The organism is Streptosporangium sp. NPDC023825 (assembly GCF_040639575.1).
Classification (GTDB): domain Bacteria; phylum Actinomycetota; class Actinomycetes; order Streptosporangiales; family Streptosporangiaceae; genus Streptosporangium.
On record NZ_JBFAAE010000006.1, the window covers coordinates 113,868 to 170,711 of the forward strand.

49 protein-coding genes and 2 pseudogenes (1 of these 51 cut by a window edge) are annotated in these 56,844 nt (G+C 71.1%); 12 read left to right on the forward strand and 39 right to left on the reverse strand.

From position 1 onward, the window contains the following. Positions 1-393: the 3' portion of an isoprenylcysteine carboxylmethyltransferase family protein gene (locus AB0G15_RS08025; protein ID WP_362836521.1), read on the forward strand. It extends 294 nt beyond the left edge of the window; the window shows 393 of its 687 coding nt (coding positions 295-687); its start codon lies off the left edge, out of view; it ends in the stop codon at positions 391-393. After that, on the forward strand, positions 390-1,403 hold the full coding sequence (locus tag AB0G15_RS08030) for an NAD(P)/FAD-dependent oxidoreductase (protein WP_362836523.1): 1,014 nt from the start codon (positions 390-392) through the stop codon (positions 1,401-1,403). Before AB0G15_RS08025 ends, AB0G15_RS08030 begins: the two co-directional genes overlap by 4 nt. Before the next feature lie 99 nt (positions 1,404-1,502). Here the strand turns inward: AB0G15_RS08030 and AB0G15_RS08035 are convergent, their stop codons facing one another. The 6 genes from AB0G15_RS08035 to AB0G15_RS08060 all read right to left on the reverse strand — a co-directional run bounded on the left by AB0G15_RS08035 (position 1,503) and on the right by AB0G15_RS08060 (position 9,743). Then, the gene (locus tag AB0G15_RS08035) at positions 1,503-2,363 is read right to left on the reverse strand and encodes a hypothetical protein (RefSeq protein WP_362836525.1); all 861 of its coding nucleotides are present in this window, start codon (positions 2,361-2,363) and stop codon (positions 1,503-1,505) included. Between the two features lie 178 nt (positions 2,364-2,541). After that, a complete protein-coding gene (locus tag AB0G15_RS08040; RefSeq protein ID WP_362836527.1) occupies positions 2,542-3,219 on the reverse strand; it encodes a DUF624 domain-containing protein in 678 nt (225 codons plus the stop codon). Between the two features lie 275 nt (positions 3,220-3,494). Then, on the reverse strand, positions 3,495-5,132 hold the full coding sequence (locus tag AB0G15_RS08045) for an extracellular solute-binding protein (protein WP_362836529.1): 1,638 nt from the start codon (positions 5,130-5,132) through the stop codon (positions 3,495-3,497). Between the two features lie 72 nt (positions 5,133-5,204). Then, positions 5,205-6,077 (reverse strand): carbohydrate ABC transporter permease, encoded by an 873-nt coding sequence (locus AB0G15_RS08050; protein ID WP_362836531.1) that lies wholly within the window; start codon positions 6,075-6,077, stop codon positions 5,205-5,207. Then, on the reverse strand, positions 6,074-7,066 hold the full coding sequence (locus tag AB0G15_RS08055) for an ABC transporter permease subunit (RefSeq protein ID WP_362836533.1): 993 nt from the start codon (positions 7,064-7,066) through the stop codon (positions 6,074-6,076). The genes AB0G15_RS08050 and AB0G15_RS08055 overlap by 4 nt, the downstream gene beginning before the upstream one ends. Positions 7,067-7,907: 841 nt before the next feature. Next, positions 7,908-9,743 carry an AMP-dependent synthetase/ligase gene (locus AB0G15_RS08060; protein WP_362836535.1) on the reverse strand — a complete coding sequence of 612 codons (1,836 nt, stop codon included), beginning with the start codon at positions 9,741-9,743 and terminating at the stop codon, positions 7,908-7,910. A 180-nt stretch (positions 9,744-9,923) separates the two neighbouring features. Here AB0G15_RS08060 and AB0G15_RS08065 point away from each other — a divergent pair, with 180 nt between their 5' ends. Both AB0G15_RS08065 and AB0G15_RS08070 read left to right on the forward strand, forming a co-directional pair. Continuing rightward, a complete protein-coding gene (locus AB0G15_RS08065; protein WP_362836537.1) occupies positions 9,924-11,423 on the forward strand; it encodes a peptide MFS transporter in 1,500 nt (499 codons plus the stop codon). 54 nt (positions 11,424-11,477) lie between these two features. Further along, positions 11,478-12,089 (forward strand): trimeric intracellular cation channel family protein, encoded by a 612-nt coding sequence (locus AB0G15_RS08070; RefSeq protein ID WP_362836539.1) that lies wholly within the window; start codon positions 11,478-11,480, stop codon positions 12,087-12,089. 80 nt (positions 12,090-12,169) lie between these two features. On the opposite strand, the gene AB0G15_RS08075 is transcribed toward AB0G15_RS08070, so the two are convergent. Beyond that, positions 12,170-13,606 carry a PLP-dependent aminotransferase family protein gene (locus AB0G15_RS08075; protein WP_362836541.1) on the reverse strand — a complete coding sequence of 479 codons (1,437 nt, stop codon included), beginning with the start codon at positions 13,604-13,606 and terminating at the stop codon, positions 12,170-12,172. Between the two features lie 75 nt (positions 13,607-13,681). On the opposite strand from AB0G15_RS08075, the gene AB0G15_RS08080 reads away from it, so the two are divergent. Then, the gene (locus AB0G15_RS08080) at positions 13,682-14,326 is read left to right on the forward strand and encodes a hypothetical protein (RefSeq protein ID WP_362836543.1); all 645 of its coding nucleotides are present in this window, start codon (positions 13,682-13,684) and stop codon (positions 14,324-14,326) included. Between the two features lie 9 nt (positions 14,327-14,335). Beyond that, positions 14,336-16,096: a glycoside hydrolase family 15 protein gene (locus AB0G15_RS08085; protein WP_362836545.1), complete on the forward strand. Its 1,761-nt coding sequence runs from the start codon at positions 14,336-14,338 to the stop codon at positions 16,094-16,096. 62 nt (positions 16,097-16,158) lie between these two features. Here the strand turns inward: AB0G15_RS08085 and AB0G15_RS08090 are convergent, their stop codons facing one another. Beyond that, positions 16,159-17,088, reverse strand: a complete 930-nt coding sequence (locus AB0G15_RS08090; protein WP_362836547.1) for a hypothetical protein — start codon at positions 17,086-17,088, stop codon at positions 16,159-16,161. A 39-nt stretch (positions 17,089-17,127) separates the two neighbouring features. Further along, on the reverse strand, positions 17,128-18,054 hold the full coding sequence (locus tag AB0G15_RS08095) for an LD-carboxypeptidase (protein ID WP_362836549.1): 927 nt from the start codon (positions 18,052-18,054) through the stop codon (positions 17,128-17,130). A 30-nt stretch (positions 18,055-18,084) separates the two neighbouring features. Here AB0G15_RS08095 and AB0G15_RS08100 point away from each other — a divergent pair, with 30 nt between their 5' ends. Further along, positions 18,085-18,975, forward strand: a complete 891-nt coding sequence (locus AB0G15_RS08100) for a sulfotransferase (protein ID WP_362836551.1) — start codon at positions 18,085-18,087, stop codon at positions 18,973-18,975. A gap of 195 nt (positions 18,976-19,170) precedes the next feature. On the opposite strand, the pseudogene AB0G15_RS08105 reads toward AB0G15_RS08100, so the two are convergent. Continuing rightward, positions 19,171-19,419: pseudogene (locus AB0G15_RS08105) on the reverse strand (transposase); the annotation flags it as partial. Positions 19,420-19,566: 147 nt separating this feature from the next. Beyond that, entirely contained in the window at positions 19,567-20,718 is a 1,152-nt protein-coding gene (locus AB0G15_RS08110; protein ID WP_362685872.1) for a transposase, read from the reverse strand. A gap of 53 nt (positions 20,719-20,771) precedes the next feature. On the opposite strand from AB0G15_RS08110, the pseudogene tnpA reads away from it, so the two are divergent. After that, positions 20,772-21,155, forward strand: a pseudogene (gene tnpA, locus AB0G15_RS08115) (IS200/IS605 family transposase); the annotation flags it as partial. A gap of 99 nt (positions 21,156-21,254) precedes the next feature. Here the strand turns inward: tnpA and AB0G15_RS08120 are convergent. The 5 genes from AB0G15_RS08120 to AB0G15_RS08140 form a co-directional block, all read right to left on the reverse strand. Continuing rightward, complete coding sequence (locus AB0G15_RS08120) at positions 21,255-23,126, reverse strand: ABC transporter ATP-binding protein (protein WP_362836553.1); 1,872 nt, start codon at positions 23,124-23,126, stop codon at positions 21,255-21,257. Positions 23,127-23,262: 136 nt separating this feature from the next. Next, entirely contained in the window at positions 23,263-24,066 is an 804-nt protein-coding gene (locus AB0G15_RS08125) for an enoyl-CoA hydratase/isomerase family protein (protein WP_362836555.1), read from the reverse strand. A 133-nt stretch (positions 24,067-24,199) separates the two neighbouring features. Continuing rightward, positions 24,200-24,415, reverse strand: coding sequence for a helix-turn-helix domain-containing protein (locus tag AB0G15_RS08130; protein WP_030904785.1), 216 nt, complete (start codon positions 24,413-24,415; stop codon positions 24,200-24,202). A 114-nt stretch (positions 24,416-24,529) separates the two neighbouring features. After that, positions 24,530-26,128 carry an ABC-F family ATP-binding cassette domain-containing protein gene (locus AB0G15_RS08135; RefSeq protein ID WP_362685863.1) on the reverse strand — a complete coding sequence of 533 codons (1,599 nt, stop codon included), beginning with the start codon at positions 26,126-26,128 and terminating at the stop codon, positions 24,530-24,532. 337 nt (positions 26,129-26,465) lie between these two features. Next, entirely contained in the window at positions 26,466-27,122 is a 657-nt protein-coding gene (locus tag AB0G15_RS08140; protein ID WP_362836557.1) for an acVLRF1 family peptidyl-tRNA hydrolase, read from the reverse strand. Positions 27,123-27,253: 131 nt separating this feature from the next. Between AB0G15_RS08140 and AB0G15_RS08145 the strand changes: the two genes are divergently transcribed. The 3 genes from AB0G15_RS08145 (at position 27,254) to AB0G15_RS08155 (ending at position 30,782) form a co-directional block, all read left to right on the forward strand. Beyond that, positions 27,254-28,351, forward strand: coding sequence for an EAL domain-containing protein (locus tag AB0G15_RS08145; protein ID WP_362836559.1), 1,098 nt, complete (start codon positions 27,254-27,256; stop codon positions 28,349-28,351). A 191-nt stretch (positions 28,352-28,542) separates the two neighbouring features. Further along, positions 28,543-29,880 (forward strand): aminotransferase class V-fold PLP-dependent enzyme, encoded by a 1,338-nt coding sequence (locus tag AB0G15_RS08150; protein ID WP_362836561.1) that lies wholly within the window; start codon positions 28,543-28,545, stop codon positions 29,878-29,880. Positions 29,881-29,930: 50 nt separating this feature from the next. Continuing rightward, positions 29,931-30,782 carry a siderophore-interacting protein gene (locus tag AB0G15_RS08155; RefSeq protein ID WP_362836563.1) on the forward strand — a complete coding sequence of 284 codons (852 nt, stop codon included), beginning with the start codon at positions 29,931-29,933 and terminating at the stop codon, positions 30,780-30,782. 115 nt (positions 30,783-30,897) lie between these two features. Here AB0G15_RS08155 and AB0G15_RS08160 read toward each other — a convergent pair whose 3' ends face one another. From AB0G15_RS08160 to AB0G15_RS08270, 23 genes are all read right to left on the reverse strand, one after another. Then, positions 30,898-31,503 carry a response regulator transcription factor gene (locus AB0G15_RS08160; protein WP_362836565.1) on the reverse strand — a complete coding sequence of 202 codons (606 nt, stop codon included), beginning with the start codon at positions 31,501-31,503 and terminating at the stop codon, positions 30,898-30,900. Between the two features lie 99 nt (positions 31,504-31,602). Then, entirely contained in the window at positions 31,603-32,742 is a 1,140-nt protein-coding gene (locus AB0G15_RS08165) for a sensor histidine kinase (RefSeq protein ID WP_362836567.1), read from the reverse strand. Further along, a complete protein-coding gene (locus AB0G15_RS08170) occupies positions 32,739-33,473 on the reverse strand; it encodes an ABC transporter permease (RefSeq protein ID WP_362836569.1) in 735 nt (244 codons plus the stop codon). Before AB0G15_RS08170 ends, AB0G15_RS08165 begins: the two co-directional genes overlap by 4 nt. After that, a complete protein-coding gene (locus AB0G15_RS08175) occupies positions 33,473-34,357 on the reverse strand; it encodes an ABC transporter ATP-binding protein (protein ID WP_362836571.1) in 885 nt (294 codons plus the stop codon). Before AB0G15_RS08175 ends, AB0G15_RS08170 begins: the two co-directional genes overlap by 1 nt. 316 nt (positions 34,358-34,673) lie before the next feature. Further along, positions 34,674-35,519: an ATP phosphoribosyltransferase gene (hisG, locus tag AB0G15_RS08180; protein WP_362836573.1), complete on the reverse strand. Its 846-nt coding sequence runs from the start codon at positions 35,517-35,519 to the stop codon at positions 34,674-34,676. 60 nt (positions 35,520-35,579) lie between these two features. Beyond that, complete coding sequence (locus AB0G15_RS08185; RefSeq protein WP_012892448.1) at positions 35,580-35,843, reverse strand: phosphoribosyl-ATP diphosphatase; 264 nt, start codon at positions 35,841-35,843, stop codon at positions 35,580-35,582. Between the two features lie 152 nt (positions 35,844-35,995). Then, the gene (locus AB0G15_RS08190) at positions 35,996-38,374 is read right to left on the reverse strand and encodes a glycoside hydrolase family 2 protein (RefSeq protein WP_362836575.1); all 2,379 of its coding nucleotides are present in this window, start codon (positions 38,372-38,374) and stop codon (positions 35,996-35,998) included. Continuing rightward, the gene (locus tag AB0G15_RS08195; RefSeq protein ID WP_362836577.1) at positions 38,371-39,252 is read right to left on the reverse strand and encodes an ATP-binding cassette domain-containing protein; all 882 of its coding nucleotides are present in this window, start codon (positions 39,250-39,252) and stop codon (positions 38,371-38,373) included. Before AB0G15_RS08195 ends, AB0G15_RS08190 begins: the two co-directional genes overlap by 4 nt. Before the next feature lie 102 nt (positions 39,253-39,354). Then, positions 39,355-40,296: an ABC transporter ATP-binding protein gene (locus tag AB0G15_RS08200; RefSeq protein WP_362836579.1), complete on the reverse strand. Its 942-nt coding sequence runs from the start codon at positions 40,294-40,296 to the stop codon at positions 39,355-39,357. Continuing rightward, positions 40,297-41,160: an ABC transporter permease gene (locus AB0G15_RS08205; RefSeq protein ID WP_362836736.1), complete on the reverse strand. Its 864-nt coding sequence runs from the start codon at positions 41,158-41,160 to the stop codon at positions 40,297-40,299. It abuts the gene before it with no gap. Positions 41,161-41,201: 41 nt separating this feature from the next. Further along, positions 41,202-42,197: an ABC transporter permease gene (locus AB0G15_RS08210; protein WP_362836581.1), complete on the reverse strand. Its 996-nt coding sequence runs from the start codon at positions 42,195-42,197 to the stop codon at positions 41,202-41,204. A gap of 139 nt (positions 42,198-42,336) precedes the next feature. Beyond that, entirely contained in the window at positions 42,337-44,127 is a 1,791-nt protein-coding gene (locus AB0G15_RS08215) for an ABC transporter substrate-binding protein (RefSeq protein ID WP_362836583.1), read from the reverse strand. 198 nt (positions 44,128-44,325) lie between these two features. Continuing rightward, positions 44,326-45,039: a hypothetical protein gene (locus AB0G15_RS08220; protein ID WP_362836585.1), complete on the reverse strand. Its 714-nt coding sequence runs from the start codon at positions 45,037-45,039 to the stop codon at positions 44,326-44,328. A gap of 575 nt (positions 45,040-45,614) precedes the next feature. Beyond that, positions 45,615-47,324 carry a DEAD/DEAH box helicase gene (locus tag AB0G15_RS08225; protein WP_362836587.1) on the reverse strand — a complete coding sequence of 570 codons (1,710 nt, stop codon included), beginning with the start codon at positions 47,322-47,324 and terminating at the stop codon, positions 45,615-45,617. A 367-nt stretch (positions 47,325-47,691) separates the two neighbouring features. Next, positions 47,692-48,087 carry a metal-sulfur cluster assembly factor gene (locus tag AB0G15_RS08230; protein WP_362836589.1) on the reverse strand — a complete coding sequence of 132 codons (396 nt, stop codon included), beginning with the start codon at positions 48,085-48,087 and terminating at the stop codon, positions 47,692-47,694. Next, a complete protein-coding gene (sufU, locus tag AB0G15_RS08235) occupies positions 48,084-48,521 on the reverse strand; it encodes a Fe-S cluster assembly sulfur transfer protein SufU (RefSeq protein WP_362685821.1) in 438 nt (145 codons plus the stop codon). The genes AB0G15_RS08230 and sufU overlap by 4 nt, the downstream gene beginning before the upstream one ends. Positions 48,522-48,639: 118 nt before the next feature. After that, a complete protein-coding gene (locus AB0G15_RS08240; protein WP_362836591.1) occupies positions 48,640-49,899 on the reverse strand; it encodes a cysteine desulfurase in 1,260 nt (419 codons plus the stop codon). Beyond that, the gene (sufC, locus tag AB0G15_RS08245; protein WP_362836593.1) at positions 49,899-50,669 is read right to left on the reverse strand and encodes a Fe-S cluster assembly ATPase SufC; all 771 of its coding nucleotides are present in this window, start codon (positions 50,667-50,669) and stop codon (positions 49,899-49,901) included. The genes AB0G15_RS08240 and sufC overlap by 1 nt, the downstream gene beginning before the upstream one ends. A gap of 1 nt (position 50,670) precedes the next feature. Continuing rightward, a complete protein-coding gene (locus tag AB0G15_RS08250; protein WP_362685816.1) occupies positions 50,671-50,988 on the reverse strand; it encodes a non-heme iron oxygenase ferredoxin subunit in 318 nt (105 codons plus the stop codon). Next, positions 50,985-52,106, reverse strand: a complete 1,122-nt coding sequence (gene sufD, locus AB0G15_RS08255; RefSeq protein WP_362685813.1) for a Fe-S cluster assembly protein SufD — start codon at positions 52,104-52,106, stop codon at positions 50,985-50,987. Before sufD ends, AB0G15_RS08250 begins: the two co-directional genes overlap by 4 nt. Continuing rightward, complete coding sequence (gene sufB / locus AB0G15_RS08260; protein ID WP_362836595.1) at positions 52,106-53,518, reverse strand: Fe-S cluster assembly protein SufB; 1,413 nt, start codon at positions 53,516-53,518, stop codon at positions 52,106-52,108. The genes sufD and sufB overlap by 1 nt, the downstream gene beginning before the upstream one ends. Further along, complete coding sequence (locus AB0G15_RS08265) at positions 53,515-54,306, reverse strand: metalloregulator ArsR/SmtB family transcription factor (RefSeq protein WP_362836738.1); 792 nt, start codon at positions 54,304-54,306, stop codon at positions 53,515-53,517. Before AB0G15_RS08265 ends, sufB begins: the two co-directional genes overlap by 4 nt. 104 nt (positions 54,307-54,410) lie before the next feature. Next, positions 54,411-55,643: a multidrug effflux MFS transporter gene (locus AB0G15_RS08270; RefSeq protein WP_362836597.1), complete on the reverse strand. Its 1,233-nt coding sequence runs from the start codon at positions 55,641-55,643 to the stop codon at positions 54,411-54,413. 244 nt (positions 55,644-55,887) lie between these two features. Here AB0G15_RS08270 and AB0G15_RS08275 point away from each other — a divergent pair, with 244 nt between their 5' ends. Then, entirely contained in the window at positions 55,888-56,796 is a 909-nt protein-coding gene (locus AB0G15_RS08275) for an ABC transporter ATP-binding protein (RefSeq protein ID WP_362836599.1), read from the forward strand. Positions 56,797-56,844 lie beyond the last annotated feature (48 nt).

Sequence of the window (56,844 nt, forward strand, 5' to 3'; positions counted from 1 at the left end):
GGCCCGCAGTGGAACACCCAGGTCATCGTCGTGCCCGGCCTGCCGCCGGTGGAGCGCGGCCCCTACCGGTTGCGGTGGCTGCGCCACCCCAACTACGTCGCGGTGGCCGTCGAGGGGGCGGCGCTGCCCCTGGTGCACACCGCGTGGGTCACCGCGCTGGTGTTCACCGTGCTCAACGCCGCGCTGATGGTGGTGCGGATCCGCTGCGAGGAGGACGCCCTGGCCTCGCTCGCCACGACGGCCCCGCTCGCCACGCCGCCGCCCGCCACCGAGGCGGCGGGAGCCGCGCCGCCGAAGGACGTGCCGCCCTCCACCGCGCCACCCTCCACCGTGCCGCCGGAGGACGTGCCACCCACCGACGTGCCACCGTCCACCGGCAGGGCTCCGGCGTGATCGACGTCCTGATCGCGGGCGGGGGGCCTGCGGGTCTGGCCACCGCCATCCACGCCGCGCTGGCCGGGATGGAGGCGGTCGTCGTCGAGCCCAGGGCCGTACCGGTGGACAAGGCGTGCGGCGAGGGGCTGATGCCCAGCGGCACCGCCGCCCTGGGGTCGCTGGGGGTGCGGGTCGAGGGCAGGCCGCTGCGCGGCATCCGCTACCTGGACCGCCGGTACGCGGTGGAGGCGGCGTTCCGCGACGGGTCGGGCCTGGGCGTGCGGCGGACCGCGCTGCACGCCGCGCTGGCCCGGCGGGCGCGGGAGCTGGGCGTGGAGGTCGTGCCCGGCAAGGTGGACGGCGTGCGGCAGGACGGCGGCGGGGTCGAGGCCGCGGGCCTGCGGGCCCGCTGGCTGGTGGCCGCGGACGGCCTGCACTCCCCGCTGCGCGCCCTGCTCGGGCTGGAGCTGCCGGGGCGCGGGCCGCGCAGGTACGGGCTGCGGCGGCACTACCCGGTCGCGCCGTGGACGGACTTCGTCGAGGTCCACTGGGCGGCGGACGGCGAGGCGTACGTGACGCCGGTGGGCGAGAACCTGGTGGGCGTCGCCGTGCTGAGCTCGCGGCGGCGCGGCTACCCGGAGCACCTGGCGGACTTCCCCGCGCTCCTGGAGCGGCTGGAGGGACCGGCGGCGACCCCGGTGCGCGGGGCGGGGCCGCTGCGCCAGCGGGTGCGCGCCCGGGTGGCCGGGCGGGTGCTGCTGGTCGGCGACGCGGCCGGCTACGTCGACGCGCTCACCGGGGAGGGGGTGTCGCTCGCGCTGACGTCCGCGCGGTTGCTGGTGGACTGCCTGAGAGCCGGTACCCCCGGGTCGTACGAGGCCGCCTGGCTGCGGCTGTCCCGGCGGCACCGGCTGCTCACCGGGGCGCTGGTGGGCACCCGGCGGTACCGGACGGCGGGGCGGCTGATCGTCCCGGCCGCCCGGCGGATGCCCTCCCTGTTCGGCGCGGCGGTGCACGCCCTGGCCTGACCTGGCGCGCCCTGGCCTGGCCTGGCCCGATCCCGCCGGCCACCCGGCCTTCCGTCTCGACCCGGCCGGCCGAGGGGCCCGGCGAGCCGTGGGACGTGCCTAGCGCGAGACCTTGTGGACGATGCCCAGCCTGGGGGCGTAGTGGTTCGTGCCCTGGAAGCGGATCCGCCACTCGCCGCCCGTGCGATCGCCCACGGTCCGGGCGAAACGTCCCCGGGAGTCGGTCGTGGCGCCGGCCACCCTCGACCATCCGGCCTTCTCCCCGGGCCGGTGCAGGATCTCGACGGGCTGGCCGGGGAAGGGCGCGTAGTCGAGGTCTCCCTGCGGGTCGACCCGGTTCAGCACGCCCGTCACCCGCACACCCGAGTTCCCCCGGACCGCCTCCACCCCGCCGAACCTGGTCAGGCGCTTCAGCAGGAAGCCCGTGTGCCCGGTGACCTCGGCGCCGTCCGTGCCCCTGGCGGTCACCGAGACCGTCCAGGGTCCTGCCGGGTACCAGCGGCTCAGGCTCTTCTCCGGGGCGAACCGCCAGGTCACCCAGCCCTCCCCCGGCCTGGAAACGATCTTCCCCGCCACCGTTCCGGCCGCGCCGGGGGCGAGGCGGGCGGCCACGATCGGGCCGGGCGCCGGTCCGGGCGCGAGGGCCGGCCCCCGTCCGGGCCCCGGCCGGGCGGGCGCCCCGCGGCGGGGCGCGGTGACGGGGAAGGACGTGCCCGCCGAGGCGGGAGGCGCGCCGGGCTCGACCTTGATCCTCACCCCCTCGGGGCCGGTGACGCCCCGGGCCACCACCTCTATCACCATGCGTACGGAATCGGCGGGCCCGACCACGGGGGTCGCGGGGCGCAGGGTCACCGAGCGGATCGTCAGGTCCTCGACAGCGGCGGCGGCCGGGGCTCCGGCCGGTGCCGGCAGGGTCACTGCCCCGGCCGCCAGGGATGCGAGAAGAACTCTCATCGTCATGATCAGGACGCTAGGAGGCCGCCGGTAACAAGCAGGTAGAGGACACACGCCCCGTTGGGCAAAGCGAGAGCCGCCCGCCGGGAAAAGCTCCCGGAGCCCCCGGGGCCCGGCCGGCGCGCGGGGCCGTCGGGGTGGCCGATCCGGACGGGTGGTCTCCGGCGACGGGCGTCCGCGGGTCTCAGGCCGTGAACCTCTCCCTCACCTCGGCGATCACCGTGCGGCTGTTCAGCAGGAGCATCGACGCGAACACCGAGGCCAGCAGCACCGGCAGCGCCTCGGAGGCGACCAGCGTGAGACCTGCCGCCAGGACCAGCAGGCAGGCGTTGCCCAGCGAGGCCCGGGGGGAACGGGTGAGGAAGTACACGCTCAGGCGGGCGACGTCCCGCGCGCGGAACGCGAACAGGGAGGTGATCACCAGCACGTTGGCGATCCAGAGGGTCGCCGCCACGGCGATGAGGACCGACAGCGCGGCCCACCATCCCCGGGCTCCGGCGGTGGCGAGGTTCGACCCGATGACGGCCAGCCACAGCAGCCACGGGATCCAGAGCTTGGCGACCCCGCGGAGGTTGGCCCGGTAGCCGCGCCAGAACGCCGCCCCGGGATGGAGGTCGGTGAGATCCAGGCGTCGGTGGTGCAGCGCGTACAGCGCGGCCGAGAGCGCCGGGCCGGCCGGGATCAGGCAGAGCGCGGCCAGCGGGATGTTGGTGGCGTCACGGCCGAGCAGGACGAGCCCGATCAGGCCGGGCACGGTGGTGAGCAGGAACAGCAGCTCGACCACCAGCAGGGTGTAGACGAGCGCGGAGGCGCGGGCGAGGGGCCCTTCGCCGAACCGGTGCCCGGCCGTCGTGTCGGTCATCAGATATCTCCAGCGTGGAAACCTCGTCCCTCAGGCCGAGGAGGAAACGCGGCGCGGTGCCGTACGGGTCCGGCAAGGTTTTCGGCGGTGGCGAGGACCACGCCGCCGTATGCGTGATGCAAGGCCCTCTCCGCCGGGCCGGCGGAGAGGTGAAACGCCTGTGGAGCCGGTGTAAGACCTCAAAGGGGAAGTTTTCTCCTGGTGGGCGACTGGCGGTGAAGCAGGAATTCCCGCGGGTGACCTGAGAGCCTCCTTCCTTCCGGGAGGGGAGGATGTCAACCGTGCTTCTGCTTGAACCGCTCGTAGGCGCCGTTCACCATGTTGACGAAGGAGGTCATGTTGTTGGCCTCGAGTTCCTTGACGTAGGCGCCCCACTCGCCGAAGTCGCGTTTGCCGAGGATGAACTTGAGCGTGTTCTGGGTGACGTGGTCCTTCAGCGGTGTCTGCCACAGCGTCACCTGCTCGCGCTCCTCGTCGGTGAGCGGGTGCGGGGGCGGCACCGGCAGCGGCTTCCTCGAGTTCATCTCCTTCTGGAACGCGATCTCCTCCTCGGAGAAGGTCGACTGGAGAAGCTCGGTGGGCCCGCCGTAGGCGAAGATCCCGTTGGAGAAGCCGAAGTCCTTCTGCAGGTGCTTGGGCGCCTTGGGGTTGAGCCCGACGAAGTCGACGTCGGAGGCGAGCTCGTACTTCCCGGACGCGTCCTTGGTGTGGGTGACCCCCTCGACCCCCCACTTGGCGAACGCCTGGCCCGCGTCGGAGTACCAGAGCCAGTCGACGAACTGCATCATGGCGACGAAGTTCTTGCTGTCACGGGCCTTCTTGGAGATCATGACGCCGTTCTCCAGGCGGGTGTTGCCCGCGCCGTACTTGATGGGCCCGAGCGGGCCGACGGGCAGCGGGATCTTGACGAGCCTGGCCTCCGGGTTCGCCTTCTCCAGCGGCGGCCGGTACTCGTTGACCAGCGTCTGGGCGTTCGTGCCGATCACGAAGGACTTGCCCGACACCAGCTTCTGGATCGCCAGGTCGTCGGTCTGGGTGAAGCTCTCCGGGTCGAGCAGCTTCTCCTTCACCAGCGTGTGGAGATACTCCAGCATCTGCCGGTAGGACTCCGTGGCGCCGGTGAAGGCGAACTTCTGGATGTTGGGGTCCCACACCACCCCTTCCCCGTAGCCCCAGCCGCCGGGGGCGCCGTAGGAGATGCCGACGATGTTCAGCAGGTTGGCGCCAGGCGTGAGGGTCCCCCAGCGGTCGGAGAACGGGTAGGAGTCGGGGTACTCCGCCTTCAGCGCCTTCAGCACGGTGCGTAACTCCTCCCAGGTCTCCGGGATCTCGAGCCCGTGCTTCTCCAGGATGTCCGCGCGGACCGCCAGGGAGTAGTCCACCCAGTGGTCCTGGTGGAGGCCGGGCAGGAGGTAGAAGCGGCCGTCCTCCTGCCGGAGCGTGTCCAGGTCGGCCTGGAGGTTCCACTTGGCGACCTTCTCCTTGAAGTTCGGCATCAGGTCCAGGTAGTCGCTGACCGGCAGGATGGCTCCGGAGGCGACGAAGGGGGTCTCCTGGGCGGGATACGTCTTGGGGATGATGAGCGGGGCGTCGCCCGCGCCGATCACCAGGCTGCGCTTGTTCTCGTAGTCGCTGAGCGGCACCACGCTCGGCTGGAGCGTCACGTTGGTCCGCTTGCCGAGCTCCGACCAGAACAGCCAGTCGTTCTTGATCGGGTAGAACGGGTGGTTGTTGTAGAGCATGGTGAACGACAGCGGCGCGGCGGCCTTGAACTGGGTGCCGGCCCCGTAGCCGGGCATCGCGCCCTCCCGGTTCGCCGCGAGGTTGTCGGCCTGCTTCTTGGAGTCGTCGCTGCCGCAGCCGGCGAGTACGGCGAAGGTACCCATCGCGACCATCGCCTGACGCCGGTTCATCTGGTACATGGGAGTCCCTTTTTCTCGGATTTCTCGGAAACAGGTGGGTGGAGGGCGGCCGGGCCGGCGGGACTACCCCTTGACCGCGCCGAGCGTGACCCCGGTGACGAAGTACCGCTGGACGAAGGGGTAGATCCCCAGGATGGGCAGGATGGTGAGCACCGTCGTCACCGCCTTGATGTTGGCGGCCACCGTCATGTTCATCGCGTCGGCGCCGACGGACGACGCGCCGGTGGCGCCGGCGATCAGGTTGCGCAGGAAGACGGTCACCGGGAAGAGATCGGACTGGCTCATGTAGAGGAACGCGGCGAACCACGAGTTCCAGAACGCGACGGCGTAGAAGAGCACCATCGTGGCGATCACCGCCTTCGACAGCGGCAGCACGATCCGGAGCAGGATGCCGTAGGTGTTCATGCCGTCGATCGCGGCGGCCTCCTCCAGCTCGACCGGCAGCCCCTCGAAGAACGCCTTCATGATCAGGAGGTTGAAGACGCTGATGGCGTTCGGCAGGACGATGGCCCAGATGCTGTCCTTCATCCCGAGGCTGGTGATCAGGACGTAGTTGGGGATGATGCCGCCGGAGAAGAACATGGTGAAGACGGCGATCCCGATCAGGAGCCTGCGGCCCTTGAGGTGCCTCTTGGACAGGACGTAGGCGTAGCAGGTGGTCATGAACATCGCGATCGCCGTGGCGACGACCGTGTACACCACCGTGTTGCGGTAGTTCGCCCAGAACGTCGGGTCGGAGATCACGTACTCGTACGTCGTGAGGGTGAACCCGCGGGGGATGAGATTGACCTGGCCCGAGCGGATGGCGGTCTCGTCGCTCAACGAGCGGGCGACCACGTTGACGAAGGGGTACAGGGTCACGATCACGATGCCGGCGAGAACGACGGCGTTGACCGCCTGGAACACCCGGTAACCCCGGGTCCCCTCCACGCTCACCACAGGCTCGTCCCCACGGTGCGGCGGGAGATCAGGTTCGCCGACAGGACCAGGATCAGCCCGATCAGGGCCTCGAACAGGCCGATCGCCGTGGCGTAGCTGAAGTTGTTGGAGACCACGCCCATGCGGTACAGGTACGTGGAGATCACGTCCGCGGTCGGGTACGTCAGCGGGTTGTAGAGCAGGAGGACCTTCTCGAACCCGACCGCCATGAACGCCCCGATGTTCAGGATCAGCAGGGTGACCGCGGTCGGCCGGATGCCGGGGAGGGTCACGTGCCAGGTCTGCCGCCACCGGCCCGCGCCGTCGATCCTGGCCGCCTCGTACAGCTGGTCGTCGATGGTGGTGAGCGCGGCGAGATAGAGGATCGTCCCCCACCCGACGGTCTGCCACATCTCCGAGGAGACGTAGATCGTACGGAACCACTCCGGCTGCTGCAGGAACGAGATGGGATCGTCTCCCGCCACCCGCAGGATCTGGTTCACCGGCCCGTCGACCGACAGCAGTTCTATGACGAGGCCGGCCACCACCACGATCGACAGGAAGTGCGGCAGGTAGGACACCGACTGGACGAACCGCTTGAGGCGCCGGTGCCGGACCTCGTTGATCAGCAGCGCGAGCACGATCGGCATGGGGAAGCAGAACAGCAGGGTCAGCGCGCCGAGGACCAGCGTGTTGGTGAACACCTGCCAGAACGTCGGGTCGTTCAGGAACATCCGCACGTAGCGCAGGCCGACCCACTCCTCGCCCAGCACGCTGCCGCCGGGCTCGAACTTCCGGAAGGCGATCACGTTGCCGATCATCGGCAGGTAGCGGAATATCGCGAAGAACAGCAGCGGGAGAATCGCCAGCGAGTACAGCTGCCAGTCGCGGCGCAGCGCCTGGCGCCAGGTACGGCCGGGAGGGCGCTTCCCGGGGGCGGGATCGGACTTCGCCTCGTGGACGTCTCGGGTGCCGGGTGACACGTCGGCCGTCCTGGCCGTGCTCATCCCCGCGTCTCCGGCGCCGGCCGGTGACCGCGTGCCGGCGGCCGCGGGCGTCGCCGGTGGACCGCCTGTTCGCTCATGCCATCCCTTCGACCGGCGACGGCGTCACCTGACGCTGCCAGCCGGAAAACAATCGGATTCGCGAGGCTGAAACTTTCCATGAGGTTTATTAATATTGCGGAAATATAAGCGGCCGTTAGAGGTGCGTCAAGAGAGGTGTCAACAGATTTATGGCGAGAAAGGTCTCCCCTATCCTCATTCGCAGCTCAGCGTCCTGTGAACTTGACCCACTTCAGTCATCCGAAATATTTCGGAGGCGACGAGCAACCGGTATCCCGCCATCCGGTGACGGAGGATCCCGGCGTCACGGTGCCGGAAGCGTCCCCGCCCGTGCCGTAACGGCGTCCCCCTCCCGTGCTGGGACGACGTCTTCCGCCCGTGCCGGTCCGGTGGCCCGCTCATCGCGGCCCGGCGGGCGGACCGGGAGGTCGGCGGGCCGCCGCGGCCCTTTCCCCGGGCCGGGTCCGGCCTGCCGGATCCCGCTTCGCCATTCGCGCGCCGTCCGGACGGCAAGCGCTTTCCAGCCGTCCCGCCGGCCGTGAACGTTTCATTCCGCGCGACGCCGGGGCGGGAGCGCGGCGCTTTTCACGGGGAGCGCGGCGCTTTTCACGGGGGTCGGGCCGGTTTCACGGGGATCGGGCCGGCGGCGAGAACGACGAGAACGAGAGGTCGCGCCACGGGGACTCGTCGAAAGGGGAACCCGGCGCCCGGCGACGGCGGGCGCCGGGCGGCTCGTGGGCGGCTCGCGGTCTCCTCGTGGTCAGCTCTCGTTCGCGCCGTGTGATCAGCCCTCGTACATGCCGTCGATGATCTCCGCGTACTTGGCGTGGATGACGCGGCGCTTGAGCTTCAGGCTCGGGGTGAGCTCCGTGCTCTCGGCCGTCCACTCCACCGGCAGCAGCCGCCAGCGCTTGATCTGCTGGACGCGGGCCAGCTTCTCGTTGGCGACGGCGATCGCGCCCTCGACGGCCTTGAGGACGTCGGGGTGCTCGGCGAGGTCGGCCAGGGTGGTGAACGAGACGCCGTTGGCCTGCGCCCAGCCGGGGGCCACCTCGCCGTCGAGGGTGAGGATCGCCACCGGGTACGGCCTGCCGTCGCCGTAGGCGAGGGCCTGGCCGATGAGCGGGTGCTCCTTGAGGTGGTTCTCGATGTTGGCCGGGGAGATGTTCTCGCCCCCGGAGGTGATGATGATCTCCTTCTTGCGGTCGACGATGCTGACGAAGCCGTCCTCGTCGATGGAGCCCACGTCGCCGGTGTGCAGCCAGCCGTCGTCGTCGAGCAGCTCGGCGGTGGCCTCGGGCCTGCCGAGGTAACCGCGGGTGTTGGCCGGGCTGCGGGTGATGATCTCGCCGTCCTCGGCGATCCTGACCTCGACGCCGGGGCCCGCCTGGCCTACCGTGCCGAGCTTGTAGCGGTCGGGGGCGTTGGCGGTGAACGCGCCGGTCGTCTCGGTCATGCCGTACACGTCGAGGACCCGCAGGCCGAGGCCGGCGAAGAAGCGCTGGACCTCCAGCGGCATCGGCGCGGCGGCGGTGGCGAGCCAGCCCGCGTTGTCGAAGCCGATCATCGACCGGATGATCGACAGCAGGGCGGCGTCGGCCTGCTCGTAGGCGGCCAGGACCTCGGGCGAGGGAGTGCGCCCGTACTGGTTGGCCTCGACGTAGGCGAGCCCGGCGGCCATCGCCTGGCGCACGCCCTCCTGCTGCTCCTCCGGCTGGGTGGCGAGCAGCGCCTGCAGGCGGGCCATCATCTTCTCCCACACGCGCGGCACCCCGAAGAACAGCACCGGCTTGACCTGGCCGAGGGTGGCGCCGAGCTGGGCGAGGTCGGTGCAGAAGTGGGTGTGGGAGAACTTGAAGAGCGGCAGGTAGAGGCTGAGCACCCGCTCGGCGATGTGCGCGTAGGTGAGGTAGGAGATCTGGGTGCCGTTGCTGGGCAGGTCGGCCATCCGGTTGGTGGCCACGACCTCGAAGAACACGTTGGCGTGGGTCAGCGGCACGCCCTTGGGGTTGCCGGTGGTGCCGGAGGTGTACAGGACGGTGAGGACGTCGTCGGCGGTCACCGCCTGCCAGCGGGCGTCGACGGCGGCGGGGTCGGCGGCCAGCCTCTCGCGGCCGAGGGCCAGGAAGTCGTCCCAGGAGACGAACCGGTCGCCGGCCGGGGCGCCCTCCAGCACGATGACCTTGCGCAGCTCGGGGAGGTCGTCCAGGACCGGCTCCCACCTGGCCAGGTCGGCCGGCCCGCCGAGCACCGCGATCCTCGCCGCGACGTCACCGGCCACGAACGCCACCTGCTCGGGGGCGAAGGTCGAGTAGACCGAGCAGGACACGGCGCCGGCGTGCACCGCGCCCAGATCGGCCAGCACGTGCTCGCTGCGGTTGACCATCATGAGCGCGACCGCCTCGCCGGGCTCCAGCCCGAGGGCGGCGAAACCGGCGGCGATCTCCAGGACCCGCTGCCTGGCCTGGGAGTAGGTCAGGGTGGACCAGCCCCCCTCGACCGGGTCGGAGTACGCGGGCGCGTCGGGATTGCTCTCCGCCGCCTCCTTCAGCTGACCGCAGACCGTACGGCCCGCGATCTCCCTCTCGATCGCCGCCCGCTCCTCAAGGACACCGGCCATGACGCGCCTCCAGAAAGTGCTCACTTGCACGAGTGGCATGCATCGCACCACACGCCGTTCCCCTTGGACAAGCCCCTGGAAGGGAGAAGAAACGCCACATCGCGTAACCGGCTTTCCCGTCCCGGCGGGAGGCGTACGTAGAGTTAGCCTCTGATCACGCGATGACGTTCGGGGGGACGCATGCCATCGGGAACACGGCCTCGCGGCAGGACCTTCTTCGGGCACCCGCGCGGCCTCGCCACGCTGTTCGGCACCGAGATGTGGGAGCGCTTCAGCTGGTACGGCCTGCGGGCCATCCTCGCCACCTTCATGGCCGCCTCCCCCGCCACGGGCGGCCTCGGGCTGACCGAGCAGACCGCCCAGGCGATCATCGGCATCTACGGCGCCCTCATCTATCTCGTCGCCCTGCCCGGCGGCTGGATCGCCGACCGGATACTCGGCGCCCGCAGGGCGGTGCTGTGCGGCGGCGTCGTCATCATGTGCGGCCACATCAGCATGGCCATCCCCGTCAGGACCGGCGCCTTCGTCGCGCTCGGCCTGTTCCTGATCATCGTCGGGACCGGGCTGCTGAAGCCCAACATCTCCACGATGGTCGGCAAGCTCTACCCCCGGGACGACGACGCGCGCAGGGACGCGGGCTTCTCGATCTTCTACCTGGGCATCAACATCGGCGCCTTCATCGCCCCCATCGTGGTCGGCCGGCTCGCCGAGGGCGACCGCTGGCACCTGGGCTTCGGCGCGGCGGCGGTCGGCATGGCCCTGGGTCTTCTCCAGTACGTGCTGGGCAGGCGCCACCTCATGGGCGTGGGCGAGCGGCCGGGCCACCGGATGACCCCGCGCGAGCGCCGGCACTTCACCCTCGCCCTCGTCGCGGCCGTCGTCGCGGCGGGCGGCGCGCTGGCCGTGTGGGGGGCCTCGGGCACCTTCAGCCTCGACACCTTCGCCCTGGTGATGACGCTGCTCATCGTGGCCGTGCCGGTGCTCTACTTCGGCTACGTCCTGCTGGGCAGCCACAACCTGACCGACGACGAGCGCTCCCGGATGAAGGCCTACGTCTGGCTGTTCGCCGCGGCGGCCATCTTCTGGATGATCTACGATCTGGCGCCGACCGTGCTGCTCTTCTTCGCCCAGAACAACACGGACCTGTCGCTGTTCGGCCTGCGGATCACCCCGGCGACCACGCAGGCGTTCAACCCGCTGTTCATCATGATCTTCGTGCCGGTCTTCGCGGCGCTGTGGATCCGGCTGGGCAACCGGGTGACCGCTCCCCACAAGTTCTCCGTGGGGCTGTTCGTCAACGGCCTGAGCTTCATGATCATGGCGCTCGCCGCCCTGCTGGCCCAGACCGGGAAGATCTCGGTGTGGTGGCTGGTGCTGGTCTACCTCGTCCAGGTCTTCGGGGAGCTGGCGCTGAGCCCGGTCGGGCTCTCGGTCACCACCAAGCTCGCCCCCGAGGCGTTCAAGAGCCAGATGCTCGGACTGTGGTTCCTGTCCTTCTCGGTGGGCGACGCGGTGGGCGGGCAGACGGGGCGGTTGAAGAACTACATGTCGGAGCCCGCGTACTTCCTCACCCTCGCCGCGATCTCCATCGTGGCGTCGCTGGTGCTGCTCGCCTTCGCCGGCAGGCTGCATACGATGATGCGCGAGCACCGGGCGCCGGACACGGCCCCGTCGGCATGACCGTCCGCCGGCATCATGGCAAGCGTATATGTCCGGTCATGGGATGATTTATCCGTGAATCATGTGCTCGATCTCGTCGGGATCTTCGTCTTCGCCCTCTCCGGTGCCCTCGTCGGCGTGCGCAGGCGGCTCGACGTGGTGGGCATGACCGTGCTGGCCGAGATGACCGCGCTGGGCGGCGGGATCGCGCGCGACCTGATCCTGAACGTGCGGCCCGCGGCCTTCTTCAGCGTCGGCTACGTGGTCGTGCCGGTGCTGGCCACGGTGATCGTGTTCTTCTGGCATCCGCAGGTCGAGCGGGTGATGCCCGCGGTGAACGTGTTCGACGCCGCGGGACTCGGCCTGTTCTGCGCGGTCGGCACCGAGAAGGCGATGTACTTCGGCCTCTCCCCGCTGCACGCGACCCTGCTCGGGGTCACCACCGCGGTCGGCGGCGGCATCCTGCGCGACGTCCTCGCCGGGCAGATCCCCACCCTGCTGTACGACCGCCAGCTGTACGCGGTGCCCGCCATGCTCGGCTCGGCGCTGATGGCGCTGCTCTACACCCTCGACCTGCACGGCTGGCCTGCCACGCTGGCCGCCGCGCTCCTCGCATTCGGGCTGCGGGTCGCGGCCGTGCGGCTGAAGCTGCGGGCCCCGCTGGCCAGGGGCGTCGCCTCCGACTGAACCACGCCCCGCCGTCCACCCGGCCGGTCCACCCGGCCGGCTCACAGCGCCCGTTCACAGGACCGATTCACCCGGCCCGTTCACAGGGCCGGGGTGAGGGGGGCGGCGGGGCGGGTGCCGTACGCGCCCCTGCGCCTGGCCTCGGCGATGCGCCGCACCGCCTCGACGAGGACCTGGGGCGGCTGGGTGAAGGGGAGGCGCAGCCGCCCCTCCAGGGTGCCGTCCACCCCGAACCACTGCCCGGGAGCCAGGCGGACCCCCTGGCAGGCCGCCGCGTCGACCAGCGCGACGGCCGAGGGGCCGGACAGCCGCACCCAGAGCGAGCCGCCGCCCGCGGGCGCCTGAAAGCTCCAGTCGGGCATGCGCGCCGCCAGCTCGGCCGCCAGGACGGCCCTGGAGGCGCCGAGGAGGCGGGCCCGCTCGGCCCTGGCCCGCTCGATGTCCTCGAACAGTTCGGTCACCACCAGCTGCTCGAAGAGCGGGCTGGCGATGTCCACCGAGGCGCGGAGCACGGCCAGGCGGCGGACCGTCGCGGCGGTGGTGCGGATCCAGCCGATGCGCAGCCCGCCCCACCACAGCTTGGACGCCGAGCCGATGGTGATCACCCTGCCGTCGGTGTCGAACGCGGCCAGCGGCGTGGCCCCCGGCCCCTCGTCGATCGCCAGCTCGCACCAGCTCTCGTCGGCCACCAGGGTGGTGCCGTACCGCCTCGCCGCGGCGGTGAGGGCCGCCCGCGCCGTGTCGTCCATCAGGTGCCCGGTCGGGTTCTGGAAGTCGGGGATGACGTACACGAGGCGGGCGGCCGACTGGCGCATCGCGCAGGTCAGCAGTTCCAGGTCACGCCAGCCCTCGTCGGGGACGCCGACCGGGACGATCCTGGCCCCGCGCATCCTGGCCAGGTCGAGGACGTGCGGGTAGGTGGGCGACTCCACCAGCATCGGGTCGCCCCGGGAGAGCAGCATCGTGGTCACCAGGTGGATGGCCTGCTGGGCGCCGGTGGTGACGAGGATCTGCTCGGGGCGGGTGGCCACCCCGCGCGCGGTGTAGCGGGCCGCGATCGCCTGGCGCAGCGGGGCTATCCCGACCGGGTCGTAGCCCATGCCGAGCGTGTAGCGGGGATAGCGGCCGGCGGCGGCGGCGGTCGCCTCGGGCAGCGTCGAGATCGCGCTCGGGGCCGCGGCGTGCATCGGCAGCAGCCCTTCGCCCTCGGCGGCGAGCCACGGGTTGTCGGCGCCCAGCGAGCCCGCGTCGGGCAGCGCGGTCCAGCTTCCCGCGCCCTGCCTGCTCTCCAGGTACCCCTGCTCGCGGAGCAGGTCGTAGGCCGCGGTCACGGTGGTGCGGCTGACGCCCAGGGCACCGGCGAGATGCCGCTCGGCGGGCACCCGCATCCGCACGGGCAGCCGCCCGTCGAGGACGAGCGACCGCACCGTCCTGGCCAGGACCCGGTAGTACGGCCTGGCGGCGGGGTCGATCGACAGGAGGCGGGCGAGCTGGGGGCCGCTCATATACCGGTCCATGCGGGCCATCGTAAGGCCACTTGTAGCGATTGGCCCTTTTGGTCCGGCAGGATGGCCTGAACGATTAACGCCATTATGAGCGAACTCTCCCTGCCCGCCCTCGTCTCTCTCCCCAACCGGCTCACCCGCCTGTACGCGGGCCTGGCCCTCTACGGCGTCGGCGTCGCCCTGCTGATCGAGTCGCGGCTGGGCGGCAGCCCCTGGGACGTGTTCCACCAGGGGCTCTCCATCCACCTGGGCCTGTCGATCGGCACCTGGATCATCATCGTGGGCGCCCTGGTCATGCTGCTGTGGATCCCGCTGCGGCAGAGGCCGGGGGTGGGCACCCTCAGCAACGTCGTCTTCCTCGGCCTGTTCGCCGACGCGGCCATGTGGCTGCTCCCGACCCCGGACGCCCTCGCCGCGCGCTGGGCGTACCTCCTGCTCGGCGTCGTGGTCACCGGCGCGGCGACCGGCCTGTACATCGGCGCGGGGCTCGGCCCCGGGCCGCGCGACGGCCTGATGACCGGCCTGAACCGCCTCGGCCTGTCCATCCGCGCGGCGCGCACCGTCATCGAGGTCACCGTGCTGGCCGCGGGCTGGCTGCTGGGCGGGACGGTGGGGGTGGGAACGCTGGTGTTCGCCCTCGCCATCGGGCCGCTGAGCCAGTTCTTCATGCCAAGGACGCAGCCGGGCGCCCAGTTCCTCCCAAGGCCACCGTGGACCGCGCGGAGGCGTTAGCTTCAAGTCATGTGGATCGAGGACTACGCTCTCGTCGGCGACATGCAGTCGGCTGCCCTGGTCGGCAGGAACGGCTCCATCGACTGGCTCTGCCTGCCGCGCTTCGACTCGCCCTCCTGCTTCGGGGCGCTGCTCGGGGACAAGAAGAACGGCCAGTGGTGGATCGGCCCCGCGCACGCCGAGCGGCCGCGCGCCACCCGGCGCCGCTACCGGGGCGAGACCCTCATCCTGGAGAGCGAGTGGGACACCCCGACCGGCACGGTCAGGGTGACCGACTTCATGCCCACCCGGCACACCAACCCCGACCTGGTGAGGATCGTGGAGGGCGTGTCCGGCACGGTGGAGATGGCCACCGAGATCCGCATCCGCTTCGACTACGGCCGCATCGTGCCCTGGGTGCGCCGCAGCGACGGCCTCCTGCAGGCCGTCGGCGGGCCCGACTCCGTGTGGCTGCACTCCCCCGTCGCGCTGGAGGGCAGCGACTACGCCCACCGGGCGAGGTTCGAGGTGTCCGAGGGCGACAGCATGGCGTTCGTCTTCACCTGGCACCCCTCGCACGAGCCCAAACCCGTCGAGATCGACCCGTACGAGCAGCTGGCCGAGACCGAGTCGCTGTGGGCCGAATGGGTCGAGCAGTGCACCTACCAGGGGCCGTGGCGCGACGCCGTGGTCCGCTCGCTCATCACGCTCAAGGCGCTCACGTACGCCCCCACCGGCGGCATCGTCGCCGCCCCGACCACCTCGCTGCCCGAGGACCTCGGCGGCGTCCGCAACTGGGACTACCGCTACTGCTGGCTGCGCGACGCCACCATGACCCTGGACGCCCTGATCGGCGCCGGATACCTGGAGGAGGCGGGCGCGTGGCGGTCCTGGCTGCTGCGGGCCATCGCGGGCCGCGCCCAGGACCTGCAGATCATGTACGGCGTCGCCGGGGAGCGCAGGCTGACGGAGCTGGAGCTCGACTGGCTGCCCGGCTACGAGAACTCCCGGCCGGTCAGGATCGGCAACGGCGCGGTCGACCAGCTCCAGCTGGACGTCTACGGCGAGGTCATGAACTCCCTGCACCTGTCGCGCGTCTCGGGCCTCGAGGCGGACCACCGGGCGTGGACCCTGCAGTTCGAGCTGATCTCCTACGTCGAGGAGCACTGGGGCGACCCGGACGAGGGCCTGTGGGAGGTCCGCGGCCCGCGCCGGCACTTCGTCCACTCCAAGGTGATGTGCTGGGTCGCCGTCGACAGGGCCGTCAGGCAGGTGGAGGCCTTCGGCAAGCCCGCCCCGCTGACGCGCTGGAAGGACCTGCGCGACCGCATCCACGCCGAGATCTGCGACAAGGGCTTCGACCCGGTGCGCGGCACCTTCACCCAGTCGTACGGCTCGCAGGAGCTGGACGCGGCCCTGCTGCTGATCCCGATCGTCGGCTTCCTGCCGCCGGAGGACCCCCGCGTGGTCGGGACGGTGGAGGCGATCCAGCGCGAGCTGATGGTCGACGGCTTCGTGCTGCGCTACCCGGTCTCCCCCGCCAACGACGTGGACGGCCTGCCCGGCGGCGAGGGCGCGTTCCTGGCGTGCAGCTTCTGGCTGGCCGAGGCACTGGCGATGATCGGCCGCAAGGACGAGGCCGTCGAGCTGTTCGAGCGCCTGCTGTCGCTCCGCAACGACGTCGGCCTGCTCGCCGAGGAGTACGACCCCCGCTACGGCCGGATGGTCGGCAACTTCCCGCAGGCGTTCAGCCACGTTCCGCTGATCCACACCGCCCGCGCGCTCAGCTGAGGGGGGTGCGGCGGCGTCCGGTACCGGCCGTGCGCGGACGGCGTTCCTCGCGAGGCGGCGGGTCAGCCGCCGGTGGCGCCGTCGGGGCGGACGGCCAGGTCGGCGAGGACCCGGGCGAAGTCCGGCGGGGGCGCGACCACCAGCCGGGTCTGCCCGTCCTGGCTGACCAGGTCGGCCCTGATCAGGGAGAGACGGCCGCCGTGCCACCAGTAGACCTGCGGGCTGAGGGCGCCGGCGCGCCTGTCGAACTCCCGCTGGGCGAACAGCCGCAGCCGCTCGATCGCGCGGACCACGCCGATGCCCTCGACCGGGTGGACGATCAGCGTCGCCGGGTCGGGCAGGGCGACGAGAACCCCGTCGGAGGGGACCGGCAGGTAGTCGCCCAGCCTGCGCAGGTGGGCGGCGGCGCCCTCTGTGGGGCCGGTCAGCCTGCGGACCGCCACGCCGCCGAGGTCACCCTCCGTGACCGAGAGCCGCTCCTCCCGGTTGGTGTTGTCCAGGGCCAGGTCGAGCGCCTGGCCCGCGGTGATCGGCCAGCAGCCGACCTCCTCGGGGCGGACCGTGCGCCCGGCGGAGGCGTCGCCGACGGTGAGCACCTCGACCAGGTCGGCGGTGAGGTGGCGCCCGACCACGCGGGCCGGGTCGAGGTCGTCGTCGAGCTGGATGCGGGTCCGCAGCATCGGGCGCACCTGCTCCAGGTCGCAGGCGTCGAACGGCTCGTCCGCCGTGGCCAGGGTGTGGGACAGGTGCTCGGAGACGAGGACGGGCCAGTCCTCGCGGGAGCGCCGGAGCGCCTCGGCGCGCAACCCGGTGAGCCGTACCACGACCCGTCGCGGGCCGGTGAGCGTCAGGGCCGCGCCGCCGGGGTCGAAGGCGCAGGCATAGCCGAGATTGTCGGCGACCAGGGCGAGCAGGGAGTCGAGATCGACCTCTTCGACCGGACGCGGCGGCGTCTCGGTTCGCCGGTTACGGTGCCGCCGGAACAATCTCACGCGTGCGTCCCCTCTGCCGGTTTCCTCCTAGGTTCGCACCTAGAGTGCCTGGTCGGCGCCCCCTGTTGAGTAGGTCAGAGAGCACGATTTTGCATCAATAGCACCAAGTGCCCCGAGCAATACAGAAAACTGTGGCTTTCCATGCCCTATCGGAAGCCCCCCGACAACCGGTACGCCGAGCGGCGCGAGCAGCTCCTCCAGCACCGGGTAGGGATCGCCGCAGCCGACCCAGGACCCCAGGACGAACCCGGCGGCCCCGTCGAGCGACCCCGCCTGCAGCAGCTGGGTGAGCATCCTGTCGATCCGGTACGGCGCCTCGGTGACGTCCTCCAGCAGCACGATCCGGCCCCTCGCCGACAGCGCGTACGGCGTGCCGCAGAGCGCGGCCAGCAGGCTGAGGTTACCGCCGGTGACCGGCGCCGCGACGTCGCCGGGAACGATCACCCGGTCGCCGGTGATCGTCGGCGGGGCTCCGGCGAGGGCGGCCGTGAAGTTCTCGAAGGTGCGCGGCTCGGGCCCCTCGGGATCGCTGATCGTGGAGCAGGCCGGCATCGGCCCGAACCAGGAGGCGACGCCCAGCTCCACGGCGAACGCGCTGTGCAGGGCGGTGACGTCGCTGGAGCCGACCAGCGCCTTGAGGCCGGCGGCCCGCATGGCGTCCCAGTCGAGGTGGCCGAGGAGGCGGGTGGCGCCGTAGCCGCCGCGGGCGCAGAACACCGCGCTCACCGCGGGATCGCACCAGGCGTCCTGCAGATCGGCGGCGCGGCCGGCGTCCGGGCCCGCCAGGTAGCGATCTCTGTCGAGGACGTGGGCACCGACGACGACCTTCAGCCCGAGCCCTTCCAGGACGCGGATGCCGCGCGCCAGCCGCTCGGAATCGGGAGGCCCGGACGGGGCGACCACCGCCACCGTGTCGCCCGGGCGGGGCGGGGGCGGGACCGGTATCCCGGCAGCCGGTTCGTTCACTCCGCAAACGGTGCCACACTGGGCTTTCATATGCGACCTCCGCCCCACATCCTGGTGGTCAACGGCATCAAGGTCCGCAGGCCGGTGTTCGTGCTCGCCGCCCCGCACTCCGGCGCGGATCTGCTGGCCCGCGCCCTGAAACGCTCCCCCGGATTCCACGTCACCATGGGGCGGGCGGCGGTGGCGCACGTCGTCTACGCCTTCGCCCGGCGGCCCTCGATCGCGGGACGGGGCATGGGCGCGACCCGCGTGCTCCGCGACGCCATGGCCGAGTCCTGGCAGATCGTCCCGGGCGCCTGCCAGGAGTGCCCGGCCACGTGCCGGGAGGCGGGCGGCGTGACCGGGGCGGGGCCCTGCGTGGCCTCGGGTTCCGTGGCCCGTTTCGGCGACGCCAGCCCCGACCTCATCTACAGCGCCTCGGTGCTGCTGCAGGCCTTCCCCGACGCCCGTTTCGTCCAGCTCATCAGGGACGGCCGCGACGTGGCCGCCGACATGCTGGCCGACCCCGCGTCCCTGACGTGGTTCAAGCCGGCCATGCTGAGCGACGAGACGGAGTTCCCCAATCCGTTCCTCGGCGTCAACTCCGGCGAGCACCGCGAGCGCTGGAAGGCGATGCCCACGGCGGGCAAGTGCGCGCTGCGCTGGCGCAGCGCGGTGCGGCTGTCGGCCTCGCTCCACCAGGAGCTGCCCCGGGAGCAGTTGCTGACCCTGCGCTACGAGGACCTGGTCTCCTCCCCCGCCCAGGCCCTGGACGGGCTCTCCCGCTTCCTGGAGACCCGGGTCCCCAAGATCGCCCTGCTGGGCCCGAGCGTGCCGAAGGTCGGCGTCTGGCGCACCCGCCTGCGCGGCCAGGACTCCGAGCTGGTGGCCAAGGTCGCCCGCGAGGAGCTCACCCGCCTGGGCTACGCCACCTCGTCCTGACCCCGGCCCGCCCCTCCCGCAGGGCACTTCGGGAGCACGCGCGGGTCGCCCCTCCCGGCGCCCCGGTCACCGGCGCGGCAGGCAACGGCGCGGTCACCAGTTCGCGACCTCGAACAGCGCGCCGGGCCGGATGTCCCCCGGAGGGACGGGCCCGCGCGGCGGGACCGCCCCCGAGCCGGGAGCCGGATCCCCGCCGCTTCTCAGCGTGCCCAGGATCGTCTCCCAGGTGCCGTCCGCCGACCACCGGCGGTGCCGGTTGTAGACGGTCTTCCAGTTGCCGTACGTCTCCGGCAGCTTGCGCCAGGGGCAGCCGGTCCTGGTACGGAAGAACACCCCGTCGATGATCGTGCGGTGATCGGCCCACCGGTTTCCCCGCCGGGCGTGAGCGGGCAGCAACGGCGCCAGCCGTACCCACTCGTCGTCGGTCAGGTCATCGCGTTTCAGCCGGTCGTCCACGTTCTCATGATCTAACACCATTCGCCGCGGAAGATCCACTCGCGGGCGCGCCGCCGGGCGTCAGGAGGTGTGGGTCAGCTTCTCGGTCGTAAACGACCGAGCTTGCAGCTCCTGGCCGTCGATGGGTTCGACGGTTCAGGCCGCGTCGTCGGCAGCGTGACTCACTGCCCAGCCCGCCACACCGCGCGAGGCGATGTTGCGGGCCGCGTTGACGTCGGCGTGCTCAGCGAAACCGCACGACGTACAAAAGAAGGTCGCCTGATCGGGCCGGTTGTTCTTGTCCACGTGCCCGCAGCAGGAACAGGCCTGCGAGGTGTAGGCCGCCTCGACGTGCACCACGGCGACGCCCTGACGGGCGGCCTTGTAGGCGATGAAGCTCCCCAACTGGTGGAAGCTCCACGAGTGCAGTGTGACCCGCTGGGGCTTGCGAAGCCGTACCCGCTCACGGATACCCCGGAGGTCTTCCAGGGCGATCCCGCATCCGGTGCGTTCTGCCTCGGTCACGATCTGCTTGGCGATGGTGTGGTTGGTGTTGGCGGCGAAGCGGGCCTCGGCCCGGCGGCGCTGCTTCAGCAGCCGCTTGGCGGACTTGGTCTGCTTGGCCTGCAGGCGGCGGCGCAGCTCGCGGTGGCGATGGCGGACCGCGTTCACGCCCTTACCGCTGTGGCGAGTCCCGCCGCTGGTGGTCGCGAGGTTGACGATCCCCAGATCCACCCCCACAAATCCGTTCGGAACGGTGAGCGGCCGGTCGGGGAGGTCGCAGGTGGCGATCAGAAACCACATCCCGTCGCGCGTGAGCAGGTCCGACTCGCCCCGCCGATACGCGGCAAGGGTCGTGATCTGCTCGGCGGACCCGGTGAACGCCACCCCCCGCAACCGCCCGGTGATCGTCCAGATGCTCACGGTGCGCGCGTCGAGCTGCCAGGACAGGCAGCGGTCGTCGAACGGCTGCGCCGCGCCGGGGCGAAAAACGATCGGTTTGGACTGCGCGCGCAGGCGGCGCGGTGACCCTGGTGCTCCCAGGTTCCCGGCGCGAACGTTGGCGCGCAGCGTGGCGTAGGCGTGAGCGACCTTCTTGATCACATGCTGGGCAGCCTGCGCTCCCAGCCCGGCGGCCTTCAGCTCACCGTAGGTGATCTTACGCAGCGCGTACTCGCGTCCGACGCCGCCGGCGAACGCCGCCGCAGAGACCAGGTTCGCGGCCTTGTTGACCGCGCGCAGGGTCGCCTCCAGCGCCGCCGCCTGCTCAGGCGTCGGCAGGAGTCTCACCTGCACCACCAGCTTCACCCCGCCACCATAACGTTCGGCCCATATCCGCGACCTGAGAACCCGACTCCAGCATTCACCCGGGGACGAACCATTGTCCGCGCACCGTTGTTTGTGCGCTGTACGCGCGTTTGGTTTTCACACCCAGGTATCGGCCCGGGGTCTTCACCGACGAACCACTGCGCCGCTGCGAAGGAATCATGATCGAGGTGTGCGACAGCTTCGGCGCCCAGCTCGTCGCCTTCAACGGCGAGCACGGCCATGTCTACCCGCTCGTCCACTACCGGCCCAAGGTCGCCCTGTAGACCCTGGTCAATTTCCTCAAGGGCGTCTCGGCCCGCTTGCTGCGCGAGGAGTACTCCGCTCACGTCTGCACGTACCTGCCGGGCGGCCATTTCTGGTCGCCGTCCTTCTTCGCCGCCTCCTATGGCGGCGCAACCTTGAGCATCATCAAGGAAGTACATCGAAGACCAGAAACGCCCAGACCAACGACGGGGCGTTCACAACCCCGGGACCGGAAAGCGATTCCTCCCGGGCGTGAACGCCCAGGATCCTTGCTACGTAACGCTGAACTGGGTCCGGTAGAGCTCGGCGTAGACCTCACCCCTGGCCAGCAGCTCCTCGTGGCGGCCCCGCTCGACCACCCGGCCGTCCTGGACCACCAGGATCTGGTCGGCCTCGCGGATCGTGGACAGCCGGTGGGCGATGACCAGCGAGGTGCGCCCGGCCAGAGCGACCTTCAGCGCCTGCTGGACGGCGGCCTCGGACTCGGAGTCGAGGTGCGCGGTGGCCTCGTCGAGGACGACCACGCGGGGCGCCTTGAGCAGCAGCCTCGCCAGGGCCAGCCGCTGCTTCTCGCCACCGGACAGCCGGTGGCCGCGGTCGCCCACCACGGTCTCCAGGCCTTCGGGGAGGTCCAGGACCAGGTCGGAGATCTGGGCGGCGCGCAGGGCGTCCCAGATCTCCTCGTCGGTGGCCTCGGGCCTGGCGTAGCGGAGGTTGGCCCCGATGGTGTCGTGGAACAGGTGGGCGTCCTGCATGACGACTCCCACGGTGTCGCGCAGGGAGGCCAGGGTGGCGTCGCGCACGTCCAGGCCGTTGACGCGGACCGTGCCCTCGCCGGCGTCGTAGAGACGGGAGACCAGGCCGGTGATGGTGGTCTTCCCCGCGCCCGAGGGGCCGACCAGGGCGACCATCTCGCCGGGGCGGGCGGTGAAGGTGACGCCGCGCAGCACCTCGTGGCCCGGCCCGGTGTCGGGGCGGGCCACCGCCTCCAGCGAGGCCAGCGACACCTCCGAGGCCGACGGGTATCTGAACCGGACGTCGTCGAACTCCACGGAGGCCGGGCCCTCGGGAACGGGCCGGGCGCCGGGCCTCTCGGCGATCATGGGCTGCAGGTCGAGGACCTCGAAGACCCGGTCGAAGCTCACCAGCGCGGTCATCACGTCCACGTGCACGTTCGACAGGCTCGTCAGGGGGCCGTACAGGCGCATCAGGAGGGCGGCGAGCGCCACCAGGGTGCCGAGCTCGAAGACGTCGGAGACGGCCAGCACGCCGCCCACGCCGTACACCAAGGCGGTGGCCAGCGCGGCGACCAGGCCGAGCGCGACGCGGAAGACCGTCCCGTACATGCCGACGGTGACGCCGACGTCGCGCACCCGCCCCGCCCTGTCGCCGAAGGCGGCGGTCTCGTCGTCCGGGCGGCCGTACAGCTTGGCGACCATGGCCCCGGCGACGTTGAACCGCTCGGTCATCATGGTGCTCATCTCGGCGTCGAGCTCCATCTGCTCGCGGGTGAGCCCGGACATCTTCCTGCCGACCCACTTCGCCGGGAAGATGAAGATCGGCAGCAGCACGAGGGCGACGACGGTGATCTGCCAGGAGAGCACCAGCATGGCGCCGAGCACCAGCACCAGCATGACCACGTTGGCCACGACCGACGACAGGGTGCTGGTCAGGGCGCGCTGGGCGCCGATGACGTCGGTGTTGAGCCGGGAGACCAGGGCGCCGGTCTGGGTGCGGGTGAAGAAGGCCACCGGCATGCGCTGGACGTGGTCGAAGACCTCGGTGCGCAGGTTGTAGATGAGGCCCTCGCCGATCCGCGCGGAGAACCAGCGCTGGGCCAGGGTGAGCGCCCCGTCGGCGACCGCCAGGCCCGCGATGACGAGCGCGAGGAGAATCACCACGTCCTGGCGCTTGGCGATGATGCCGTCGTCGATGATCGCCTTCATCAGCAGCGGGTTGGCGATCACGATGACCGAGCCGACCACGACCAGCGCGAGGAAGGCGGCGATGTGCCGCGAGAAGGGCTGTGCGTAGCGGGCGATGCGTCTGACCGTGCCCGGTGCCAGACGCTGCTTGGTCACCGACCTGTCCCGCCGGAACGAGAACATCGCCTGGGGGCCGAGACCCCCGCCCATCATCGCCATACGGCCTCCTCTCCCGATGCGAGCACCGGGAGAGGCACGATCATTCCCCTGTCAGCTTCGGGCGAACACCGCCGGGGGCCACCGGGGCGGACCCTGCGAGAGCCTTGCGTGAACCGCGTGCCACGAGCGGGACGGCCTACCCGAAAAGCGCCTTGACGCGCCCCGCCTGCTCGCGAGCCTCGGCCGCGCCCTGCTCCTCCAGCGTGCGCCCCGAAGCACCCTGGAGCAGCCGCTTGGTCGCCGTCGCGGCGTCGCGGTCGGTCGCCAGCAGCGCGTCGGTCAGGTCGCGTACGGCCTGCGTCAGCTCCTCGGGCGCGACGACCAGCTCGGCCAGGCCGATCCTCGCCGCCTCCTGCGCCCCCACGACGCGGGCGGTCAGGCAGATCTCGATGGCCCTGGACAGGCCCACCAGGTCGACCAACGGCTTGGTGCCGGTCAGGTCGGGGACCAGCCCGAGGGCCGGCTCCTTCATGCACAGTTTGGCGTCGTCCGCCAGGACCCGCAGGTCACAGGCGAGCGCCAGCTGGAACCCCGCACCGACCGCGTGGCCCTGAACGGCTGCCACGGAGACGATGTCGGGACGCCTCAGCCAGAGGAAACCCCGTTGGGCCCGCGCCACCCGCTCGGCGAAAGCAGCCTCGTCGAGTGTCGCGGAGGACGCGAACGACCCCTGCCCGGGAACCCCCTCCGGGGTGAACATCCTCAGATCGATCCCCGCCGAGAAGGACGGCCCCTCACCTCTGATCACGACGACCCTCACCTGCTGCGGCAGGCCGTCACCGATATGAGCCAGAGCCGACCAGGTGGCGAACGTCTGGGCGTTCCGCTTCTCCGGACGGTCCAGCGTGATCGTCGCGATCTCGCCGTCCACCTCATAGCGCAGACCGACCTCCTCGAGAGAGATCTGCTCCGCACTCCCCCCGAACGCCACTTCCGCCATCGCCTGTTCTCCCACCTTCGGTGTCCGCCTCGCCCGAGCCTATCGATTCCCCAGAATGAGGTTCTACAGGTTCGGGCGGGGACGGCTTCAGAGTGGGGGACGAGCGGCTGCGGTCGCGCGTTCCGAGGCGGGGTCAGCGCTTGGACTTGCCTCGGGTGGCGCCACCGCGCCCGCGCAGAGTCACGCCGGACTCGCTCAGGATGCGGTGGATGAACCCGTACGACCTGCCGGTCGAAGCGGCCAGGGCGCGGATGCTCTCACCCGCGCTGTAGCGCTTCTTGAGATCGGAGGCCAGTTTTTCACGATCGGCCCCGGTAACCCGGGTGCCCTTCTTCAGAGTCTCGGCCACGAGTACCTCCTGTAGTGCCAGACTTCCGCAGCGTTACACACGCCATGATCAGTCATTTCAGCGAGATCGGCTACCTACTCCACGGGAAAAGATCCGTACCCGCTCAAATTAAGATCAGGCAAGTGCCACAAGATCGGAAAATTCGTCGCTCCACGCGTCTTCAACTCCGTCAGGCAGCAAGATCACCCTATCGGGTCGTAGAGCCTCTACAGCACCCTCATCATGCGTGACAAGCACAATCGCCCCAGAATAGGACGTTAGCGCCGAAAGAACTTGTTCCCGGCTGGCCGGATCGAGGTTGTTCGTGGGCTCGTCCAGGAGGAGGACGTTGGCCGCGGACAGCACCAGCGTGGCCAGGGCCAGCCGCGTCTTCTCCCCGCCCGACAGCACGCCCGCGGGCTTGTCCACGTCGTCGCCGGTGAACAGGAACGAGCCCAGGACCTTGCGCAGCTCCACGTCGGGCAGCTCTCCCCCGGCCGAGCGCATGTTCTCCAGCACGGTCCGCTCGGGGTCGATCGTCTCGTGCTCCTGCGCGTAGTAGCCGAGCTTGAGCCCGTGCCCCGGCTTGACCGCGCCGGTGTCGGGCTCCTCGATGCCGCCCAGGATGCGCAGGAGAGTGGTCTTCCCCGCGCCGTTCAGGCCCAGGATGACGACCCTGCTCCCCCTGTCGACGGCGGCGTCGACGTCGGTGAAGACCTCCAGGGAGCCGTACGACTTCGACAGCCCCTCCGCCATGATCGGGGTGCGCCCGCACGGGGCGGGCTGGGGGAAGCGCAGCTTGGCGACCTTGTCGCTGCGCCGCTCCACCTCCAGGCCGGACAGCAGGCGCTCGGCGCGGCGCTGCATGTCCTGCGCGGCCTTGGCCTTGGTGGCCTTGGCGCGCATCTTGTCGGCCTGCGACATCAGGGCCGAGGCCTGCTTCTCGGCGTTGGCGCGCTCGCGCCTCCTGCGCTTCTCGTCGGTCTCGCGCTGGGCCAGATAGGCCTTCCAGCCGACGTTGTAGGTGTCGATCACCGCACGGTTGGCGTCGAGGTGCAGGACGCGGTTTACCGTCGCTTCAAGAAGCGTGACGTCGTGGCTAATAATGATCAAGCCGCCCTGGTGAGATCGTAAAAAATCACGAAGCCACCCGATTGAGTCCGCATCTAGGTGGTTTGTCGGCTCGTCAAGAAGGAGAGTCTCCGCCCCGCTGAAGAGGATCCTGGCCAGTTCCACCCGCCTGCGCTGCCCTCCGGAGAGGGTCTCCAGCGGCTGGCCGAGCACCCGGTCGGGCAACCCCAGGCTGGAGGCGATGGAGGCGGCCTCCGACTCGGCGGCGTACCCGCCCAGGACGTGCAGCCGGTCCTCCAGGCGCCCGTAGGCGCGGACCGCGCGGTCCCTGGTGCGGTCGTCGGCCGAGGACATGCCGGCCTCGGCCTCGCGCAGCTCGCGCAGCACCTGGTCGAGCCCGCGGGCCGACAGGATGCGGTCGCGGGCGAGCACGTGCAGGTCGCCGGTGCGCGGGTCCTGCGGCAGGTAGCCGACCTCGCCGCTGATGGAGACCGTGCCCGAGGCGGCCGACCCCTCTCCCGCGAGCACGCGGGTCAGCGTGGTCTTCCCGGCTCCGTTCCGGCCGACGAGCCCGATCTTGTCACCGGGGTTCACCCGGAAGGACGCACCCTCGATGAGCAGCCGGGCCCCGGCCCGCAATTCGATGTCAGAAGCTACGATCATGGTTGGAGAACACTCCCAGCAGGAAATACACAGGCTCACTTCACTGTGGCCGAACCCGCCGCGCCCTGTGTCTCCCGGCTCTCGGCTCGGCCGTCTCGCCTTCATCGGGACGACGGTCAATCGGGAGTGCGCATACCGATCAGTGTACGGCGCGACACCGAGCGGCTTCTCCATGATTTGACGAGCCCCGCTCTCCCGGGACCCGCGCACGCGGACGCCCGCCACGCGGACCCCGGCCGCCCGGCCCCCGGCGCGCGCAGGCGCTCACGCGGGCCCCGCCACGCGAACCCCGGTCGCACAGGCCCTTTCGCACGGGACCCGCTCACCCGCGACCAGGTCATCCCGGATCGCTCACCCTGATGCGGACCGCGCGGAACTGGGCGGGGGTGTCCTTGAGAACCACCAGCCGCGGGTCGGGGACCGTCAGGAAGGGCTCGGTCTCCAGCGCGAAGACCGGCGCGAGCCTGCGGTCGGGCCGCAGCGCGTCGACCGCGCGCCGGTCGCCGCCCAGCACGACCGCCTCCAGCTCGCCCACGTGCGGGCCCAGGACGCGCAGCGCCACCTCGGCCGCCGCCTCGTGCGCCTGGTCCACCTGCTTCTCCCTGCGCCGGGCGAAGCGCCGCTGCGACCAGCCGCCCGCCGCGCTGCGCCCGTGGACCTGCCGCGAGCCCACCTTGGAGGAGAGCAGTTCCTCCCCCTGGAAGATCCCCGCCGCGTGGCCGCCCAGCCGTACCAGCAGCACGCCGACCCTGCGCTCGGTGCGCACGTGGGTGACCAGCCGCGCCATCGGGCCGCCCCCCGAGGAGGTCAGCGGCGGGAACGGCACCTGGCACTCGGCGACCGCGCCGTCCGCGCCCTCGAGGCGTACGACGGAGGCCGAGGCCGTCACGCTCGGCGGGCCGTGCCGGTCGACGAAGCCGTCGATCCAGCGGTTCAGGCGCTCGGGCGCCACGGAGACCCAGCGGCCTCCCCCCTTGGCCGGTCGCGACGTCATGGAACGCGACACTACCGGCTGACCTCGCCGGACACACGATCTCGCTGGTCAAGTCCAACGAACGGCGAAATATCGGTGAACATCACAGTGCGTTACTTCTGTGACGGTAGAGAATGCCCCATGCTCGGAATGTGACGACCAGAGCGCAAACCGTCCCGCAGGCCTCCGCGGCAGGCGCGGGTGTCACGCCTGTCGTCGATCTCGACACCGGGGGCGTCATCGCCTTCCAGGCGGACGGCGGGGGACGCGGGAACATCTCCTCCACCGTCCAGACGGTGCGCGACGTCGCCGCGAGCGAGATCCTGCTCCCCCTGGTGCTCACCCTGCCGACGGCCGCGGTGATCGGCGGCTCGGCCGCGCTCGCACCGCTGCACGAGGCCCTGCGCGCGTCAGGCCGGCGGCCCCGCGAGGTGATCCTCACCGTACGAGGCGACTTCGCCCAGTTCGAGCGCCGCTCCCTGCTCACCGGGCTGGAGGGCCTGCGCGCCATCGGCTACCTCGTCGCGGTCGGCGACCTGGGCACTGGGCACGTCCCGCTGGACCTGCTCGCCGACGCGGCACCGTACCTGGCGGTGATCTCGCGGGACCTGATCGACCAGGTGCCCGGCGACCCGCGCCGCGCCGCGATCGGGGAGGGCCTGGCACGGGTCGCCCGGGGAACGGGGGCGCACGTGCTGGCCCCGGGGGTGCGGGACGAGGCGCAGCTCGCCGTGATCCGCGGCTGGGGAGTGCGGCTGGCCCAGGGCCCGCTGCTGATCCCCGGCCCGTCGGGACGGGTGCACGTGCCGCTCCCGGTCGTCGAGCAGGAACCCTCGCGACTCCTGCTCGGCCCCCGCGTCCACGAGTTCCTGCTGCCCGCGGTGACCCTCCCCTACGAGGCCACCGCCGAGGCCGTGATCGACGCCTTCGGCAGCGAGCCGTCCATCACCAGCGTGATCCTCGTCGACGAGTACCAGCGCCCCCGGGGCAGCCTCGACCGCAGCCGCTTCCTGCTGTCGATCGCCGGGCGCTTCGGTCACGCCCTGCACGCCAAGAAGGCCGCCGGGCGGCTGGCCGACCCCGCGCGCACGGTTCCCAAGACCACCCCCGCCATAGCGGCCATGCAGGTCGCGGGCCGCGACGCCGAACGCGTCTACGACGACCTGGTCGTCACCGACGAGGTCGGCCGCTGCATGGGCGTCGTCCGGGTCGCCGACCTGATCCGCCAGGTGGCGGCCATGCAGCGCTGAGGGCTCCTTCACCCGCCGGTTCCGCCCTCCGGTTCCACCCGCCGGTGGGACGGGCCGCCTCGTCGTGCCCCGCGCCCTCGCCTTTACATTGTAGATTCGAATATCCGCCGCGCCGGCCCCGCCCCTCTTGGCAGGCGCGCATGATCACGGTAGGAAGGGCACAGGGGCGGGACGACGACGAGGGGCACGGAATGGACGATCGCGGACCTCGGGTCGGGCGGCGGGGGCTGCTCGGGGCGGGGCTCCTGGCCGGAGCCGGGGCCGCGCTGTCCGGATGCACCTCCGGCGACGCCCCCGCCACCCCGGCCGCCCCCGCCGCCCCGCAGCCTCCGCCGTTCGACCCCGCCAGCTGGGAGTCGGTGCGGGCCCAGTTCCCGCTCGACCCCTCCTACGCGCAGTTCGCCGCCTACGTCCTCGCCTCCCACCCGGCGCAGGTGCGGCGGGCGATCGAGGAGCACCGGCGCGGCCTCGACGCCGACACCGACGCCTACCTGCACGGCGAGGACAGGGAGGGGAAGGTGCGCGAGGCCGCCGCGGCCTACCTGGGCGCCGACGCCCCCGACGTCGCCCTCACCGACAGCACCACGATGGGCCTGGGCCTGCTCTACAACGGCATGCGGCTGCTGCCCGGCCAGGACGTGCTCACCACCGAGCACGACTTCTTCGCCACCTACGAGAGCCTGCGGCTGCTCGCCGCCAGGACCGGCGCCAAGGTCCGCAGGGCCGGCCTGTACGACGACCCGGCCAGGGCCTCCGCCGACGAGATCGTCTCCCGGCTGAAGGCCGCGCTCACGCCGAGGACCCGGGTGGTGGCGATCACCTGGGTGCACTCGGGCACCGGGGTTCGGATGCCGGTCAGGGCGATCGCCGACATGCTCGCCGAGGCCAACCGCTCCAGGGACGCCGAGGACCGGGCGCTGCTGTGCGTGGACGGGGTGCACGGCTTCGGCGCGATGGCCGACGGGGTGGAGGAGCTGGGCTGCGACTTCCTGGCCAGCGGAACCCACAAGTGGCTGTTCGGCCCCCGGGGCACCGGCGTCCTGTGGGGCCGGGGGCAGGCCTGGCGCGCGCTGCTGCCGGTGATCGCGAGCTTCTCCAACGTGACCGTCGACCCGGGGACCGGCGACGAGCCGTACGGCCCCGGCGGGCTGCTGCACACCCCCGGCGGCTATCACAGCTTCGAGCACCGCTGGGCGCTGAGCGAGGCGTTCGCCTTCCACCGGGCGATCGGCAAGGAGCGGGTGGCGGCCAGGATCACCGAGCAGGCCACCCGGCTCAAGGCGGGGCTCGCGGGCCTGCCCAACGTGCGGCTGATCACCCCGGTCTCCGCCGAGCTGTCGGCCGGGCTGGTCTGCTGCGCGGTCGACGGCGTGGACGCCCCCACCGCGGTGGGCAGGCTCCGCCGCGACCACCGGATCGTCACCAGCGCCACCCCGTACCAGGACGTCTACCTGCGCTTCGGTACCGGGATCGTCACCACCCCCGAACAGGTGGACCAGGCGGTGAAGGCCGTCGCCGCCCTCAGGTGACGTATGGTACGAGTTAGGTTTACCTAACTTGGACCCCCACGGAGTGACACATGGCAGACGAGAAGGCCGAGCGCCGCACGCCGAAGGTGACGACCGGCCTGGTCCGGCGAGTCGAGCGGCTCACCCCCCACATGATCCGGGTGGTGCTCGGCGGCGAGGGTCTCGCCGGTTTCCGCGCGGACGAGTACACCGACCACTACGTCAAGCTGCTGTTCGCCCCGGCCGGGGTGAGCTACCCCCGGCCGTTCGACATGGAGGCGATCCGCCGCGACCTGCCCCGCGAGCAGTGGCCCACCACCCGCACCTACACCGTCCGCCGCTGGGACGCCGAGGCGGGCGAGCTGACGATCGACTTCGTCCACCACGGCGACAGCGGCCTCGCGGGGCCGTGGGCCGACCGGGTCCGGCCGGGCGAGGAGGTCCACTTCTTCGGCCCCGGCGGCGCGTACGCGCCCGACCCCGAGGCCGGCTGGCACCTGTTGGCGGGAGACGAGAGCGCGCTGCCCGCCATCGCCGTCGCCCTGGAGAACCTCCCCGCCGGGGCACCGGCCTGGGCCTTCATCGAGGTCGAGGGCCCCGAGGAGGAGCAGAAGATCGACTCCCCCGGTGACGCGCGGATCGTCTGGCTGCACCGCGGCAGCGCCCCGTACGGCGAACTGCTGGTCAGGGCGGTCCGCGAGCTCGACTTCCCCGACGGCGACGTGCACGCCTTCGTCCACGGCGAGGCGGGCTTCGTCCGCGACCTCAGGCGCCACCTGCGCGCCGAGCGCGGCATCCCGCTGGCGAGACTCTCCATCTCGGGCTACTGGCGCCTGGGCCGCGACGACGAGGCCTGGCGCTCCTCCAAGCGCGAGTGGAACGAGCAGATCGAGGCCGAGGAGGCCGCGGCGCTCTCGTCCTGAAACGTCCCTCCCCGGCGCCGTACCGGGGCCGGGCGCGGAGAGTTCCGGGCCGGAGCGGAATCCCGCCCGGTCAGACCGGGGCCGGCGCCGCCGGCGCCGGATGGTCGCCGGACGGTCAGAGCCAGCCCTGGGTGCGAGCGCGCTCGGCGGCCTCGGTGCGGTTGCGGGCGTGCGTCTTCTGGATGGCCGAGGAGAGGTAGTTGCGCACCGTACCCTCCGACAGGTGCAGGCTCCCGGCGATGTCGGCGATGCTGGATCCGCCGGAGGCGGCGGCCAGGACGTCGCGCTCGCGGGCCGACAGCGGGTTGGGGCCCGCGCTGAGCGCGGCGGCCGCCAGGCCGGGGTCGATGACGCGCTCGCCGTCGCGGACCCTTCGCACGGCGGCAGCCAGCTCGCGGGCCGGACTGTCCTTGACCAGGAAGGCCATCGCGCCCGCCTCCATCGCCCTGCGCAGATAGCCGGGACGGCCGAAGGTGGTCAGGATCATGACGCGGCAGCCGGGCAGCGCCTCCCGGATCCGCGCCCCCGCGGTGATGCCGTCCCCGCCGGGCATCTCGACGTCGAGCAGCGCGATGTCCGGCCGGGTCCTGAGCGCCACGTCGAGCGCCTCCCCCGCGGAGGCGGCCTCCCCCACCACCTCGATGTCGGGCTCCAGGCCGAGCAGCGAGGCCAGCGCGCCCCGCACCATCGCCTGGTCCTCCACCAGCAGCACCCGGATCATCGAACACCCCCCACGTGGAGAAAGCCCGCCTCGGCCCCGTCCCGGGTCCCGATCCCCGCACACGTCCGGATCCCGCCGGTCCCGGCCCGCGGCAGGGGGTCAGGCATGGGACGCCGCGGGCAGCGGGACCACGACCCTGAGGGTGAAACCGGTCGCGCACGGCCCGGCGGAGACCGTACCGCCCGCGGCCCGCACCCGCTCGGTCAGCCCGGTCAGCCCGATGCCCGGCCTGTAGGGGGCCGCGCCGCGCCCGTCGTCCACGATGCCCAGGGTGGCGGTTTCCCCGCCGACGGTCACCTCGATCTCGCACCGGGTCGCCCGCGCGTGCCGGACGACATTGGTGACGCCCTCCCGGACCGCCCATCCGAGCAGCTCGTCCAGCGTGCCGGGCGGCGGGGTGCCCGCGAGCCGGATCGTCACCCGCGTCCCCGCCGCCTCCAGCGCGGTACGGGCACCGTCCAGCTCGCCGGAGAGGCCGCGCTGCCGGTAACCGGTGACGGCGTCGCGCACCTCGACCAGCGCCTGCCTGGCCACCGACTCGATGTCGCGGATCTCCGCCACGGCGCGTTCCGAGCCGTTCTCCGCCAGCCGCCCGGCCAGCTCGCTCTTCAGCACGATGAGCGACAGACTGTGGCCGAGCAGGTCGTGCAGGTCCCTGGCGATGCGCAGCCGCTCCTCGCTCGCGGCCAGCCGCGCCACCTCCTCCTGTGCCCGGCGCAGCCGCGTCACCAGCATCCGGGTGTCGCGCACCCCCATGAACAGGACGCCGAGCGTGACGACCTGGAAGACGAGCACCAGGGTGGTGCCGGGGTCGTCCTCCCTCAGCAGGCCGATCAGCAGGACGGCCAGGGCCATCGCGGCGATGCCCGCCACCGACAGCCGGGGCCGCAGCGCCATGCTGTAGACCACGGTCAGATAGATCGGCAGGGTCGTCCAGCCGCCGCCGAAGGCCGCCGCCAGGCCGACGCCCAGGAGCGTGGTCACCCCCAGCAGGCAGTACGTCAGGCGGGTCGGGTCGCCGGAGCTCCGCGGGCTCAGCACCGTGGCCACGTAGCAGACGACGAAGGCCAGCAGCCCCGCGCCGCCCCAGAGCGCGCCGGTGCCGGTCACCTCACCGGTGACGATCTCCAGGACCGGGAAGCACAGGTAGACGAGGCCGATGGAGATCCCCGCCAGCCGCCGGAGGCGGGACGGACGCGCTTCCGTCCCGCCGAAGGTGAACGCGGAGCCGATCGTCATGCGCGCGCGAGGGCCCGGCGGTAGGCGAGCACCGCGGTGGCGCAGAGCGCGGCGGTCCAGGCCGCGATCGTCACCACGTCGGACGGCGGCGGCGCGCCGCCCGCGACGATGTGCCGGCCGATGTCGGCGTAGGAGAAGGAGGGCAGCACCTGGGCGACGTTCCTCATTGCCTCGGGCATGATCTCCACAGGGAACCACAGGCCTCCCAGGATCGCCAGCCCGAACATGCCGATCATCGCGACCGACTGGGCGGTGTCGCCGGGCAGCAGCGAGCCGATGGTCAGGCCGAGCGCGGCGAACGGCACCACGCCGAGCCACAGGGAGGGGATCAACGCCAGCCACTCCCCCGCCGGCAGCCTGACACCCTGGGTGAGGACCGCGGCCAGGCAGACCAGCAGCAGGGACGGCAGCACCAGCAGCAGGGAGGAGATCAGCTTGACGACGATGGTCCACCAGCCGGGCAGCGGGGTGGTCCGCAGCTGACGGAGCCAGCCGGACTGCCGTTCCTGCGCCCACGGCACGGCGGTGCTCATCATGGCGGCCGCGATCGCGCCGTACGCGCCCATGGAGACCATGAGGACGGCGGCGGCCCGTCCCCCGCCGATGCCGGCCCCGTCGCCCCAGATGCCGGCGAAGATCAGGTAGAACACCACGGGGAAGCCGACCACGAAGATGACGTAGCGCCTGTTGCGCAGCATCCGCAGCGCCTCGATCTTGATGTAGTCCGGCATCAGGGCTCCCGGGTGAGGGCGAGGAAGGCGTCTTCGAGGTCGGCGCCGGCGATCCTGAGGTCGCGGATCTCCAGCGAGGTGCCCCGGTACAGGGCCGCCACGGTGGCGTCGGGGTCGGCGGTGCGCAGCGTGGCGACGTCGCCGGAGACCTCCACCGCCGAGACCCCCGGCAGGGCGTCGAGGCCCGCGACGGCCTGCCCGCCGAGGACGAAGCGGACGACGCGGCCTCCGCTGCCCGCCTTGATCTGGGCGGCGGTGCCGTCAGCCACGATCCGGCCCCTGGCGATCACGACGACCCGGTCGGAGTTCTCGTCGGCCTCCTCCAGGTAGTGGGTGGCGAACAGGACCGTGCGGCCCCCGGCGGCGTAGTCGCGCATGTTCTTCCAGAACCGCAGCCGCGACTCCACGTCCATGGCCGCGGTGGGCTCGTCCAGCACCAGCAGCCTGGGCGCGCCCGCGACGGCCAGGGCGAACCTGACCCGCTGCGCCTGCCCGCCGGACAGCTTGCCGGCGCGGCGCCGTGCCAGGTCGGTGAGGTCGGCCATCCGCAGGATCTCGTCGAGGCCGAGCGGGTCGGGGTAGAGCCGCCGAACGAAGCCGACCAGCTCGCGGACCGTGAGCTCGGGGATGAGGTCGCCGGTCTGCAGCATGGCCCCGACGTCGCCGCGTGCGACGGCTTCGTCCGGGGAGCCCCCCAGGACCTCCACGCGCCCGCGGGTGGGACGGGTCAGGCCGAGCAGCATGCCGATCGAGGTCGACTTGCCGGCCCCGTTCGGGCCGAGGAGGGCGACGGTCCGTCCCGCCTCGACGGTGAGGTCCAGGGTGTCGACGGCGAGCACGTTCCCGTAGCTTTTGCTCACATCGGTGAAGGCGATGGCGTCCATGCCCCAACGCTAGAAGCGCCCGGCGCCGGCACGCAGTGCCACTCCTCCGGGTTCGGCGGTGACATTTGTCAGACGCGCCGGGGCCTGTCCGCCCCGGGAGCCCCGGGCCTGCCGGCGGCCTTCGACGGCGGCGAGCCGGGCCGTCGCACGGGTGCGGCCGGACCCGCGGATCCGCGGACCGGATGCCCCGGTCGTTCCGGGGCATCATGCAAAGGCGGCAGGCTCAGAAGCGACAGGCTCGGAGACGGCGGCAGGCTCGGAGACGGCGGCCTCGGAAGAGGCAGGCTCGGAGACGGCAGGCTCGGAGACGGCAGGCTCAGAGACGGCAGGCGAAGATGGCGGTCACCAGGATGGCCTTGGCCCCCATCTCCCACAGCTGGTCCATGATCTGCTGGTGCCCCTTGCGCGGGACCATGGCCCGGACCGCGACCCAGCCCTCCCGGTGCAGCGGGGAGACCGTCGGCCCCTCCATGCCGGGGGTGAGGGCGATGGCCTCCTCGATCCGCTCGGCGCGGATGTCGTAGTCCATCATCACGTAGTCGCGCGCCACCAGCACGCCCTGCAGGCGGCGGATGAGCTGCCGCAGGCCCGGGGTCTCCTCGGTGCCGATCCCCTTGATCAGCACCCCCTCGGAGCGGGTGATCGGCTCGCCGAACACCTCCAGGCCGATGTTGCGCAGCGTGGTGCCGGTCTCCACGACGTCGGCCACGGCGTCGGCCACGCCCAGCCGGATGGCGGTCTCGACCGCGCCGTCCAGCTTGATCACCCGGGCCTCGACGCCCTGCTCGGCGAGGTAGGTCTCCAGCAGCCCCGCGTAGGCGGTGGCGACGCGCCTGCCCTTGAGGTCGGCGACGGAGTCGAAGTCGCCGGGGTTGGCGGCGAAGCGGAAGGTGGAGCGGCCGAAGCCGAGCGGGATGATCTCCTCGACCCGCGCCCCGGAGTCGTGGAGCATGTCGCGGCCGGTGATCCCGGCGTCCAGGGTGCCCTCGCCGACGTAGACGGCGATGTCCTTGGGCCGCAGGAAGAACAGCTCGCAGGAGTTCTCGGGGTCGGCGACCACGAGCTCCTTGCTGTCCTTGCGGACGCGGTATCCGGCTTCCTTGAGGATCGTCTGGGCACCCTCGGTGAGGGCGCCCTTGTTGGGTACGGCGAGACGCAGCATGGCGGGCTTCCTTACAGGTGGACGGGATTGCCTACGAGAACCGGAGCCGGGCGCACCGGCTCACAGATGCTTGTAGACCTCGTCCAGTCCGATCCCCTTGGCGATCATGAGGACCTGCACGTGGTAGAGGAGCTGGGAGATCTCCTCGGCCGCCCGCTCGTTCGACTCGTGCTCGGCCGCCATCCAGCTCTCGGCGGCCTCCTCCACGACCTTCTTGCCGATGGCATGGACCCCGGCGTCCAGCGCGGCCACGGTGCCCGAGCCCTCGGGCCGGGTGCGCGCCTTGTCGGACAGCTCGGCGTACAGCTCTTCGAAGGTCTTCATGATCTCTCTCGGCGTCGTCGGATGTGCCCGTCAAGCCTAACGGGCCATCGGCCCCCGGCGTGTGCAGGTCCACGCTCTGGGACGCGCGCCGCCCGGTCGTCGTCCCCTTTCCCCTGGATTCCCCCGCACAGCCGGAAACCTCCCCGGGGCGCTCAGTCGTTGACGCAGCGCAGCACCGGGCGGGTGACGAGGGCGGCGGGATCGGGCGAGCCGGTGACGTGCAGGGTGACGCTCTCGCCGGGCAGCAGGGTGATGAGCATGTCGTCGGCCGAGGAGGCCGGGTCGAGGCGGTCGGGGAACAGGGCCAGGTCGCGCAGGAGGGTGCGGGCGGTGACGGTGACGTCCAGGCCGCCGCCCTCCGCCTCGGCCACCTCGGTGTCGTAGGCGGCGGCGGGGAAGGCGACGCGGGTGTCCTCGGCGAAGAAGTGGAGCGCGCGGTGCCCGTCCAGCCGTACGGACAGCAGCTCGGCCGACGGGTCTCCCGGGACGGCCACCGGGTCCGGGAGCGGCACGCTCGTCACCGAGCGGGGTGCCACGTCGACCCGGACGCTCTCCTTGGCCAGCGGTTCCCCGCCCAGGGCGAGCCGCTGGAGTTCCAGCTCGCCCGTCCAGGGTTCCGGGCCGTCGTTGACCACGGCCACGGCGCCGCCCTGGACGCTCAGGAGACGGTCGGCGTAGACGCGGCGCAGCGCGTACCACAGCGGCTTGCGCCGGCCGCGGCCGTCGACGGCCGACCAGGAGGTGACCGGCCAGCAGTCGTTGAGCTGCCAGACGATGGTGCCGGCGCAGTAGGGGGCCAGGGCGCGGAAGCGCTCGATGCCGAAGGCCACCGCCCTGGCCTGGTTGAGCTGGGTCAGGTAGTGCCAGTCGTCGTAGGTCTCCGGGGCCGGCAGGTGCTCGCCCAGGCCGCGCAGGAGCTTGGCGTTGCCCTCGTGGGCCTTCTGGTGGTGCAGCACCAGGGGCGCGTCGGGGGCCAGCTCGCCGCTGACGGCGTCGCGCAGCGTGGTGTGGGCGGGTGGGCCCTGGAAGCCGAACTCGGCGACGAAGCGGGGGGTGTAGGTGGCGTAGTGGGTGTAGTCCTCGCGGTTCCACACGTCCCAGATGTGGGTGGTGCCGTGGGCGGGGGCGTTGGGCGGCAGGCCGGGGTGGCCGGAGTACGGGCTGCCCGGCCAGTAGGGGCGGGTGGGGTCGAGCTCGGCCGCCAGGGCCGGGAACAGCCCGTGGTAGAAGCCCGCGCCCCAGGTGCGCCCGTCCAGCTCGTCCTGCCAGCCCCAGTCGGCGTGGCCTTCGAGGTTCTCGTTGTTGCCGCACCACAGCGCCAGGGAGGGGCGCCAGGACAGGCGGGTGAGGTTCTCGCGGACCTCGGCCTCGACCTCGGTGGCGAAGGGTTCCTCCTCGGGGTAGGCGGCGCAGGCGAAGGGGAGATCCTGCCAGACGAGCAGGCCGAGCTCGTCGGCCAGGTCGTAGAAGTCCTCGCTCTCGTACAGGCCGCCGCCCCAGACGCGCAGCAGGTTGACGTTCGCGTCCAGGGCCTGGCCGAAGCGTCCGGCCAGGCGCTCGCGGGTGACGCGGGCCGGGAAGCAGTCGTCGGGGATCCAGTTGACGCCGCGCACGAACACCGGGGTGTCGTTGACCACGACGGTGAAGCCCTCGCCGGTCCGGTCCAGGCGCACGTCGCGGAAGCCGATCCGCCGCGTCCAGGTGTCCCCGCCGCCAGGTCCGGACAGGTCCACGGTGAGCTCGTAGCGGTCCTGGGCGCCGTATCCGCGCGGCCACCACCGCCGGGGCCCGGGCACCCGTACCTCCAGGACGGCCTCGCGCTCGCCGGGGGCCAGCACCGCCTCCGCCACCACCCCGGCCACCTTCGCGGTCACGGTGAGGGGCCCGGCCGATGTGTCGCCGGCGCGCTCGACGGTGACGTGTGCCTCGACCCGCCCGCCGGATCCGTCGGTGCTCACCAGCGGCCGTACGGACGCGATCCTGGCCCCGCTCCACGAGTGCAGCCCGATGGGCCGCCAGATGCCGGAGGTGACCACGGCCGGGCCCCAGTCCCAGCCGAAGTTGCAGGCCATCTTGCGGATGAACTGGTAGGGCGCCTCGTAGCTGCCGGGCCGGTCGCCCAGCTCGGCCCTGCGCGCCTCGGCGTACTCCACCGGGGAGGCGAAGCGCACCCGCAGCGTGTTCTCGCCCTCGCGCAGCAGCTCCCGTACCGGAAAGCGGTAGGAGCGGTGCTGGTTGGCCGTGCTCGCGACCTCGACGCCGTTGAGCTCGACGGTGGCGACCGTGTCGAGGCCCTCGCAGACCAGGTCGGCGCGGTCGTGCCCGTCGGCGTGCCAGGCGAAGACCGTCTCGTACTCCCAGCCGGAGCGGCCTATCCAGGTCAGCCGGTTCTCGTTGTCGTCCAGGTAAGGGTCCTCGATGAGCCCGGCGGCCAGCAGGTCGGTGTGCACGCACCCCGGGACCGTGGCCGGGACGCGGGAGATGTCCCCGCCCACCTGGCGGAGGGTCCAGCCGTCGTGTAGCGCCCTCAATGCACACTCCCCATGGATGCGGTGTCGCCCCGCCGGACGAGATGACCCGGTTCGGCCTCCACCAGTGTGGAGGGTCCCCCTCCCACGTCCCCGGCGGGGGCGGCCGGCTCGCCGTCCCACCGGGCGGTGAGCCTGGGCACCGACGACAGCAGCCTGGCCGTGTACGGGTGGAGGGGGTTGCCGAACACCATGCCGGTGGGACCGGACTCGACCACCTGCCCCCGGTACAGGACCACGGCCCGCTCGCTGATGTAGTTGCCCAGCGACAGGTCGTGGGTGACGAACAGCACCCCGAGGCCGCGCGACTTCAGGTCGGCGAGCAGGTTGAGGACGTCGATCCTGGTGGACGCGTCGAGCATGCTGGTGATCTCGTCGGCGACGAGGTACCTGAGGTCGAGCAGGAGCGCCCTGGCGATCAGCAGGCGCTGCAGCTGGCCGCCGCTGAGCTGGTGCGGGTAGCGGCCCAGGATCTGCCCGGGATCGAGGCCGACGTCCTTGAGCGACGCGTCGATCCTGCCGTCCCACTCGGAGGCGGCGACGCCGGGGAAGTACTCATTCTTGATCATCTGCAGCACCCGGTCGGCCTTGAAGATCGGGTTGTAGCAGCTGAACGGGTCCTGGAACACGCCCTGCACGTGCCGGTAGTACGCCTTGCCCGGTTTGGCGGGGGCGCCGTCGAGGGTGATCGCGCCCTTCGTCGGGCGGATCAGCCCGAGGACGGTCTTGCCGAGGGTCGTCTTGCCGCTGCCGCTCTCGCCGATGAGGGAGACCACCTCCCCCGGCGCCAGGTCCAGGCTCACGTCGTCGACGGCGGTGAGGGTCGCGGTGCCGAAGGCACCCACCCGGTAGGTCTTGGTGACCCCTTCGAGTCTCAGCATCGTCCGAAATCCTTCGGGTCAGGCCTTCCAGCAGGCGACGTGGTGGCCGGTGTAGGTCTTGGTGACCCCTTCGAGTCTCAGCATCGTCCGGACTCCTTCGGGTCAGGCCTTCCAGCAGGCGACGTGGTGGCCGGGGGCGACCTCGACCGGCGGGGGGTCCTCCGCACACCTGTCGAAGGCGAGCGGGCAGCGGTCCCTGAACCGGCAGCCGGAGGGCGGGTCGAGCAGCGAGGGAGGCCTCCCGGGGATGCCCGACAGCCTGCGCTCGGAGTGGCGGACGCCGACCTCGGGCAGCGAGGAGATCAGCATCCGCGTGTACGGGTGGCGCGGCTCGTTGACGATCACCCCTGCCGGAGCCTTCTCGGCCAGCCGCCCCGCGTACATGACCATGATCGTGTCGGCGATCTGGTAGGTCAGCGAGATGTCGTGGGTGATGAAGATCATGCTGCGCACGAAACCCCGGTCCCTGAACTCCACCAGGGTCCTGGCCACGGCCTTCTGGGTCGACACGTCGAGCGCGGAGGTGATCTCGTCGGCGATGAGCAGGGACGGGTCGAGCAGGGTGGAGACGACCATCACCATCCGCTGCTTCATCCCGCCCGACAGCTCGATCGGGTAGCGGTCCAGGACGTCGCGCGGCAGCTCGACCAGGTCGAGGCGGCGTTCCAGCTCGGCGACGTCGAGGCGCTCGCCCCGGGAGGCGAGCAGCTCGGCGACCATCCGGCCGATCCTGCGGGTGGGGTTCAGCGCGCTCATGGAGTACTGCGGGATGAGGGAGACCCGCTTGAAGCGGAAGGGGTTCATCCGGCGGTCGTCGCCGATCGGCAGCTCCTCGCCGTCCAGCTCCGCTCCGCCCCCGGCCAGCCGCATCCGGCCGTCCATCCTGATGAGGCTCTTGCCGAGGGTCGTCTTGCCGCAGCCGGACTCGCCCGCCAGGCCGAGGATCTCGCCGTCGCCGACGTCGAAGCCGACGCCGTCGAGCGCCCGCACCTCGCCGCGCATGGTCCGGTAGTGGACCCGCAGGTCCTTCACACGCAGAGTCATCTAAAGCTCCCGCAGTTTCGGGTTGAACACCTCGTCGAGGCCGACGTTCATCACGTAGAGGGCGCCGACGATGGCGGTGATCCCGGCCCCCGGCGGGACGAACCACCACCACATGCCCAGGTGAAGGGCGCTCCAGCGGGCCGCGTTGTTGAGCATCAGGCCGAGCGAGACGCCCTCGCTGGGACCGAGGCCGATGAAGTCGAGCGAGGCGGCGATCAGGATCGACCCGCCGAACAGCAGGATGAAGGTCATGAAGAGGTACGAGCTCATGTTGGGCGCGATCTCCCTGGCGATGATCTTCCAGGTGCGCACCCCGCTGAGCCGGGCCAGGTCCACGAAGTCGCGCGAGCGCAGCGAGAACGTCTGGGCCCTGATGGCCCTGGCCGCCCAGGGCCAGGAGGTGAGCCCGATGAAGAGCGCCTGCACGCCGACGCTGCGGACCCCGAGGTAGGCGTTGACGATCAGCAGCACCGCGAGCGCGGGCAGGACCAGGACGATGTTGGTGAGCATGTTCAGCACCTCGTCGACCATCCCGCCCCGGTATCCGGCGGTGAAGCCGACCGCCATGCCGATGACCGCGGCCAGCCCGCCGCCGAGCACCCCCACCTGGAAGGTGAGGCTCAGGCCGTAGACGAACTGGGCGAAGATGTCCTGGCCGAACATGGTGGTGCCGAACCAGTGCTCGGCCGAGGGCGGCGAGGCGGGGGTGGCGACGTAGGCGTTGGGGTCGCCCCCGGCGATCACGGGGGCGGCGACGGCCAGGACGAGCAGCGGGACCAGCACGGCCAGTCCCGCCAGGAGCTTTCCGTTGCGCAGCGCGAAGTACAGGCCCTCGCGGCGCCTCACGGGCACGGCCGCCGTCACGGCGGCCTCCCGGTCCGGCCGCGGGTCCGCGGGTACGGCGGTCACGCGGCCTCCCCTCCCATTCCGGTCCTGGTACGGGGGTCGACCAGGACGTAGACGATGTCGATGACGAAGTTGGCGATCAGCACGCCCACGACGATGAACAGGAAGGCCCCCTGCAGCAGGAAGAAGTCCTGGTTCTGGATCGCCTTGAGGATCAGGTGGCCCAGCCCCGGATAGGAGAAGACGATCTCGGTGACCAGGGCCCCGGCCACGAGCACGCCGAGTTGCAGGGCCAGGCCGGTGATCTGCGGCAGGACCGCGTTCCTGAACGCGTAGCGCCGGATGAGCCGTTGCGACGCCCCGAGCGAGGACAGGTAGGTCGAGTAGTCGGCCTCCAGCTCATAGATGATCATGTTGCGCATGCCGATCGCCCAGCCGCCGAACGCGACGAGGAAGAGCGAGACGAACGGCAGGAACCAGTGCAGCGCCAGGTTCCCGAGGAACTCCCACGACCAGTTGGGCCGCATGGAGAAGCTGTAGCCGCCGGAGACGGGGAAGATCCCCGCCACCACGCCCAGCCCCCAGGCCATCAGGATGGCCAGCCACATGTAGGGCGTGGCGGTGAGCACGTACCCGATCGGCAGGGCCGCGTTGTCCAGCCACTTGCGCCTGGCCGCGAAGGCGCCGAACCTGTTGCCCGCCCACCAGCTGAGCAGGATGGACGGGATGAGCAGCGCCAGCGTGTACGGCACCGCCCGCACGATGACGTCGGTCACCGGGGTGGGGAACAGCCAGATGCTGGTCCCCAGGTCGCCCCGGAACAGCGCGGCCCAGAAGTTGGCGTACTGCTCCCAGAGCGGCAGGTCGAGCCCGAACAGGTTCGTGTAGTGGGCCCGCATCGCCTCCACGGCGGCGGGCTGTGACACGTTGGCCCTGGCCAGCATGCTCTGGACCGGGTCTCCGGGCATGAAGCGCGGGATCATCCAGTTGATCGTGACGGCCACGAGGAAGGTGAGCCCGTACACGAGCAGCTTCCGGCCGAAATAGCGTCGCACGCGATCCTCCAGAATCGGCGAGGTGAGCCCCTCCCCGCGCGGCCCCGCGGGCCCCGGCGGGTCCCGCCCGAGGTGGAGGCCGGGCGGGGGCCCGGGCGGGACGTCCGGGGGCGCGAGGGAGGGGGTGAGGATCGCCGGATCAGCCGCCGGCGGGCTTCAGCTCGGTCAGGGTCAGCACCCCGCCCAGCTCCAGCCAGTTGCGCCACATGGTCGGCGGGGTCTTGGGGGTGCCCGCGGCCGAGGACGGCCAGTTGGTCCAGACCGCGTTGCTGGTCTGCGCCCACAGGCCGTTGTACCAGAGCGGGATCACCGGCAGGTCGTCCAGCTGGATCTTCTGGATCTCCGAGGCGACCTGCTTCATGCCCTCGGCGTCGTCGACCTTCTTGCCGTCGAGATCCTGGACCAGGTCCCAGACCTTCTTGTTCTCGTAGCGGCCGAAGTTGACGGTGTTCTGCTGCTTGTTGATCGGCAGCCGGAACATGTAGTCGTAGTACATCCAGGGGGTGTTGGAAAGCTGCCGCTCGTTGTTGAGCAGCAGGTCGAACTTTCCGGACGTGCGCTGGTCGACCAGCGCGTTGTAGTCGGGGAACTCGGGGGTGAGATCGATCCCGGCCGCCTTGGCGCCCTCGGCGATGACCCGGCTCGCCTCCATCCAGTCGGTCCACCCGGCCGGCACGATGAGCTTCAGCGAGGCCTTGGAGCCGTCCTTGTTCTCCACGAACCCGTCGCCGTCGCCGTCCTTGTACCCGGCGTCGGCCAGCAGCTTCTTCGCCTTCGCGGTGTCGAACGCGAAGCCCTTCTCGCTCACCACGGCCTGGTCGACGTACTTGTCCCACTGCGGCAGCAGGCCGGTGGGACCGGCCGCCTTGACGAGGTTGCCGTAGACGCCCTCGACGATCTTCTTGGTGTCGACGGAGTTGGCGAGCGCCTTGCGGAAGGCGGGGTCGTTCATCGGCTTCTTCGTGGTGTTGGGCACCAGGAAAGCGGTGTTGGCCGAGAGCATGTACGGCGGTTCGGGGTAGTAGGTCTGGACGCCGAAGTTGCCCTTGACGAGGTTGGCCACCCCGGGCAGGAAGTTGTTGCTGAGGTCCAGGCCCTTCTGCAGCAGCAGGCCCATCGCGACCTCGTTGCTGGAGTTGACGATGTCGACGACGTACTTGGGCTTGACCTCCTTGCCCAGCGCGGCGGTGGCCCACCAGCCGTCGCGCTTGACCCAGGCCATCCGGTCCTGGTCGTGGCTGTGGTAGGCGTAGGGCCCGGTGCCGACCGGCTTCTCGTTGACGCCGTTCAGCACCTCCTCCTCGGAGAGGCCTTCCCAGATGTGCTTGGGGACGATCGCGTTGGCGTAGACCCAGTTGGCCCACTGCTGGTAGTTGGCCTTGGAGAAGGTGAACCTGACCGTGCCCGGGTCGACCGCCTCGACCTTCTCCAGCCAGTCCCACAGGTTGGCGTAGGGGATGGTCTTCATCTTGCCGAGCTCGACCGTGAAGACCACGTCGTCGGCGGTGAAGGGCTTGCCGTCGGCCCAGGTCACCCCCTGCCTGAGCTTGAGGTCGTAGGTCTTGTCGTCCGTCCAGGTACCGCTCTCGGCCAGCCAGGGGGTGAACTTGTCCGTCTGGGGGTCGTACAGGAACAGGGTCTCGTAGACGAGTCCCTTGGTGCCGGTGGCCGAGTCCCAGGTCCGCAGCGGGTTCCAGTTGGCCGGGGGACCCCACTGGGTGCCGCTGGTGTACAGGGTCTCGTTGCGGGGGAACGCGGCGTTCGCGTCGCCCGCCCCGCCCGCTCCGGCCGACGGGGCCGCTCCGCCGGAACCCTGCGGCGCCGCGCTCGGAGCGGACGGCGTGGTGGACCCGCCGGTGCACCCGGCCGCGGCCATGCAGGCCACGCAGGCCGCCGCCCCGAGGATCGCGAACCTTCGTCGAATCCGCATCGACAGTCTCCTCTCCAGCATGGGAGCGCTCCCAACCGATTTAAACGCGACCGCATGCGCTTGCTGAACCGGATAAGTAACGCGACCGTAAAGTCAATGTGTCTGCACTGTCAATAGGCGACTAGACCGGTTCAGTTACAATCGCCGCAGCCGGGAGGGGGTCGGACCCCTGGCAGGAGGCTGACCCGCGAGGCCTCGTCACGGCCTGGTCAGGGTGACGAGCAGCGCGGGGTGGTCGGTGTACCTCATGGAGACGACGTCGGTGCGCTCGAAGCCCATGCTCGCCGCGAAGACATGCTGCACGTCCCCGTCCCCCTTCCTGAAGAAGGGAGCGGAGTTGCAGTTCTGGACGTTCTGCCCGAACAGCGGCGCGTACCTCATGTTGAAGTCACCGGCCAGGAAGGTCGGCCTGGTGGCGGCGCCCCGGTCGCGCAGCATGGCGATGGCGGCCTTGCACTGCGCCATGGCGACGTTCCCCGTGGTCGACAGGTGGGTGGTGCAACCGGTGAGGTCGGGGAACTCGGCGCACACGTAGACGCGTCTCTCGCTCCCGCCGTCCTGGGTGGCGTAGACGCCGGAGAAGTTCGTCGCCCCGGTGGCACGGAAGATCAGCCCGTTGCCGTACTCGTCCCCGTTGACGCAGCGCACCGGCGTGCCGTCGGGCCGCAGCGCCGGGGCGAACACCCGGTGGCCGTTCCCCATGGAGGGGGCCAGCTGGGCCAGGTCGTCGCGGCAGATCTCGTTGAGCGTGACGGCCTGCGGCTGCCTGGCGCCGATGATGTCGCGCGCCTCCTGGATGACGTCGGCCCCGTTGAAACAGGAGGTGTTGACGCCGCTGTGGCAGAGGTTGAGCTGCAGGACGCGGTAACTCTGCGCGGCGGACGCGGAGGACGCGGAGGACGCGGAGGACACGGCGTAGGGAACAGCGGACGCGGAGGAGGGAACAGCGGACGCGGAGGAGGGAACAGCGGACGCGGAGGAGGGAACAGCGGACGCGGAGGGAACGGCGGCGACGGTCCCGGCCGTGGCCGTCAGGACGACGAGGGAAAGGCGAGCGAGAACACGGAGGCTGGACCACGAAAGGCGCATTTATCCTCTTATCTCGGAGATCCCGGACGCATCAATTGATCACGCGGGCAGCCCGGCGGAGAGTGCCCGGCCCCCAGGGCATTCGAGGCTGAACGGAAATAGCGGGATATACAGCCATGATGACGACTGAATCTAGATCGTCAACCACGGGATCCGGCAGCCACCGGCATCGACCTCGGTCGCCGCTGTCCCGCCGGCCGCCGGGGAGGTACGGCCAGGGCGGCCCGCCGCCGTCGAGCGGGCACCGGCCGGGCACCGGCGCGGCGCGGTCGCGCCAAGTCCTCGACGCGGTCGCGCGAGGTCCCGGGCAACGCCGAAGGGCCGGTACGGCGGATGCCGTACCGGCCCTTCAGGGTGTCGCGGTAGGACCTTCGGGCCCTACGAGGTGATCAGCGTGATCAGCGGCCGTAGCGGCTGCCGCCGCCGCGCGGGGCGGAGCCGCGGCCGTCGGCGCGGAACTCGCCGCCGCGGAAGCCGCCGCCCTGGCGCTCGCCGCGGAACGGCTCGCGCTCGCCCGCGGGACGCTCGGAACGGTAACCGCCGCCGGCCGGGGCCGGGCGGTCGGCGCGGAACGGCTCGCGCCGCTCGCCACCGCGGTAGCCACCGGTGGGACGCTCGGAACGGAAGCCGCCGCCCGACGGGCGCTCGGAACGGTAACCGCCGCCGACCGGGCGCTCGGAGCGGTACTGGCCGCCACCGGAGGCACCGCCGCCGCGGTTGTCGTCGCCGAAGGAACGCTCGCGGGGCTGCTGGCCCTCGCCGGCGCCGTGGGCGGGACGGTCGGAGCGGAAGCGGCGCGGGCCACGCCCGCCGCCGCCGTTGCCGCCGAAGCCGCCGCGGCCCTGACGCTGCTTGGCGGCCGGCGCCGAGGGCTCCCAGACCGGGATCGGCTCGCCGGTGGGCGTACGCGCGCCGGCGACCTCTCCCAGGCGCGGGTGGCCCGGGGTGGCCTTGATGCGGAACGGCTTGATGCCCGCGCGGCGGGTCATCGAGTCGGTGGAGCGGCGCTCGTTGGGGAGCACCAGCGTCATGACGGTGCCCTTCTCCCCGGCGCGGGCCGTACGGCCACCGCGGTGCAGGTAGCTCTTGTGGTCCTGGGGCGGGTCGACGTGCAGCACGAGGCTGATGTTGTCGACGTGGATGCCGCGGGCCGCGACGTCCGTGCAGACCAGGACGTTGATCGTGCCTTCCTTGAACTCGGCCAGGATGCGGGTGCGCTGGTTCTGGCGCTTGCCGCCGTGCAGGCCGCCGGCCCGGATGCCGACCTGGGCGAGCTGCTTGCACAGCCGGTCGACCCCGTGCTGGGTGCGCACGAAGATGATGGTCCGGCCCTCGCGGTTGGCGATCTCGGCGGTCACCGGGAACTTGTCGTCGCGGTGCACCTCCAGCACATGGTGCTCCATGGTGTCGACCGAGGAGGCGGCCGGGGCCATCGAGTGGGTCACCGGGTTGGTGAGGAAGCGGCGGACGAGCTTGTCGACGTCGCCGTCGAGGGTGGCGGAGAACAGCAGGCGCTGGCTGTCGGCCGGGGTCTGCTGCAGGATCGCGCTGACGACCGGGAAGAAGCCGAGGTCGCACATGTGGTCGGCCTCGTCGAGGATCGTCACCTGGACCTCGTCCAGCATGCACTCGCCCTGCTGCATGAGGTCGGTCAGGCGGCCGGGGGTGGCCACGACGACCTCGACGCCGCGGCGCAGCGCCTCGATCTGGCGGCCCATGGACATGCCGCCGACGACGGTCTTCATCCGCAGCGACAGACCGCGGCCGAGCGGCTCGAGCGCGTCGGTCACCTGCATGGCGAGCTCGCGGGTCGGGACCAGGACGACGGCCAGCGGGTGGCCGGGACGGGCCTTGGCGCCGGCGATGCGGGTCATCATGGGCAGGCCGAAGGCGAGCGTCTTGCCGGAGCCGGTCTGGCCGCGGCCGAGAACGTCGTGACCGGCGAGAATGTCGGGGATCGTGGCCCGCTGGATCGGGAAGGGACTGTCGATGCCCGAACGGGAGAGACCGGTCACCAGCGGCTTCGGCAGACCGAGGAGAGTGAACTCGGACACGCCTGCGGGGGCCTGGGAGATCTCGGTGATTTCGGGCAGAACAGCGTCAAGCATGGTCACGAAGACTCGTGCCTTTCGATAGAAGAACGGGGCACGTCACTTCTGCGAAAGGACGAGCCTGGAACGCACGGCCTGAGGCCGCGCTGGATCAACGCCCACATGGGGGCGGTAGTGCGGTGCAAGTCGAGGCGCACCGCACGGGGCGGGTCTAGCTTACCCGCACGCAGTCAAACCACGATCAAGCATACCCGGCGTTCGCAGTGCCGAGTTCGGTCGGGGCGTCCGGCATCGGCCGGCCGCTTGTCCGTCGGTTGGAGTCAACACTCCAGGCCGGGCTTTTCTTCCCGGCCTCGGAAATCCTCTCACACAATTGGGTACGGCCCGAACCCCGGGGGGTGCGAGCCGTACCGGAAACCACTTCTCAGACGTTGAAACCCAGCATCCGGAGCTGCTCGCGTCCCTCGTCGGTGATCTTGTCCGGGCCCCACGGCGGCAGCCACACCCAGTTGATCTTCACGTCGGAGACCATGCCCTCCAGGGCCGAGTGCGCCTGGTCCTCGATGACGTCGGTCAGCGGGCAGGCCGCGCTGGTCAGCGTCATGTCGATGGTGGCGACCGGCAGGGTGACACCCTCGCCGCCCGCGGCGCCCTCGCCGCCCTGCTCGGCGGCGTCCAGGTGAAGCCCGTAGATCAGGCCCAGGTCGACGACGTTGATGCCGAGCTCGGGGTCCACGACGTCCTTGAGAGCCTCCATGACCTCGTCATGGGTGGTGTCCCCGTCGTACGCCGTGGTGGGGGTCTCTACAGCCTTGCTCATTTGGTGCTCCTCACGACCGCGTCCTTGTAGGCCATCCACGCCAGTAGCGCGCACTTCACCCGGGCGGGGAACTTGGCGACCCCGGCGAAGGCGACGGCGTCGCCCAGCACGTCCTCGTCCGCCTCCACCTTTCCCCTGCCCTGCATCAGCCGGGTGAACTCGTCCACGACGCCGAGGGTGTCGTCGACGGTCGAGCCGGTGGCCAGCTCGTGCAGCACGGAGGCCGCGGCCTGGCTGATGGAACAGCCCTGCCCGTCGTAGGAGACGTCCTCGACCTTGCCGCCGTCGCCCAGCTTCACACGCATGGTGATCTCGTCACCACACGTCGGGTTCACGTGGTGGACCTCGGCGTCGTACGGGTCGCGAAGCCCCCTCCCCTGCGGGTGCTTGTAGTGCTCCAGGATCAGCTCCTGGTACATGGACTCGGCGATCATAGGGCCGTGCTCACCTTCTCGTTCGCTGCGCCGTACGCTCGCGCGTCGCCGGGCGCCGTGCGGCGGGCGTCCGCCGCCCGCCGTCCGCCCGCTCGCCGGCTCGACTGCTCGGGCATGGCTAGGCGAACACCTTCCGCACGTGGTGGAGGCCGCGGACCAGGGCGTCGATCTCGGCCGGTGTGTTGTAGAGGTAGAAGGACGCCCGCGTGGTCGCGGGAATCCCGAATCTCAGGTGGAGCGGGCGGGCGCAGTGGTGCCCCACGCGCACGGCCACCCCGAAGTTGTCATCCAGGATCTGCCCGACGTCGTGCGGGTGAATCCCCTCCAGGGTGAACGAGACCGTACCGCCCCGGTCCTCGAGGTCCAGCGGGCCGATCACCCGCAGCCCCGGGATCTCCCCCAGGGCGTCGAGCGCGTACGCCGTGAGCTCGCGCTCGTGGCGCGTGACGGCGTCCATCCCGATCTCGGACAGGTAGTCGATCGCGGCACCGAGACCGATGGCCTCGACGATGGGCGGGGTGCCCGCCTCGAACTTGTGCGGCGCGGGCGCGTAGGTCGAGTGGTCCATCCAGACCGCCTCGATCATCTCGCCGCCGCCCAGGAACGGGGGCATCGCCTCGAGCAGCTCGCCGCGGCCCCACAGCACGCCGATCCCCGACGGGCCGAGGACCTTGTGGCCGGTGAAGGCGAGGAAGTCGACGCCCAGCGCGGCCACGTCCACCTTCCGGTGGGGCACCGACTGGGAGGCGTCGAGCATCATCAGCGCGCCGACCTCGCGGACCCTGGCGAGCACCGGGGCGACCGGGTTGACCGTGCCCAGCACGTTCGACTGGTGCGCGATCGAGACGATCTTCGTGCGCTCGTTGACGAGCTCGCCGAGGTTGGACAGGTCCAGGCGGCCGGAGTCGGTGACGGAGAACCACCGCAGCGTCGCGCCGGTGCGCTGCGCGAGCATCTGCCACGGCACGATGTTGGAGTGGTGCTCCATCTCGGAGATGACGATCTCGTCGCCCGGGCCGAGCCGGAAGCGGGGGTCGGTGCCGATGGGGTTGCCGAAGGCGTACGCCACCAGGTTGAGCGCCTCGGAGGCGTTCTTGGTGAAGACGACCTCGTCGCGGTCGGGCGCGCCGATGAAGGCGGCCACCTTGTCGCGGGCGTCCTCGTACGCCTCGGTGGACTCCGCGCCCAGCACGTGCATGGCGCGGCCGACGTTGCTGTAGTGCATCGCCATGTGCTCGCGCATCACCTCGACCACCTGGGTCGGCTTCTGCGAGGAGTTGCCCGAGTCAAGGTAGATGAGCGGCCTGCCGCCGGGAAGCTCGCGGGACAGGACCGGGAAGTCCTTCCTGATCCTCTCCACGTCAAGGCCGTTGTCCATCAGGCCGACGCCTTCGTGTAGGCCTCGTAGCCCTCCGCCTCGAGCTTCTCGGCGAGCTCGGGGCCGCCCTGCTCCACGATCCGCCCGGCGGAGAAGACGTGGACGAAGTCCGGCTTCACGTAGCGCAGGATGCGGGTGTAGTGGGTGATGAGCAGCACGCCGGTCTCGTCGGAGCGGAAGCGGTTGATGCCCTCGGAGACCACGCGCAGCGCGTCGACGTCGAGGCCGGAGTCGGTCTCGTCGAGGACGGCGATCTTCGGCTTGAGGAGCTCCAGCTGGAGGATCTCGTGGCGCTTCTTCTCGCCGCCGGAAAAGCCCTCGTTGACGTTGCGCTGGGCGAAGGCCGCGTCGATGGACAGCGCGTCCATGCCGGACTTGAGGTCCTTGGCGAACTCGCGGAGCTTGGGGGCCTCGCCGCGGATGGAGGTGACGGCGGTGCGCAGGAAGTTGGAGACGCTGACGCCGGGGACCTCGACCGGGTACTGCATGGCGAGGAACAGTCCGGCGCGGGCGCGCTCGTCGACCGTGAGCTCCAGCAGGTCGACCCCGTCGAGCAGGACCTGGCCACCGGTGATCGTGTACTTGGGGTGGCCGGCGATCGCGTACGCGAGCGTGGACTTGCCCGAGCCGTTGGGGCCCATGATGGCGTGGGTCTCGCCGGCTCGCACGGTCAGGTTGACGCCGCGCAGGATCTCCTTGTCGGCGACGGTGACGTGCAGGTCGCGGATCTCCAGGGTGGAACCCGAGGGAACTCGGCTCGTGTCAGACACTTTATGACTCCTTCGAGAGCGAGACGAGGACGTCATCGCCATCGATCTTTACTCGGTATACGGGGACGGGCTTGTTGGCGGGCGGCCCGGTGGGCTTGCCCGAGCGCAGGTCGAAGCACGAGCCGTGCAGCCAGCACTCCAGGGTGCCGTCGTAGACCTCTCCCTCGCTGAGCTTCACCTCGGCGTGGGAGCAGACGTCGTGCAGCGCGAAGACCTCCTCGCCCCGGCGGACCAGGGCGACGGGGGTGTCGCCGACCTCAAGGCCGATCACTCCCTCGTCGGGGATGTCGGCGAGCTTGCAGACCTTCTCGAACGTCACTTCTCAAGCTCCGCCTCGACCCGGGCGAGCACCCGCTCGCGAAGCTCGGGAACCTCGATCTTCTCCAGCAGCTGCGCGAAGAAGCCCCTGATGACGAGGCGGCGTGCGTCCTCGAAGGGGATCCCGCGGGCCTGGAGGTAGAAGATGTGCTCGTCGTCGAGACGGCCCGAGGCGCTGGCGTGACCGGCCCCGGCGACCTCGCCGGTGAGGATCTCCAGGTTGGGCACCGAGTCGGCGCGGGCGCCGTCGGTGAGCAGCAGGTTGCGGTTGAGCTCGTAGGTGTCGGTGCCCTCGGCCTCGACGCGGATGATGACGTCGCCGATCCAGACCGCGTGCGCGTCCTGGCCCTGCAGCGCGCCGCGGTAGTCGACGTTGCTGCGGCAGCCGGGCTTGGAGTGGTCGACGAGGAGGCGGTGCTCCAGGTGCTGGCCGGCGTCGACGAAGTAGAGGCCGTTCAGCTCGGCGTCGCCGCCGGGGCCCTCGTAGGAGACCGACGGGGACAGCCTGACCAGGTCGCCGCCGAGGGTGACCACGAAGCCGCGGAAGGTCGCGTCCTTGGCCAGCAGCGCGTGGTGGTGGGAGACGTGCACGGCGTCGTCGGCCCAGTCCTGCAGGCTGACGACCTTGAGCGTGGCGCCCTCGCCCACGACGAACTCGACGTTGTCGGCGTAGACGGCGCTGCCCTGGTGGTCGAGGACGACCACGGCCTCCGCCATCGGCTCCAGCCGCACGACCGTGTGGCCGTACGCGGCGCCCTGCCCGGACCCGGTGAGGGTGATCACCGTCGGCTTGGAGGCGACGGCCTCGCGCGGGACGGTGAGCACGGTGGCCTTCTCGAAGGAGGCGTAGGCCTGGGCGCTGACCCGGTCGGCGGGCACGTACGCCTTGCCGACCCGCTGGTCGTCGCGGCCGACGGTCTCCACGGTGACCTCGGGGGCGGCGTCGACGTGCACGACGACGTTCGCGGAGGCCGCAACACCCTCGTGCAGGCCCTTGAGCCGGGAGAGCGGGGTGAAGCGCCACTCCTCCTCCCGGCCGGTCGGTACCGCGAAGTCGGCCACGTCGTACGAGGCCTTCTCGTGGAGGGTCGACAGGGGTTTTCCGGTGTCGAGACCCATCAGCCGACGGCCCCTTCCATCTGCAGCTCGATCAGGCGGTTCAGCTCCAGGGCGTACTCCATCGGGAGCTCGCGGGCGATCGGCTCGACGAAGCCCCGGACGATCATCGCCATCGCCTCGTCCTCGCCCATACCGCGGCTCATCAGGTAGAAGAGCTGGTCGTCGGAGACCTTGGAGACGGTGGCCTCGTGCCCCATGGAGACGTCGTCCTCGCGCACGTCCACGTAGGGGTAGGTGTCGGAGCGGCTGATCTGGTCGACGAGGAGCGCGTCGCACTTGACGGTGCTGGCGCTGCCGTGCGCCCCCTCCTCGATCTGGACCAGGCCGCGGTAGGAGGTGCGGCCGCCGCCGCGGGCGACGGACTTGGAGATCACCGAGGAGCTGGTGTTCGGCGCGAGGTGCACCATCTTGGCCCCGGCGTCCTGGTGCTGGCCCTCACCGGCGAAGGCGACGCTGAGGGTCTCGCCCTTGGCGTGCTCGCCCATGAGGTAGACGGCCGGGTACTTCATGGTGACCTTGGAACCGATGTTGCCGTCGACCCACTCCATGGTCGCGCCCTCGTACGCCACGGCGCGCTTGGTGACCAGGTTGTAGACGTTGTTCGACCAGTTCTGGATGGTCGTGTAGCGGCAGCGCGCGTTCTTCTTCACGATGATCTCCACGACCGCGCTGTGCAGCGAGTCGGAGGAGTAGATCGGCGCGGTGCAGCCCTCGACGTAGTGGACGTAGGAGCCCTCGTCGACGACGATCAGGGTCCGCTCGAACTGGCCCATGTTCTCGGTGTTGATCCGGAAGTAGGCCTGGAGCGGGATCTCCACGTTGACGTTCGGCGGTACGTAGATGAAGCTGCCGCCGCTCCAGGTGGCCGTGTTCAGCGCGGCGAACTTGTTGTCGCCGACGGGGATCACGGTCCCGAAGTACTCCTTGAAGATCTCCTCGTGCTCCCTGAGGGCGGTGTCGGTGTCGACGAAGATGACACCCTTCTCCTCGAGGTCCTCACGGATCTTGTGGTAGACCACCTCGGACTCGTACTGGGCGGCGACGCCGGCGACCAGGCGCTGCTTCTCCGCCTCGGGGATGCCGAGCTTGTCGTAGGTGTTCTTGATGTCGTCGGGCAGGTCCTCCCAGGAGGCGGCCTGCTTCTCCGTCGAGCGCACGAAGTACTTGATGTTGTCGAAGTCGATCCCGCTGAGGTCGGAACCCCAGTTGGGCATGGGCTTCTTGCCGAAAAGGCGCAGCCCCTTCAGACGAAGGTCCAGCATCCACTCCGGCTCGCTCTTCAGCGCGGAGATGTTGCGGACGACCTCTTCGGACAGGCCGCGCCGGGCCGTCGCTCCCGCGGCGTCCGAGTCGGCCCAGCCGAACTTGTAATTCCCGAGGCCTTCCAGCTCCGGGCGGTCGGTGACAGTCACCTTCCGGTCTCCTTGCTCGATGTGTCGATCGTTTCGTGGACTGCCGGCGGTGGCGCCGGATCGGGTGCGGAAAAACCCGTCGCGGGCTCTCTGGCGCCCGGCCCGGGGGTTCTGCGGGGACTCACGTGCGTGGTGCACACGCCGTCGCCGTGGGCGATGGTCGCGAGCCGTTGCACGGGGGTGCCGAGGATGCGCCCGAACGCCTCCGTCTCGGCCTCGCACAGCTGCGGGAACTCCGCGGCCACGTGCGCCACCGGGCAGTGGTGCTGGCACAGCTGCTCGCCGCCGAGGCTGGCCTTGCTCGCCGAGGCGGCGTAGCCGTCGGCCGACAGCGCCTCGGCCAGGACGCGGACCCGCTGGTCGGCGGGGACCTCGCTCATCCTCGGCCGCAGGCGGTCGACCAGGCCGGCCACCTGTGACCTGGCGAACTCCGCCACGGCCTCCTCGCCCACGCGCTCGGCCAGGAAACGCAGCGCGCTCCCGGCGAGGCCGTCGTAGGCGTGCTCGAAGGCGCTGCGGCCCGCGTCGGTTATCGCGAACAACTTGGCCGGCCGCCCGCGCCCGCGCTGGCCTCGCGGCCTGGCGGTGCGGGCCTCGGCCATTCCCTCGGCCAGCAGGGCGTCGAGGTGCCTGCGCACGGCGGCGGGAGTGAGGCCGAGCCGCTCGCCGAGGGCGGCGGCGGTGATGGGCCCGTGTTCCAGGATGAGCCGGGCGACACGCGCTCGCGTGCTGCGCTCGGCGGACACGGCGGAGGGCCGCGCGGCGGCGGCTCCCTCGGTGCCCTGCATCCCGGTCACGTATTTCACAACATCAGTGTGCCGTAATTGCTTCCCCAGTTACAAACCCGATGTTCGGTCGACCGAATGTGGTTCGTCACGCAGGTAAGCCTTACCTAAGCTGGGGAAACGCTCCGTGAGGCCCCCCGCAGCCCGACGAAGGCGGCGAGCGCGGCGAGGGTGAAGCCGGCCAGGACGACGGCCATCGGCAGGGCCGACCCCTCGCCGCCCAGGCCCACCAGCGGGGCGGCGAGCGCGCCGAGCGCGAACTGCAGCACGCCCGTCAGCGCGGCCGCGCTCCCGGCGATCTGCTGGGGCTGGCCGGCCAGGGCGAGCGCGCCGCTGCCCGGCAGGACGAAACCCGCCCCGCACATCATCACGAACAGCGCGGCGACCAGCACCGGCAGGGGCAGGTGGAACAGGGCCGCGACGAGCACCCCGGCGGCCCCGGCCACGCTCATGAGCAGCCCGGCCACGATCAGCCTGGCCGGATCCAGCCGCCCGGCGAGGCGCCCGCCGATCTGCGCGGTGACGGTCAGGCCGAGCGCGTTCAGCCCGAACACCAGGGAGAAGGTCTGCGCCGAGGTGTCGTAGACGTCCTGGAGCACGAAGGGCGAGCCGGAGATGTAGGCGAACATGGCCGCGAAACCCAGCCCCCCGGCCAGGGTGGCGGCCATGAAGGAGCGGTCGCGGAGCAGGTGCCAGAAGGTGACGAGGGTGTGCCGGAGCCCGCCGCTCTCGCGCCGGTCGGCGGGCAGCGTCTCGCGCACCCCGGACAGCGCGAAGGTCAGCAGCAGGAGCCCGGCGGCGCTCAGCGCGACGAACACGCCCCGCCAGGAGGTGTGGTCGAGCAGCTGCGCGCCCGCGATCGGGGCGAGGATCGGCGCGAGGCCGGTCACGAGCATGAGGGTGGCGAAGATCCGGGCGATGGCCGCCCCCTCGTACAGGTCGCGGACGACCGCACGGACGATCACCAGCGCGGCGCCGCCCGCGATGCCCTGCAGCAGGCGGAATCCCACCAGCCCGTACACCGACGGGGAGAAGGCGCACAGCAGGGAGGCGGCGGCGTAGGCGGCGATGCCGATCAGCAGCGGGCCGCGCCGGCCGCGCGTGTCGCTGATCGGGCCCGCGACGACCTGCCCGATGGAGAACCCGACGAGGCAGGCGGTGAGGGTGAGCTGCACCTGCGCCTGCCCGGTGCCCAGGTCGGCGGCGATGGAGGGGAAGGCGGGCAGGTACATGTCGATCGAGAGAGGACCCACCGCCGACAGCGCGCCCAGGATGAGCAGTAGCAGTGTCCTGCGCCGTGCGATCGGCGTCACCTCCGGCTCGACGACGGCCGCGGTCATACCCGTGTCCCCTTTTGATTGCAGGCCACGCCCGCTGGTCACGGGCGAACGATGGGCCCACAGGGGCCGAAGCGTCCCAACCAACAGCCGGTCATCCGAATTCCTGTATTTCGGAAATTTCCTCAGAAAAACCTTTAAGCGCCAGTCTGGCGGGTCCGGTCCCGACAGGGAAACGGGACCGCGGCGGCCCTGGACGCGTGGTCCGGAAGCGTGACCGGCGAGCGCAGTCCCTAAACTCGTGGCCATGGACTCCCCAGCCGTCGAGATCGTCGACCTGGTCAAGAGATACGGCGGGACGACCGCGATCGACGGCCTGACCTTCAACGCCGCCCGAGGCGCGGTCACCGCGGTGCTGGGCCCCAACGGGGCCGGCAAGACCTCCACCCTGGAGATCTGCGAGGGATTCCGCCGGGCCGACGGCGGCACCGTGCGAGTGCTCGGGCTCGACCCGTCACGACCGGAACTGCGGGCCAGGGTCGGGGTGATGCTCCAGGCGGGCGGCGTTCCCCCCGCGTCCCGCTGCGGGCAGTGGCTGCGGCTGATGTCCTGCTTCCACACCCACCCGCTCGACCCGGCGGCGCTGCTGGAGCGGCTGGGGCTGAGCGAGCACGCCCGCACCCCGTACCGCAGGCTCTCCGGCGGCCAGCAGCAGCGCGTGTCGCTGGCGGGGGCGGTCATCGGCCGTCCCGAGCTGGTCTTCCTCGACGAGCCGACCGCGGGTCTGGACCCGCAGGCCAGGCACGCCTGCTGGGAGCTGGTGCGGGACCTGCGTGCGAGCGGGGTCTCGGTGGTGCTCACCACCCACCACATGGACGAGGCGGAGAAGCTCTCCGACCAGATCGTGATCATCGACCGCGGCAGGGTGGTCGCCGAGGGCACGCCCTCCTCCCTCACCGGCGCCGAGCGGCAGCTGCGCTTCCGCGCCCGGCCCGGCCTCTCCCTGGACGAGCTGCTCGCCGCCCTGCCCGCCGGCAGCGCGGCCAAGGAGTCGCCCGCGGGGCACTACATCATCGAGGGACAGGTCGCGCCCGGCCTCCTGGCCACCGTGACGACCTGGTGCGCGGCCGAGGGGGTGGCCGCCGACGACCTCAGCATCGAGCGGCGCACCCTGGAGGACGTCTTCCTGGAACTGACCGGGCGTGAGCTCCGGTGACGCCCTCGCGACCCCCGGCTCCGGTGACGCTCCCGGAGCTCCTCGCCC

What these genes read in the sequence shown, in the direction of transcription:
- AB0G15_RS08035 (WP_362836525.1), bottom strand. Translation starts at nt 2,363, where the DNA reads ATGACGATGAGAGTTCTTCTCGCATCCCTGGCGGCCGGGGCAGTGACC.
- AB0G15_RS08040 (WP_362836527.1), bottom strand. Translation starts at nt 3,219, where the DNA reads ATGACCGACACGACGGCCGGGCACCGGTTCGGCGAAGGGCCCCTCGCC.
- AB0G15_RS08045 (WP_362836529.1), bottom strand. Translation starts at nt 5,132, where the DNA reads ATGAACCGGCGTCAGGCGATGGTCGCGATGGGTACCTTCGCCGTACTC.
- AB0G15_RS08055 (WP_362836533.1), bottom strand. Translation starts at nt 7,066, where the DNA reads ATGAGCACGGCCAGGACGGCCGACGTGTCACCCGGCACCCGAGACGTC.
- AB0G15_RS08060 (WP_362836535.1), bottom strand. Translation starts at nt 9,743, where the DNA reads ATGGCCGGTGTCCTTGAGGAGCGGGCGGCGATCGAGAGGGAGATCGCG.
- AB0G15_RS08065 (WP_362836537.1), top strand. Translation starts at nt 9,924, where the DNA reads ATGCCATCGGGAACACGGCCTCGCGGCAGGACCTTCTTCGGGCACCCG.
- AB0G15_RS08075 (WP_362836541.1), bottom strand. Translation starts at nt 13,606, where the DNA reads ATGGACCGGTATATGAGCGGCCCCCAGCTCGCCCGCCTCCTGTCGATC.
- AB0G15_RS08080 (WP_362836543.1), top strand. Translation starts at nt 13,682, where the DNA reads ATGAGCGAACTCTCCCTGCCCGCCCTCGTCTCTCTCCCCAACCGGCTC.
- AB0G15_RS08085 (WP_362836545.1), top strand. Translation starts at nt 14,336, where the DNA reads ATGTGGATCGAGGACTACGCTCTCGTCGGCGACATGCAGTCGGCTGCC.
- AB0G15_RS08100 (WP_362836551.1), top strand. Translation starts at nt 18,085, where the DNA reads ATGCGACCTCCGCCCCACATCCTGGTGGTCAACGGCATCAAGGTCCGC.
- AB0G15_RS08120 (WP_362836553.1), bottom strand. Translation starts at nt 23,126, where the DNA reads ATGGCGATGATGGGCGGGGGTCTCGGCCCCCAGGCGATGTTCTCGTTC.
- AB0G15_RS08125 (WP_362836555.1), bottom strand. Translation starts at nt 24,066, where the DNA reads ATGGCGGAAGTGGCGTTCGGGGGGAGTGCGGAGCAGATCTCTCTCGAG.
- AB0G15_RS08135 (WP_362685863.1), bottom strand. Translation starts at nt 26,128, where the DNA reads ATGATCGTAGCTTCTGACATCGAATTGCGGGCCGGGGCCCGGCTGCTC.
- AB0G15_RS08140 (WP_362836557.1), bottom strand. Translation starts at nt 27,122, where the DNA reads ATGACGTCGCGACCGGCCAAGGGGGGAGGCCGCTGGGTCTCCGTGGCG.
- AB0G15_RS08150 (WP_362836561.1), top strand. Translation starts at nt 28,543, where the DNA reads ATGGACGATCGCGGACCTCGGGTCGGGCGGCGGGGGCTGCTCGGGGCG.
- AB0G15_RS08155 (WP_362836563.1), top strand. Translation starts at nt 29,931, where the DNA reads ATGGCAGACGAGAAGGCCGAGCGCCGCACGCCGAAGGTGACGACCGGC.
- AB0G15_RS08160 (WP_362836565.1), bottom strand. Translation starts at nt 31,503, where the DNA reads ATGATCCGGGTGCTGCTGGTGGAGGACCAGGCGATGGTGCGGGGCGCG.
- AB0G15_RS08165 (WP_362836567.1), bottom strand. Translation starts at nt 32,742, where the DNA reads ATGACGATCGGCTCCGCGTTCACCTTCGGCGGGACGGAAGCGCGTCCG.
- AB0G15_RS08170 (WP_362836569.1), bottom strand. Translation starts at nt 33,473, where the DNA reads ATGCCGGACTACATCAAGATCGAGGCGCTGCGGATGCTGCGCAACAGG.
- AB0G15_RS08175 (WP_362836571.1), bottom strand. Translation starts at nt 34,357, where the DNA reads ATGGACGCCATCGCCTTCACCGATGTGAGCAAAAGCTACGGGAACGTG.
- hisG (WP_362836573.1), bottom strand. Translation starts at nt 35,519, where the DNA reads ATGCTGCGTCTCGCCGTACCCAACAAGGGCGCCCTCACCGAGGGTGCC.
- AB0G15_RS08185 (WP_012892448.1), bottom strand. Translation starts at nt 35,843, where the DNA reads ATGAAGACCTTCGAAGAGCTGTACGCCGAGCTGTCCGACAAGGCGCGC.
- AB0G15_RS08195 (WP_362836577.1), bottom strand. Translation starts at nt 39,252, where the DNA reads ATGCTGAGACTCGAAGGGGTCACCAAGACCTACCGGGTGGGTGCCTTC.
- AB0G15_RS08200 (WP_362836579.1), bottom strand. Translation starts at nt 40,296, where the DNA reads ATGACTCTGCGTGTGAAGGACCTGCGGGTCCACTACCGGACCATGCGC.
- AB0G15_RS08215 (WP_362836583.1), bottom strand. Translation starts at nt 44,127, where the DNA reads ATGCGGATTCGACGAAGGTTCGCGATCCTCGGGGCGGCGGCCTGCGTG.
- AB0G15_RS08225 (WP_362836587.1), bottom strand. Translation starts at nt 47,324, where the DNA reads ATGCTTGACGCTGTTCTGCCCGAAATCACCGAGATCTCCCAGGCCCCC.
- AB0G15_RS08230 (WP_362836589.1), bottom strand. Translation starts at nt 48,087, where the DNA reads ATGAGCAAGGCTGTAGAGACCCCCACCACGGCGTACGACGGGGACACC.
- sufU (WP_362685821.1), bottom strand. Translation starts at nt 48,521, where the DNA reads ATGATCGCCGAGTCCATGTACCAGGAGCTGATCCTGGAGCACTACAAG.
- AB0G15_RS08240 (WP_362836591.1), bottom strand. Translation starts at nt 49,899, where the DNA reads ATGGACAACGGCCTTGACGTGGAGAGGATCAGGAAGGACTTCCCGGTC.
- sufD (WP_362685813.1), bottom strand. Translation starts at nt 52,106, where the DNA reads ATGGGTCTCGACACCGGAAAACCCCTGTCGACCCTCCACGAGAAGGCC.
- AB0G15_RS08265 (WP_362836738.1), bottom strand. Translation starts at nt 54,306, where the DNA reads ATGCAGGGCACCGAGGGAGCCGCCGCCGCGCGGCCCTCCGCCGTGTCC.
- AB0G15_RS08270 (WP_362836597.1), bottom strand. Translation starts at nt 55,643, where the DNA reads ATGACCGCGGCCGTCGTCGAGCCGGAGGTGACGCCGATCGCACGGCGC.
- AB0G15_RS08275 (WP_362836599.1), top strand. Translation starts at nt 55,888, where the DNA reads ATGGACTCCCCAGCCGTCGAGATCGTCGACCTGGTCAAGAGATACGGC.